This is a genomic window from Massilia sp. NBRC 108631, from assembly GCF_059704565.1.
Genome location: NZ_BAAKJE010000169.1, coordinates 1 through 56,168, shown reverse-complemented (window position 1 = coordinate 56,168; position 56,168 = coordinate 1). Strand labels below are relative to the sequence as shown.

51 protein-coding genes and 1 tRNA gene (1 of these 52 running past the window's edge) are annotated in these 56,168 nt (G+C 66.8%); 36 read left to right on the top strand and 16 right to left on the bottom strand.

Annotation, left to right across the window (positions count from 1 at the left end):
- The 4 genes in view from AC6H42_RS18290 to AC6H42_RS18275 are tightly spaced (at most 33 nt apart) and all read left to right on the top strand, a layout consistent with a single transcriptional unit that may run on beyond the window.
- Positions 1-1,236 carry the 3' portion of a putative bifunctional diguanylate cyclase/phosphodiesterase gene (locus tag AC6H42_RS18290; RefSeq protein WP_497548650.1) on the top strand. It extends 483 nt beyond the left edge of the window, so only the last 1,236 of its 1,719 coding nucleotides appear in the window; the start codon falls outside the window, past its left edge; its stop codon occupies positions 1,234-1,236.
- A gap of 33 nt (positions 1,237-1,269) precedes the next feature.
- The gene (locus AC6H42_RS18285; protein ID WP_057153426.1) at positions 1,270-2,562 is read left to right on the top strand and encodes a paraquat-inducible protein A; all 1,293 of its coding nucleotides are present in this window, start codon (positions 1,270-1,272) and stop codon (positions 2,560-2,562) included.
- Positions 2,555-4,168: a PqiB family protein gene (locus AC6H42_RS18280; RefSeq protein WP_057153427.1), complete on the top strand. Its 1,614-nt coding sequence runs from the start codon at positions 2,555-2,557 to the stop codon at positions 4,166-4,168. Before AC6H42_RS18285 ends, AC6H42_RS18280 begins: the two co-directional genes overlap by 8 nt.
- Positions 4,165-4,812, top strand: a complete 648-nt coding sequence (locus AC6H42_RS18275; protein ID WP_497548649.1) for a PqiC family protein — start codon at positions 4,165-4,167, stop codon at positions 4,810-4,812. Before AC6H42_RS18280 ends, AC6H42_RS18275 begins: the two co-directional genes overlap by 4 nt.
- Positions 4,813-4,846: 34 nt before the next feature.
- Here AC6H42_RS18275 and AC6H42_RS18270 read toward each other — a convergent pair whose 3' ends face one another.
- Positions 4,847-5,260, bottom strand: coding sequence for a tellurite resistance TerB family protein (locus AC6H42_RS18270; protein WP_057153429.1), 414 nt, complete (start codon positions 5,258-5,260; stop codon positions 4,847-4,849).
- Between the two features lie 34 nt (positions 5,261-5,294).
- Positions 5,295-6,260, bottom strand: a complete 966-nt coding sequence (locus AC6H42_RS18265) for a TerC family protein (RefSeq protein ID WP_497548648.1) — start codon at positions 6,258-6,260, stop codon at positions 5,295-5,297.
- Positions 6,261-6,366: 106 nt separating this feature from the next.
- Between AC6H42_RS18265 and nhaR the strand changes: the two genes are divergently transcribed.
- Positions 6,367-7,266, top strand: a complete 900-nt coding sequence (nhaR, locus tag AC6H42_RS18260; RefSeq protein WP_057153431.1) for a transcriptional activator NhaR — start codon at positions 6,367-6,369, stop codon at positions 7,264-7,266.
- Here nhaR and AC6H42_RS18255 read toward each other — a convergent pair.
- Entirely contained in the window at positions 7,232-8,149 is a 918-nt protein-coding gene (locus tag AC6H42_RS18255) for a LysR family transcriptional regulator (protein WP_057153712.1), read from the bottom strand. The genes nhaR and AC6H42_RS18255 overlap by 35 nt on opposite strands.
- A 79-nt stretch (positions 8,150-8,228) precedes the next feature.
- Between AC6H42_RS18255 and AC6H42_RS18250 the strand changes: the two genes are divergently transcribed.
- Complete coding sequence (locus tag AC6H42_RS18250; protein WP_057153432.1) at positions 8,229-8,993, top strand: sulfite exporter TauE/SafE family protein; 765 nt, start codon at positions 8,229-8,231, stop codon at positions 8,991-8,993.
- A 19-nt stretch (positions 8,994-9,012) separates the two neighbouring features.
- Here AC6H42_RS18250 and AC6H42_RS18245 read toward each other — a convergent pair whose 3' ends face one another.
- Positions 9,013-9,921: a LysR family transcriptional regulator gene (locus AC6H42_RS18245; protein WP_057153433.1), complete on the bottom strand. Its 909-nt coding sequence runs from the start codon at positions 9,919-9,921 to the stop codon at positions 9,013-9,015.
- 96 nt (positions 9,922-10,017) lie between these two features.
- Between AC6H42_RS18245 and AC6H42_RS18240 the strand changes: the two genes are divergently transcribed.
- Complete coding sequence (locus tag AC6H42_RS18240) at positions 10,018-10,725, top strand: histidine phosphatase family protein (RefSeq protein ID WP_057153434.1); 708 nt, start codon at positions 10,018-10,020, stop codon at positions 10,723-10,725.
- 119 nt (positions 10,726-10,844) lie between these two features.
- On the opposite strand, the gene AC6H42_RS18235 is transcribed toward AC6H42_RS18240, so the two are convergent.
- Complete coding sequence (locus AC6H42_RS18235) at positions 10,845-11,591, bottom strand: FadR/GntR family transcriptional regulator (RefSeq protein ID WP_497548647.1); 747 nt, start codon at positions 11,589-11,591, stop codon at positions 10,845-10,847.
- Positions 11,592-11,784: 193 nt separating this feature from the next.
- Here AC6H42_RS18235 and AC6H42_RS18230 point away from each other — a divergent pair, with 193 nt between their 5' ends.
- The 7 genes from AC6H42_RS18230 (at position 11,785) to AC6H42_RS18200 (ending at position 21,057) form a co-directional block, all read left to right on the top strand.
- Positions 11,785-14,508, top strand: coding sequence for a TonB-dependent receptor plug domain-containing protein (locus AC6H42_RS18230; RefSeq protein WP_229418051.1), 2,724 nt, complete (start codon positions 11,785-11,787; stop codon positions 14,506-14,508).
- A gap of 97 nt (positions 14,509-14,605) precedes the next feature.
- A complete protein-coding gene (locus AC6H42_RS18225; RefSeq protein ID WP_057153436.1) occupies positions 14,606-15,760 on the top strand; it encodes a mandelate racemase family protein in 1,155 nt (384 codons plus the stop codon).
- Between the two features lie 9 nt (positions 15,761-15,769).
- Positions 15,770-17,398 (top strand): ABC transporter substrate-binding protein, encoded by a 1,629-nt coding sequence (locus AC6H42_RS18220; protein ID WP_497548646.1) that lies wholly within the window; start codon positions 15,770-15,772, stop codon positions 17,396-17,398.
- A gap of 46 nt (positions 17,399-17,444) precedes the next feature.
- Positions 17,445-18,467 carry an ABC transporter permease gene (locus AC6H42_RS18215; RefSeq protein WP_057153437.1) on the top strand — a complete coding sequence of 341 codons (1,023 nt, stop codon included), beginning with the start codon at positions 17,445-17,447 and terminating at the stop codon, positions 18,465-18,467.
- 14 nt (positions 18,468-18,481) lie between these two features.
- Positions 18,482-19,405, top strand: a complete 924-nt coding sequence (locus tag AC6H42_RS18210) for an ABC transporter permease (protein WP_057153717.1) — start codon at positions 18,482-18,484, stop codon at positions 19,403-19,405.
- A gap of 12 nt (positions 19,406-19,417) precedes the next feature.
- Entirely contained in the window at positions 19,418-20,284 is an 867-nt protein-coding gene (locus AC6H42_RS18205) for an ABC transporter ATP-binding protein (protein ID WP_057153438.1), read from the top strand.
- Positions 20,285-20,295: 11 nt separating this feature from the next.
- On the top strand, positions 20,296-21,057 hold the full coding sequence (locus AC6H42_RS18200; protein WP_497548645.1) for an ABC transporter ATP-binding protein: 762 nt from the start codon (positions 20,296-20,298) through the stop codon (positions 21,055-21,057).
- 63 nt (positions 21,058-21,120) lie between these two features.
- Here the strand turns inward: AC6H42_RS18200 and AC6H42_RS18195 are convergent, their stop codons facing one another.
- Together AC6H42_RS18195 and AC6H42_RS18190 are read right to left on the bottom strand one after the other, a co-directional pair.
- Positions 21,121-22,878 carry an allantoate amidohydrolase gene (locus AC6H42_RS18195; protein ID WP_497548644.1) on the bottom strand — a complete coding sequence of 586 codons (1,758 nt, stop codon included), beginning with the start codon at positions 22,876-22,878 and terminating at the stop codon, positions 21,121-21,123.
- A gap of 77 nt (positions 22,879-22,955) precedes the next feature.
- Positions 22,956-23,891 (bottom strand): LysR substrate-binding domain-containing protein, encoded by a 936-nt coding sequence (locus AC6H42_RS18190; protein ID WP_057153441.1) that lies wholly within the window; start codon positions 23,889-23,891, stop codon positions 22,956-22,958.
- Positions 23,892-24,003: 112 nt separating this feature from the next.
- On the opposite strand from AC6H42_RS18190, the gene AC6H42_RS18185 reads away from it, so the two are divergent.
- The 3 genes from AC6H42_RS18185 to AC6H42_RS18175 are packed head-to-tail and all read left to right on the top strand — an operon-like array spanning position 24,004 to position 26,935.
- Positions 24,004-25,239, top strand: a complete 1,236-nt coding sequence (locus AC6H42_RS18185) for a urate hydroxylase PuuD (protein ID WP_497548643.1) — start codon at positions 24,004-24,006, stop codon at positions 25,237-25,239.
- A gap of 9 nt (positions 25,240-25,248) precedes the next feature.
- Positions 25,249-26,475, top strand: a complete 1,227-nt coding sequence (locus AC6H42_RS18180) for a M20/M25/M40 family metallo-hydrolase (protein ID WP_497548642.1) — start codon at positions 25,249-25,251, stop codon at positions 26,473-26,475.
- A gap of 13 nt (positions 26,476-26,488) precedes the next feature.
- Positions 26,489-26,935 carry a thioesterase family protein gene (locus AC6H42_RS18175; protein ID WP_497548641.1) on the top strand — a complete coding sequence of 149 codons (447 nt, stop codon included), beginning with the start codon at positions 26,489-26,491 and terminating at the stop codon, positions 26,933-26,935.
- 3 nt (positions 26,936-26,938) lie between these two features.
- Here the strand turns inward: AC6H42_RS18175 and AC6H42_RS18170 are convergent, their stop codons facing one another.
- Positions 26,939-27,244 (bottom strand): NIPSNAP family protein, encoded by a 306-nt coding sequence (locus AC6H42_RS18170; protein WP_057153445.1) that lies wholly within the window; start codon positions 27,242-27,244, stop codon positions 26,939-26,941.
- A 30-nt stretch (positions 27,245-27,274) separates the two neighbouring features.
- Here AC6H42_RS18170 and yidD point away from each other — a divergent pair, with 30 nt between their 5' ends.
- The 3 genes from yidD (at position 27,275) to AC6H42_RS18155 (ending at position 28,409) form a co-directional block, all read left to right on the top strand.
- Entirely contained in the window at positions 27,275-27,760 is a 486-nt protein-coding gene (gene yidD, locus AC6H42_RS18165; RefSeq protein ID WP_082551524.1) for a membrane protein insertion efficiency factor YidD, read from the top strand.
- Positions 27,761-27,827: 67 nt separating this feature from the next.
- Complete coding sequence (locus AC6H42_RS18160) at positions 27,828-28,190, top strand: hypothetical protein (protein ID WP_157200800.1); 363 nt, start codon at positions 27,828-27,830, stop codon at positions 28,188-28,190.
- 18 nt (positions 28,191-28,208) lie between these two features.
- On the top strand, positions 28,209-28,409 hold the full coding sequence (locus AC6H42_RS18155; protein WP_497548640.1) for a DUF4351 domain-containing protein: 201 nt from the start codon (positions 28,209-28,211) through the stop codon (positions 28,407-28,409).
- A gap of 36 nt (positions 28,410-28,445) precedes the next feature.
- Here the strand turns inward: AC6H42_RS18155 and AC6H42_RS18150 are convergent, their stop codons facing one another.
- Positions 28,446-30,860 (bottom strand): S9 family peptidase, encoded by a 2,415-nt coding sequence (locus AC6H42_RS18150; protein ID WP_497548639.1) that lies wholly within the window; start codon positions 30,858-30,860, stop codon positions 28,446-28,448.
- A 187-nt stretch (positions 30,861-31,047) separates the two neighbouring features.
- Here AC6H42_RS18150 and AC6H42_RS18145 point away from each other — a divergent pair, with 187 nt between their 5' ends.
- Genes AC6H42_RS18145 through AC6H42_RS18135 form a run of 3 tightly spaced genes read left to right on the top strand, consistent with a single transcriptional unit; the run spans position 31,048 to position 35,857 of the window.
- Entirely contained in the window at positions 31,048-32,067 is a 1,020-nt protein-coding gene (locus AC6H42_RS18145) for an ABC transporter substrate-binding protein (RefSeq protein WP_057153450.1), read from the top strand.
- A gap of 21 nt (positions 32,068-32,088) precedes the next feature.
- Positions 32,089-34,602, top strand: coding sequence for an ATP-binding protein (locus tag AC6H42_RS18140; RefSeq protein WP_057153451.1), 2,514 nt, complete (start codon positions 32,089-32,091; stop codon positions 34,600-34,602).
- A gap of 1 nt (position 34,603) precedes the next feature.
- On the top strand, positions 34,604-35,857 hold the full coding sequence (locus tag AC6H42_RS18135; RefSeq protein ID WP_497548638.1) for a hybrid sensor histidine kinase/response regulator: 1,254 nt from the start codon (positions 34,604-34,606) through the stop codon (positions 35,855-35,857).
- Here the strand turns inward: AC6H42_RS18135 and AC6H42_RS18130 are convergent.
- On the bottom strand, positions 35,837-36,349 hold the full coding sequence (locus tag AC6H42_RS18130) for a lysozyme (protein WP_057153453.1): 513 nt from the start codon (positions 36,347-36,349) through the stop codon (positions 35,837-35,839). The two genes, AC6H42_RS18135 and AC6H42_RS18130, sit on opposite strands and share 21 nt — an antisense overlap.
- Before the next feature lie 46 nt (positions 36,350-36,395).
- On the opposite strand from AC6H42_RS18130, the gene AC6H42_RS18125 reads away from it, so the two are divergent.
- A complete protein-coding gene (locus AC6H42_RS18125) occupies positions 36,396-38,843 on the top strand; it encodes a DNA polymerase II (protein WP_497548637.1) in 2,448 nt (815 codons plus the stop codon).
- 20 nt (positions 38,844-38,863) lie between these two features.
- Positions 38,864-39,544, top strand: a complete 681-nt coding sequence (locus tag AC6H42_RS18120) for a glutathione S-transferase family protein (protein WP_057153455.1) — start codon at positions 38,864-38,866, stop codon at positions 39,542-39,544.
- 19 nt (positions 39,545-39,563) lie between these two features.
- Here AC6H42_RS18120 and AC6H42_RS18115 read toward each other — a convergent pair whose 3' ends face one another.
- Positions 39,564-41,651, bottom strand: coding sequence for a beta-galactosidase (locus AC6H42_RS18115; protein ID WP_082551527.1), 2,088 nt, complete (start codon positions 41,649-41,651; stop codon positions 39,564-39,566).
- 218 nt (positions 41,652-41,869) lie between these two features.
- Between AC6H42_RS18115 and AC6H42_RS18110 the strand changes: the two genes are divergently transcribed.
- On the top strand, positions 41,870-42,163 hold the full coding sequence (locus AC6H42_RS18110) for a PDC sensor domain-containing protein (protein WP_057153456.1): 294 nt from the start codon (positions 41,870-41,872) through the stop codon (positions 42,161-42,163).
- A gap of 55 nt (positions 42,164-42,218) precedes the next feature.
- Positions 42,219-43,451, top strand: coding sequence for a TetR/AcrR family transcriptional regulator (locus AC6H42_RS18105; RefSeq protein WP_497548636.1), 1,233 nt, complete (start codon positions 42,219-42,221; stop codon positions 43,449-43,451).
- Between the two features lie 2 nt (positions 43,452-43,453).
- Here AC6H42_RS18105 and AC6H42_RS18100 read toward each other — a convergent pair whose 3' ends face one another.
- The 3 genes from AC6H42_RS18100 to uraH all read right to left on the bottom strand — a co-directional run bounded on the left by AC6H42_RS18100 (position 43,454) and on the right by uraH (position 45,717).
- The gene (locus AC6H42_RS18100) at positions 43,454-44,119 is read right to left on the bottom strand and encodes a hypothetical protein (protein WP_497548635.1); all 666 of its coding nucleotides are present in this window, start codon (positions 44,117-44,119) and stop codon (positions 43,454-43,456) included.
- A gap of 8 nt (positions 44,120-44,127) precedes the next feature.
- Positions 44,128-45,078 carry a 5'/3'-nucleotidase SurE gene (gene surE, locus AC6H42_RS18095; RefSeq protein ID WP_497548634.1) on the bottom strand — a complete coding sequence of 317 codons (951 nt, stop codon included), beginning with the start codon at positions 45,076-45,078 and terminating at the stop codon, positions 44,128-44,130.
- A 201-nt stretch (positions 45,079-45,279) separates the two neighbouring features.
- Positions 45,280-45,717, bottom strand: coding sequence for a hydroxyisourate hydrolase (uraH, locus tag AC6H42_RS18090; protein ID WP_497548633.1), 438 nt, complete (start codon positions 45,715-45,717; stop codon positions 45,280-45,282).
- A gap of 29 nt (positions 45,718-45,746) precedes the next feature.
- Here uraH and AC6H42_RS18085 point away from each other — a divergent pair, with 29 nt between their 5' ends.
- The 4 genes from AC6H42_RS18085 (at position 45,747) to AC6H42_RS18070 (ending at position 50,751) form a co-directional block, all read left to right on the top strand.
- Positions 45,747-45,941, top strand: a complete 195-nt coding sequence (locus tag AC6H42_RS18085) for a hypothetical protein (RefSeq protein ID WP_057153461.1) — start codon at positions 45,747-45,749, stop codon at positions 45,939-45,941.
- A gap of 62 nt (positions 45,942-46,003) precedes the next feature.
- A complete protein-coding gene (locus AC6H42_RS18080; RefSeq protein ID WP_057153721.1) occupies positions 46,004-46,720 on the top strand; it encodes a heavy metal response regulator transcription factor in 717 nt (238 codons plus the stop codon).
- Positions 46,717-48,105, top strand: a complete 1,389-nt coding sequence (locus AC6H42_RS18075; RefSeq protein WP_497548632.1) for a heavy metal sensor histidine kinase — start codon at positions 46,717-46,719, stop codon at positions 48,103-48,105. Before AC6H42_RS18080 ends, AC6H42_RS18075 begins: the two co-directional genes overlap by 4 nt.
- Positions 48,106-48,234: 129 nt before the next feature.
- Positions 48,235-50,751 carry a PAS domain-containing hybrid sensor histidine kinase/response regulator gene (locus tag AC6H42_RS18070; protein ID WP_497548631.1) on the top strand — a complete coding sequence of 839 codons (2,517 nt, stop codon included), beginning with the start codon at positions 48,235-48,237 and terminating at the stop codon, positions 50,749-50,751.
- On the opposite strand, the gene AC6H42_RS18065 is transcribed toward AC6H42_RS18070, so the two are convergent.
- Both AC6H42_RS18065 and AC6H42_RS18060 read right to left on the bottom strand, forming a co-directional pair.
- The gene (locus AC6H42_RS18065) at positions 50,745-51,218 is read right to left on the bottom strand and encodes a carboxymuconolactone decarboxylase family protein (protein ID WP_082551528.1); all 474 of its coding nucleotides are present in this window, start codon (positions 51,216-51,218) and stop codon (positions 50,745-50,747) included. The two genes, AC6H42_RS18070 and AC6H42_RS18065, sit on opposite strands and share 7 nt — an antisense overlap.
- Positions 51,219-51,327: 109 nt before the next feature.
- Positions 51,328-51,404 (bottom strand) — tRNA-Pro (locus AC6H42_RS18060).
- Between the two features lie 213 nt (positions 51,405-51,617).
- Between AC6H42_RS18060 and AC6H42_RS18055 the strand changes: the two genes are divergently transcribed.
- The 5 genes from AC6H42_RS18055 to AC6H42_RS18035 form a co-directional block, all read left to right on the top strand.
- Positions 51,618-52,772 carry a methyl-accepting chemotaxis protein gene (locus tag AC6H42_RS18055; protein WP_057153465.1) on the top strand — a complete coding sequence of 385 codons (1,155 nt, stop codon included), beginning with the start codon at positions 51,618-51,620 and terminating at the stop codon, positions 52,770-52,772.
- 9 nt (positions 52,773-52,781) lie between these two features.
- On the top strand, positions 52,782-53,150 hold the full coding sequence (locus tag AC6H42_RS18050) for a response regulator (RefSeq protein ID WP_057153466.1): 369 nt from the start codon (positions 52,782-52,784) through the stop codon (positions 53,148-53,150).
- Positions 53,147-53,449, top strand: coding sequence for an STAS domain-containing protein (locus AC6H42_RS18045; RefSeq protein WP_057153467.1), 303 nt, complete (start codon positions 53,147-53,149; stop codon positions 53,447-53,449). Before AC6H42_RS18050 ends, AC6H42_RS18045 begins: the two co-directional genes overlap by 4 nt.
- 34 nt (positions 53,450-53,483) lie before the next feature.
- On the top strand, positions 53,484-55,682 hold the full coding sequence (locus AC6H42_RS18040) for a chemotaxis protein CheA (protein ID WP_057153468.1): 2,199 nt from the start codon (positions 53,484-53,486) through the stop codon (positions 55,680-55,682).
- Positions 55,683-55,714: 32 nt separating this feature from the next.
- A partial coding sequence (locus AC6H42_RS18035; RefSeq protein ID WP_497548630.1) for a chemotaxis protein CheW occupies positions 55,715-56,168 on the top strand: 454 nt, incomplete at its 3' end.

Sequence of the window (56,168 nt, the reverse complement as noted above, 5' to 3'; positions counted from 1 at the left end):
CGCAGCCACCAGTGCGGCGCGGTGCTGTTCATCGACCTGGACAACTTCAAGTCCGTCAACGACGCGCGCGGTCACGACAAGGGTGACATGCTGCTGCAGCAGGTGGGCGAACGGCTCAAGCAGTCGGTGCGCGCCAGCGACACCGTGGCGCGCTTCGGCGGCGACGAATTCGTGGTGCTGCTTGAAGAAGTGGGCCAGGGCGGCGAGGCTGCGGCGCAGCACGCGCGCGAGGTGGCCGACAAGATATTGCGCGCCTTCGATACGCCATTTGAGATTGACGGCGTGCAGCACTACAGCACGCCCAGCGTGGGCGTCACCATCATCGACCGCACCAGCGGCAGCACGGACGAGGTGCTGAAGCGGGCCGACCTGGCCATGTACCAGTCCAAGGCTGCGGGGCGCAATACCAGCACCTGGTTCGAGGCCGGCATGGAGCAGCGCGTGGCGGCGCGCGCGGCGCTGGAAGCGGACTTGCGCCAGGCGCTGGGCCAGGGCCAGTTCGAGCTGCACTACCAGCCGCAGTGCGACCTGCGCCTGCAAATGACGGGCGCCGAGGCGCTGCTGCGCTGGCGCCATCCGCAGCGCGGCATGGTGCCGCCGGGCGAATTCATCGCGCTGACCGAGGAAACCGGCATCATCATCCCGCTCGGCAGCTGGGTGCTGCGCACGGCCTGCGCGCAACTGGCGCGCTGGGCGGCCGAGCCGCGTACGGCGGGGCTGCGCATGGCGGTCAACGTCAGCGCGCAGCAGTTCCACCGGCCCGACTTCGTCGAGCAGGTGCTGGCCGCGCTGGCCGAGACCGGCGCTCCGGCGGACCGGCTCAAGCTGGAGTTGACCGAGAGCCTGCTGCTGAAGGACGTCGAGACCACCATCGCGCGCATGGAGCGCCTGCGCGCGGTGGGCGTGGGTTTTTCGCTGGACGATTTCGGCACCGGCTACTCGTCGCTGTCCTATCTGCACCGGCTGCCGCTCGAGCAGCTGAAAATAGACCGCTCCTTCATCTGGGACGCGGGCACCGGGCGCCACGGCAAGGCTATCGTGCACACCATCGCCGGGCTGGGCAAGGCGCTGCGCATCGAGGTGATGGCCGAAGGCGTGGAGACTGCGGCGCAGCTGGCGCTGGTCGAAGAGGGCGGCTGCCACCTGTTCCAGGGCTATTTGTACAGCAAGCCGCTGGCGCCGGAGGCGCTGGAAGCGTTCATCGCACAGGCGGCGCTGGCTGGTTTTCACGTATGATGCAGGCTGGCCCACGCGAGTAAGAATCTGTGCATGCACCGAAATGATCTGATCAGCTGCCATGACTGCGGCTTGCTGCATCGCAGGCATCCGCTCGGACGGCGCGAGAAGGCGCGCTGCGTGCGCTGCGGCTCGGTGCTGTACCGCGGTTCTCCGCCCAATCTGGACCGGATCGCCGCCATCACGCTGGGCGCCGTCATTGTGTTTCTGATCGCCCAGTTTTTCCCCATCGTGCAACTGGATGTCAACGGCTACACCACCAGCGCCACGCTCCTGGGCGCCATCCGCGTGCTGTGGCAGGAGCAGATGCAAGTGGTGGCGGTGAATGTGCTGCTGTTTACCATCGTCTTCCCCGCCATTGAACTGGGCGCGCTGCTGTACGTCACGCTGGCGCTGCGCGCCGGCTATCGGCCGCCGGGCTTCCACCGCCTGCTGCGCGCGGTGCGCAAGGCGCGCCAGTGGGGCATGACCGAGGTGCTGATGATAGGCATCCTGATCACCATCATCAAGATGACCAGCCTGGCGCAGGTAATTGCGCAGCCCGGCCTGTTCGCTTTCGGCGCGCTGACACTGCTGCTGACGGTGGTGGTGTCGTTCGATCCGCGCGCGCTGTGGATTATCGGCGACCGGGTCGATGCGCCCGCTGCGGAGGCGACGGCGCTGCCGGCGGATTCGCCGATGCGCTGCGCGGCCCTGGCCGGCGGCGCCCATCCGCTGGCATGCCACGCCTGCGGCCTGGTGGCCGCCGACAAGGGCGCGCATGGACCGGGCCAGCGGCAGCACTGCGCGCGCTGCGGCAGCACCTTGCACCGCCGGCTGCCGGACAGCATAGGCCGCACCTGGGCGCTGTTGCTGGGCGCGGCCATTCTCTATATTCCCGCCAACCTGCTGCCGGTGATGCACACGCGGTCCCTGTTCGGCAAGGAGGACGACACCATCATCAGCGGCGTGGTCTATTTCTGGAACAGCGGCTCGCCGGCGCTGGCGGCCATTATCTTCATCGCCAGCATCGTGGTGCCGGTGGCCAAGCTGGGCGCTCTGGCGCTGCTGGCGTACACTTCGCAGCGCGGCTCGCGCTGGCGGCCGCGCCAGCGTACGGTGCTGTACCGGATGGTGGAATTCGTCGGCCGCTGGTCGATGCTCGATATTTTCGTCATCACGCTCACGGTGGCGCTGGTGCGTTTCAGTTCGCTGGCCGTCATCACCGCCGGTCCGGGCGCGCTGGCGTTCTGCGCGGTGGTGGTGCTGACCATGCTGGCGTCCATGCAATTCGATCCCCGCCTGATCTGGGATCCTGTACAGAAATCTGGAGAGAACCATGCCTGAACACGAAGGCGAACTTCCCGTTCTACACGAGCCGCAGGTGGAGAAGGCCAGCCGCTGGCTGCCTTCCCTGGTATGGCTGGTGCCGCTGCTGGCGGCGTTGATCGGCCTGGGCCTGGTGGCCAAGTCGGTGCTGGACCAGGGACCGGTGGTGGAGGTGAGCTTCCGCAGCGGCGACGGCCTGGAGGCGGGCAAGACCAAGGTGAAATACAAGGATGTGGACATCGGCATTGTGCGCACCATCGCGCTGCAGGAGGACCTGTCCAAGGTGCTGGTGACGATAGAGATGAGCAAGGAAGCCAAGCGCTTCACGGCGGCCGACACCCGCTTCTGGGTGGTGCGTCCGCGGGTGGGCGCGTCCGGCGTGTCGGGCCTGGGCACCTTGCTGTCGGGCGCCTACATAGGCGTCGATGCCGGCAAGGGCGCGCTGGGCACCGGGAAATTCACGGGGCTGGAGCGCGCCCCGCCGGTGACGGTGGACCAGAAGGGCAGCCAGTTTACGCTGCACGCGGACAGCCTGGGCTCGATCGATATCGGTTCGCCGGTGTTCTACCGCCGCATCCAGGTGGGGCAGGTGATCGATTTCGCGCTGGAGCCCAAGGGCACCGGCGTGAGTATGCGGGTGTTCGTCAACGCGCCGTACGACCAGCACGTGGGCAAGAACACGCGCTGGTGGCACGCCAGCGGGGTGGACCTGCGGCTGGATTCGAGCGGCTTCAAGCTCAATACGCAATCGCTGGCGGCGCTGCTGGTGGGCGGCATCGCGTTCGAGTCGCTGAGCGGGCAGAAGCCGGATGCGGTGGCGCCGGCCGGTTCGGAGTTCCTGCTGGCCGACGACCAGGCCGGCGCCATGCGCGAGCCGGACGGGCAGCCGATATCGAGCGTGTTCTATTTCGACCAGTCGCTGCGCGGCCTGTCGCCTGGCGCCACGGTGGACTTCCGGGGCATCGTGCTGGGCGAGGTGCGCTCGGTGGGCGTGGAGTTCGATCCGAAGAAGAAGAGTTTCCGCATGCCGGTGACGGTGGACCTGTATCCGGCGCGGCTGGGCAAGCGCTTCCAGCAGGCGCTGGCGGCGGACCCCGAGGGCAAGGCCGGTTCAGAGGTGCTGGAGCGCATGGTGAGCCGCGGCTTGCGCGCGCAACTGCGCACCGGGAACCTGCTGACCGGCCAGCTGTATATCGCGCTCGATTTCTTCCCCAATTCGGCGCAGGTAAAGCTGGACGTGGACCAGTATCCGCTGGAGATACCGACTGTGCCGAACAGCCTGGAAGAACTGCAGACGCAAATTGCCAGTATCGCGCGCAAGCTGGACCAGGTGCCGTTCGCGGACATCGGCAACAACCTGAACGCCACGCTGAAGAACGCCAACGCGCTGTTCAGGCAGCTCGACGCGCAAGTGGTGCCGGAAATGAAGGAGACGCTGGGCGCTGCCCGGCAGACCTTCGGTACCGCCGAGCTGCTGCTGCAAAAGGATTCGCCGGTGCAGTCCGACCTGCGCGAAGCGCTGCAGCAGCTGACGCAGACCATGCAGTCGCTGAACGCGCTGTCCGATTACCTGGAACGCCATCCCGAGTCGCTGATCCGGGGCAAGCAAGGAGACAAGAAATGATGCAGTCCTTCCGCAATGCCGCCTGGGTGGCTGGCGCCGCGCTGCTGGCGGGGTGCGCCGGATCGCTGCCGGCCGAGCGTTTCTACAGCCTCTCCGCTGGCGCGGCGCAGCCCGCAGCGCCGGCCGCCGGGCCGGCGTCGGCTGCACCGTTGTACGTCGAACTGCAGGCGGTCACCGTGCCGCAGCAGGTCAGCCGCAACCAGCTGGTGGTGACCAGCGGCGCGGGCAGGGTGGCCTTGCTGGAGCAGGAGCGCTGGGCTGCACCGCTGGCGTCCGAAATCGGGCAGGCGCTGTCGCTGGGCGTGACCGCCGAACTGGGCGCCATCGACGTGTACCGCACGCCGACGCCGGAACAGGCCACGGTCTACCGCGTCAGCACCAATGTGCAGCGGTTTGAATCCGCGCCCGGCCAGTACGCGCTGGTGGATGCCGTATGGAGCGTGCGCAGAATCGGCAGCGGCAGCGGCAAGCTGCTGACTTGCCGCAGCGCCGCCGAGGAAAAGGTCGCGCCGGGCTACGACGCGCTGGTGGCGGGCCACCGCCGCGCGGTCGCGCGCATCGCGGCCGATATCTCGCAGGCTATCCGCGCGATGAACACCGGTGCCGCGCCGGGATGCCCGGCGGCGGCGCCGGCCTCGCCTTAGGCGGCAGGGCTGGCGGCCGCCGGCCCAATAGGCGCTATTCGGCCAGGTCCGGCTCGGTGATGAAGCGCGATTCGGCCGCCCACACCGCGCAAGCGCGCGCCAGCAGCTTGGCTTCGCCGTCGGCCAGCACGCCGTCGGCATCGGCGATATTCCACATGCCGCGCAGCAGTTCGCGGCGCAGCTCCGAGTCCGTGATATCGGCCAGCAGCATGTCGATGTTGGCCGGGTCCAGTTCGACATAGTCCTGCTTCACGCTGCTGCTCAGCAGGTCGTAGCACAGTTCCTGCACCAGGTCATGGAAGGTATCCAGGTCGATGTCGATATGTTCCAGCAGGCGCGAACGTTCCAGCGCGCGCAGCTCGGACGGTGCCATCTGGCCGTCGACCACCATGGCCAGCGCCAGGATACGGCCCGCCGCGCTGGCGCTGTTTGGCATGTAGTGTCGCATTGTGTTGCTCCTTCTTCGAGTGTATCGGGTGAAATCAGTTGTGCTTGCTATCGCGTGTCGCGTACAGGCTGGCTATCACGCTGCCTGCGATCAGCGTTGCCACCACGGCCAGGGAGATATGCACCGGCATGTGGAACCACGGCATGATCAGCATCTTCGCGCCGATGAACACCAGCACCATGGCCAGGCCATACTTCAGCAGGTGGAAGCGGCCCGCTATGTCGGCCAGCAGGAAGTACAGCGCCCGCAGGCCCAGGATGGCGAACATGTTCGACGTGAATACGATGAACGGGTCCGACGTGATGGCGAAGATGGCCGGGATCGAATCGACCGCGAACACCAGGTCCGTCGCCTCGATCAGGATCAGCACCAGGAACAGCGGCGTCACGTAGCGCAGGCCATCCTTGAAGACGAAGAACTTCTCGCCATGGTCGCCCTCGGCCACCCGCAGGTGGCGCCGCGCCAGGCGCAGCACGGGATTCTTTTGCAGGTCCGGCTCATGGTCGGCCGCCACCATCATGCGGATACCGGTAATCGCCAGGAATGCGCCGAATACGTACAGCATCCAGCTGAATTCACTCACCACCCAGGCGCCGGCCATGATCATCACGGCGCGCATCACAATGGCGCCCAGCACGCCGTAAATCAGCACGCGGCGCTGGTACTCGGGCTTCACGTGGAAGGACGAGAAGATCAGCAGGAAGATGAAGATGTTGTCGACCGACAGGGCCTTCTCGATCAGGTAGCCCGACAGGAATTCGAGCGCCTTGCGCTCGGCGATTTCCGGCCCGACGGCGCCCTGCAGATACCACCACAGGCCGGCATTGAACAGCAGTGCCAGCGAAAACCAGATCAGCGACCAGGTGCCCGCCTCGCGCACCGTGACCTTGTGCGCCTTGTCGCCGCCAAAGACGTACAAGTCCAGTGCCAGCATCGCCAGCACGAAGACGACGAAGCCGGCCCACATGGGCGCTGTCGCAAATTGCTCCAAACCGTTCATAGCCAACCTCCTTTGTCGAAAGACCATGGTAAGCACTCGGCTGGAATCGAACAATTCGAATATACTTGGTCGATACATCGAGAAAACTGAGGTATAGGAGCAGCCGATGACGACACTGAACTTCAAGCACCTGCGATATTTCTGGATGGTGGCGCGCACCGGCAGCATCGCCAAGGCGGCCGAGCAGCTGCACCTGACGCCGCAATCCATCTCCGGCCAACTGAGCGAGTTCGCCGACACGCTGGGCGTGGAACTGTTCCGCCGCGTGGGCCGCAGGCTGGAATTGACCGATACCGGCCAGCGCATGCTGCACCACGCGGAAGAGATATTCCGCTCCGGCGACGAGCTGCTGGAAGTGGTGCGCGACCAGGCCGCCACCGCCACTGCCAGCTTCCGCGTCGGCGTGTCCGACTCCGTCTCCAAGGCGATTGCCTGCGAGCTGGTGGCCCCGGCGCTGTCGCTGCCGTCCCCCACCCGGCTGATTTGCCGCGAAGGCCGCATGGAGGCCCTGCTGGCCGACCTGGCGGTGCACAAGCTGGACCTGATCATCGCGGACCGCGCCATGCCCGGCCACCTGCATGTGCGCGGCTACAGCCACCTGCTGGGCGAGAGCCAGTTGCAGGTGCTGGCCGCACCGGGACTGGCGGCGGGCTTGCGGGGACCATTCCCGGCGTGCCTGAACCACGCGCCGCTGCTGCTGCCGGGTGAGGACTTTGCCGTGCGCCCCAAGCTGATGCAGTGGCTGCAGGAGCACGTGGCGCATTCCCGCGTGGTCGGCGAATTCGACGACAGCGCCATGATCAAGGCCTTCGGCCAGTCCGGCGCGGGGCTGTTCTTCGTGCCGGCCGCCATTGCGGGCCGCGTGTGCCAGCAGTACGGCGTGGTGGTGGTGGGCAGCGTTCCTGCGCTGCGTGAACGGGTCTATGCGATCACCACCGAGCGCCGCATCAGCCATCCGATTACGCAAGCCATCAGCCAGGCCGCCCAGCGGACGCTGTCGGTTTGAGCGCATCCACCAGCTCGCGCGCGTAGCCCGGCAGGTCGGCGTAGTGGCGCACGCAGATCAGCAGCTTGCGCACCGCCCACGGGTCGGTGAGGTGGACGTGGCGGATGTCCATCGCACCGCGCGAACGCAGCACCGCCGATTCCGGCAGCACCGCCAGGCCGGCGCCGCTGGCGGCCATGCGGCATACCGCATCCAGGCTGCGCAGGCGCACGCGGTAGATCAGCCGCTTGCCCAGCCGCGCGGCGTGGCCGGCGATGTATTTGTGCAGCGCGCTGTCGCCGGCCAGGCCGATGAAGTCGTAACCGAGCGCATCGGTGAAGGCCATGCTGCGCTTGCGCTTGAGCTGCGCCGCCAGCGGGTGCTGCGGCGACATGGCCAGCACCAGCCGGTCGTCGCGGAAGGGATAGATTTCCAGGCCGGTGCTGTCGACCGAGTCCGCGATCACGCCGATGTCGGCCAGTCCGCCTTTCATGGCCTGCACAATGTCGTAGCTGAGGCGCTCCTCCAGGTCGATGTTGACGTGTGGGTGGGCGGCCATGAAGCCGGCCAGCGCCTCGGGCAGGAATTCGGCCAGCGCCGAGGTATTGCACAGCACTCGCACATGGCCCTTCAGGCCGGAGGCGTACTCGCCCAGGTCGGCGCGCATCTTTTCCATCTGCTGGGTGATCATGCGCGCGTGGTGCAGCAGCGTGCGGCCCGCCTCGGTGGTTTCCACGCCGCGCCTGCCGCGCTCCAGCAGCGGCACGCCCAGCATGTCCTCCATGCCGCGTATGCGCGCGCTGGCCGACGCCAGCGCCAGGTGCGACTGTTCGGCGCCGCTTGTGATGCTGCCGCTCTCGGCCACGTGCAGGAACAGGCGCAGGTCGGTCAGGTCGAATCGCATGGTGTCTTCGGATTTTACGTAGGCAGGGTGAGTATATTCCACATTTTCCTTGCCGGCGCGGCGTGCCAGACTGCGGGCTATGGAAAATATCATCTACATTACCGTGGTGTTCCTGCTCGCAGGAATAGTGAAGGGCGTGACCGGCATGGGGCTGCCGACGGTGGCGCTGGCGCTGCTCAGCCTTGTCATGACGCCGGTGGAGGCGGCGGCGCTGCTGATCGTGCCTTCGCTTTTGACGAATGTATGGCAGTTGCTGTCGGGCGCGCCGGTGTATCCGCTGTGGCAGCGCCTGTGGCCGATGATGGCGGGGATCTGCGTCGGTACCGGCCTGGGCACGGTGGCGGGGACGCTGATGGGCGGCATGATGGGCGGTGCGGTGGCGGCCGATGCGAAGATGGCCAGCGGCGCGCTGGGCGTGGCGCTGGTGGCGTATGCGGCGATGGGGCTGCTGTCGCTGCGCTGGCGCCTGCGCGCCAGCGAGGCGATGATGTCGCCGGCGGTGGGAGCGGTGACCGGCGCCATCACGGTGGCCACCGGCGTGTTCGTGATCCCGGCCGTGCCCTACCTGCAGGCGCTGGAGCTGGAGAAGGACGATCTTGTACAGGCCATGGGGCTGGCGTTTACGGTGTCCACGGTGGCGCTGGCGGTGTCGCTGGCGGCGCGCGGCGCCTGGCAGCCGGCGGCGGCGGGGATGTCCTTCGTGGCGCAGCTGCCGGCGGTGGCGGGCATGCTGCTGGGGCAGCGGCTGCGCAGCCTGATGGCGCCCGCGCTATTCCGCAAGTGCTTCCTGTTCGCGCTCCTGTTGCTGGGCATGCACCTGGCGCTGGACGCGGCCTGGCACTAAGCGCCGCGCAATGCGCGGGTCACGGCAGCGTGCTGAGCACTTCGGCGATCTGCTCGCGCAGCCAGCGGTTGGCGGGATCGCTGTCGACGTTGGCGTGCCAGTACAGCTGGTTGTCGATATGGGCCAGCTCCAGCGGCAGCGCCAGCATCTGGTGGCCGAACTGCTGGTTCAGCACCTGGCCGTAGCGCTCGGGCATGGTCAGCAGCAAGTCGGTCTGGCTCACCACCGTGCAGGCGGTATAGTAGTGCTGGCAGCGCATGCGGATGCGGCGCTGCAGGCCGCGCCGGCTCAGCTCCACATCCTCCAGGCTGGGCCCGCTGCGCCGCGAGCTGACCTGGATATGCTCCTGGCGCAGATACATCTCCAGGTCCAGCGCATGCTGCACCTGCGGATGGGCTGCGCGCGCCAGCACCACGGTCTGGTCGGACGGCAGCCGCATCTGGCGGATGTCCTTGGACAGCGGCAGCAGCAGGTCGATCGCCGCGTCGATGCTGCCGGCGGCCAGCTCGCCTTCCAGTTCGCCGCGCGCCACCCGCAGCGCGTTCACGCCGACCGACGGCGCGGCCGATGCGATGCGCGCCATCAGCGGCGGCAGGATGGTGGGCTCGACCACGTCGCGCATGGCGAGCGTGAAGGTGCGTTCGCTGGTGGCCGGGTCGAAGCGCTCGGCGCCGCTCAGGGTGACTTCGAATCCGCGCAGCGCCTGCCGGACCGGCTCGATGATGCTGCGCGCCAGCGGCGTCGGCACCATCACGTGGCCCTGGCGCTCGAACAGCGCGTCGTTCAGCAACTGCCGCAGGCGCGCCAGCGCGTGGCTGACGGCCGGCTGCGTCAGGTTCATCTTCAGGCTGGCGCGTGTCAGGCTGCCCTCCGTGTAGATGGCGTCGAACACGACAAACAGATTCAGGTCGACCTTGGATATATGCATGATGTTTATTGGGATGCATTAAAACTATTCATTTGATGAATTCTACATCGGGCGCTAAGCTGTGTTTTATTCTTTTTGTTACACGGAGGACGCGCGATGGGACAAATTTACCTGGTTCGCCACGGCCAAGCCTCGTTCGGATCCGCCAACTACGACCAGCTTTCCCCGCTGGGCTTCGAGCAGGCGCGCCTGCTGGGGCAATGGTTCGCCAACAGCCGCCAGGTTTTCCAGCGCGTGGTGTGCGGCGGCATGGTGCGCCACCGGCAGACGGCGGACAGCTGCCTGTCCGAACTGGCCCGCACGCTGCTGGCCGATACCGAATGGCTTACCGATCCGGGTTTCGCGGAGTTCAACCACGTCGAAGTACTGGTGAGGCACTGCCCGGAGTTTGCCTCGCCGGAAGCGTTCAGGGCGTACGCGGCGCGCCAGGCCGATCCCAAGCACGCCTTCGAGCATATCTTCGTGGCGGCCATGCAGCGCTGGATGGGTGGCAAACACGATGGCGACTACACCGAGACCTGGCAGGCCTTCCAGGCGCGCTGCGTGGCGGCGTTGGAACGCCTGACCTCGCAGCGGGCGGAGTCGGAAACCACGGTGGTGTTCACCTCGGGCGGTACGATTTCGGCAATCTGCCAGCATTTGCTGGACCTGCCTGACCACAAGACGCTGGAGCTGAACTGGTCCATCGCCAACTGCTCGCTGACCAAGCTGCAGCACCGTCCGGGCAAGACCAGTGTGAATTACCTGAACAATTACGCGCACCTGGAGTGGCTGGGCGAGGCGAATAGCGTTACTTACCGGTAATCCTGATAAATTCAACAACAATGCAGACGGCGTTTCGCCGTCTTTTTTTGTGCTTGCCTGTCAGACGTCTGACGGGTGTGGGCGAAAAAAAGCCCGAGCGCGTGGCATCGGGCGTGCTCTCAGGGCTGCCTGCTTGCTTCGTGTTGTTCGTGCGCGCGCCGCAGGCGCTCGCGGCTGTTGCTGAGGTGGGTGCGCATGGCCGCGCGGGCCGATTCGGGGTCCTGGCGGGCGATGGCGCTGTAGATATCCTCATGTTCGCGCCGCACCCGTTCCAGGTAGATCTCGGGCGCGTCGCGCGGGATGTGGGCGGAGGTCTGCCGCGCGCGCGGCAGCAGTTCCAGGTTGATGTGGCTGAGCACATCGCGCAGATAGGGGTTGTTGGCGGCCTGCGCTATGGACAGGTGGTACTGCGTGTCCGCCGTGGCCGTCTCGCCGCCGCTGTCGCAGCGTGCCAGGAAGGCGTCCAGCGCGGCGCGGATCCTTGCCAGCTGCGGCTCGCTGCGGCGGCTGGCGGCCAGGCCCGCAGCCTCGGTCTCCAGGCTGATGCGCAGTTCCAGGATGGACAGCACGTCCTCCTTGGTCATCGCGCTCTTGGCCGCCAGGCCCATATGCTGCGGCGTGCGGTCCAGTACGAAGGTGCCCACGCCCTGGCGGGTCTCGACCATGCCGGCCGCCTGCATATGCGAAATCGCTTCCCGCACCACCGAGCGGCTCACGCCCAGCGCGCGGATGATCTCCGCCTCGGATGGCACCTTCTCGCCGGGTGCGATGCGGCCGTCCTTGATCAGGTCTGCGACGTAACTGACAACGCCGTGCGCCAGCGAGCGCGGTTTGGGCGGGGCGGGGGTGGGGCGGCTTGATTCCATGGATGGGCTGGGTCTCAAAACACAAGTTGCGTTTTCTAAAAGTGATGATTATACTTGCTTCCAAGTTGTCAGACGACCGATGACTTGGGGCCGGCATTAGCAGCGTTACGGCGAGACAAAAAGGACAGCGCGGCAACGCATGATCCTCCGCCGACGTGAAGAAGAAAATTCTTACACCATGGAGGAGACCACCATGCACTACCGCACCCGCAGCACCCCCTACCGGCTAAGCCGCACAGCCATCGCCCTCGCCGTCCTGGCTTTGGCAGCCCAGGCCGCCGCGCAGCAGGCCGACGCCGCTTCCGCCGCGACACCGGCGGCAGCCCCCATGCAGAAAGTCGAAGTCACCGGCTCCACCATCAAGCGCGTGGCCAGCGAAATGGCATTGCCGGTCACCACGGTCAAGGCCGACGAATTCGCCAACGCCGCGCTGACCACGGTGGCCGACGTGGTGACGTCCATGCCGGTGGCCTCGACCAACGTGCCGTCCGCCGCCGGCGCCGGCACCAACATGAATATGCGCGGCATCGGCATCAACCGCACGCTGGTGTTGCTGAACGGCCGGCGCATGGTGAACGAGCCGCTCAGCAACGGCTTTGTCAACGTCGACATGATACCGATGAGCGCCCTGAACCGCGTGGAAGTGCTGCGCGACGGCGCCTCCTCCACCTACGGCACCGACGCCATCGGCGGCGTGGTCAACTTCATCACCAAGCGCAGCTACAAGGGCTTGAACGTGACGGGACAGGCGGTGGTGCCGCAGGCATCCGGCGGCGGCCGCGAACACCGGCTCAGCATCCTGGGCGGCATCGGCGACCTGGAAGCGGACGGCTGGAATATTTACGCCACGGTCGATACGCACAAGCGCAGCGCGCTCGACGCCTCCGACCGCCCTGAGCTGAGCAGCCCCGAACGGCTGGCTGAACTGGGCATCGCGCCGCGCGCCGCCACCGGCAATTACGCGCAGCCGGCCAATGTGTTCTCGCCCAGCACCGGTATCACCGGCAATCCCTACTACGCCAGCGGCTGCACGGCGCCGTATTCCACGCCGGCGCTGCGCAACACCTGCATCCAGAACGCCAATTATTATGTGCTGGCGCTGCCGGCCAACGCGCAAACCACCTTCTTCACCAAGGGCAGCCTGAAGCTGTCCGAGGACCACCTGGTAACGGCCGAACTGCTGTACGCCAAGGAGCACATCACCACGCAGCGCGCGCCCAGCACCACGGTGGGCTTCAACGGCGCGGTGGCGCAGATTACGCCGAGCAGCCCGTACTATCCGGGCGGCTCCGCCGGCGTGCCGGCCATGGCGGGCCTGAACGGCTCCACCCTGAACGTGTCCTGGAGCGTGGCCGAGCTGGGGCCGGCCATTGCGCGCGACCAGCAGCAGGCCACCCGCCTGGTGCTGGCCGACGAAGGCCGCGTCGGCAAGTGGGACTATCGGCTGGGCTTCATCTACGGCGCCGGCGAGCGCGATTCCTGGTTCCGCCAGGGTTATGTGAACGGACTCAAGCTGCAAGCCGGCGTACGCAACGGCATCCTCAATCCCTTCGGCACGCAGAGCGCGGCAGGCCTGGCCTACCTGAAGGAGATTTCGGCCGACGGCGGCCAGATCCGGCACACCACCAATCTGTACACCGGGATCGACCTGACCGTCACGCGCGAGCTGATGCAACTGGGCGGCGGCGCGCTGACGCTGGCCGCCGGCGCCGAGTTCCATCACGACGCCAACAAGGACCGGGCGCTGGACGGCGTGATCGACGTGCCTTACCAGAACCGCCTGCCCAGCTACGCTTCGGGCAGCCGCAACATCAGCGCCCTGTTCATCGAGACCGACCTGCCGGTGACCAAGGAGCTGGACTTCAACATCGCCGCGCGCGCCGACAGCTATTCCGACTTCGGCAACACCGTCAATCCCAAAGCCAGCTTCCGCTACCAGCCGGCCAGGAACCTGATGCTGCGCGGTTCGGCCAGCACCGGCTTCCGCGCGCCGACGCTGTTCGACCGCTACGGCTACCGCCTGCCCGGCGCCACCGCGCTCACCACCAGCCGCTGGGACGATCCGGTGCTGTGCCCCGGCACCCCCGGCCTGGCAGGCACCGGCAAGCCGGTGGCGGGCGCCAATCCGCTCATCGTCTGCAACGCACAGCTGCCGGTGCAGCAGGGCAGCAATCCGGACGTGCTGCCCGAGAAATCGCGCAGCCTGACCTTCGGCGTCGTGCTGGAGCCGATGCGCAACATGATGCTGTCGCTGGACTACTACAACATCCACTTCCGCAACAGCATCGGCCAGCTGCCGCAGAACGCCATCTTCACCAACCCCGCCAAGTACGCCGACCTGTTCGTGCGCAATGCGAACGGCTCGCTGGCCTACGTGAAGAACACCGTGATGAACCTGGGCGACCTGCGCACCAGCGGCGTGGACGTCGGCTTCAGCTATGGCTTCCCGAGGCAGCCTGTGGGCGACTTCAAGATCGCCATGGACGGCACTTATGTGCACCAGTTCGAAAACCAGAACGAGAAGGACGGCGCCTGGATTTCCAACCTGGGGCGCTTCGGTTCGGTCGGATCGGGCAACGTCAGCGCCAGTCCCACCTACACCTTCCGCTGGAAGCATTCGCTGCGCCTGTCGTGGGCCAAGGGCGACTGGTTCTCGCAGCTGACGCAGAACTTCAACACCGGCTACCACGATTTGAACAACGTGGCGCCTGAGTACTTCCGCGACATCAAGCCGTATTCGGTGTGGAACCTGACCGCCTCCTACAAGGGCTTCAAGCACATCAACCTGACGGCGGGCGTGAGCAATCTGTTCGACACCGAACCGCCCGTCACCAACTCGAATTCGACCGCGTACGCCAACAACATCGCCAGCCCGATCGGGCGGGCGTTCAATGCGCGCGTGAGCTATGAATTCTGAGCGCGACAAGTTTTAAGGCCGGCCCCGGCCCGTTTTGGCGGGCGCCCGTGCCAAAAGCGCGGCGCCCACCCTTTTTTACCCAAATCCGAGACAGCACATGAAAATCGAACGAGTACAAGGAACCGTGTTCCACTATCTGACCAGCCGCAGCGTGGACAGCGCGGGGCACTCGCATCCCGGCCCGGAGAAGCGCGCCAACATGGCCATGATCACCATCACTGCCGACGACGGCAGCAAGGGCTACGCCTTCGGGCCGCCGGAAGTGGTGCGGCCGCACATCCTGGAAGCGTTCGCGCGCAAGGTGCTGATCGGGCAGGACCCGTTCGACCGCGAACGCCTGTGGCAGGACCTGGTGCACTGGCAGCGCGGCAGCGCCGGCCAGCTGACCGACCGCGCGCTGGCCGTCATCGAACAGGCGCTGTGGGACCTGGCGGGCCGCGCGCTGAACACCCCCGTGTACAAGCTGCTGGGCGCCTTCCGCGACAAGGTGCCGGCCTACGGCAGCACCATGTGCGGCGACGAGCTGAAAGGCGGCTTGTCCACGCCGGACGAGTACGCGGCGTTCGCCGTCAAGCTGGTCGAGCGCGGCTACAAGGCCATCAAGCTGCACACCTGGATGCCGCCGGTGTCGTTCGCGCCCAGCGTGGCGATGGACATCAAGGCTTGCGCGGCAGTGCGCGAGGCGGTCGGCCCGGACGTGGCGCTGATGCTGGACGGGTATCATTGGTACAGCCGCAGCGACGCGCTCACCATCGGCCGCGCGCTGGAACGGCTCAACTTCGCGTGGTTCGAGGAAATGATGAACGAGCAGAGCATCGCGTCCTACGCCTGGCTGGCCAACCAGCTCGACATCCCCATCGTCGGGCCGGAGTCGATCTCGGGCAAGCACCACAGCCGCGCCGACTGGGTGCAGGCGGGCGCCTGCGACATCCTGCGCGCCGGCGTGCCGGGCGTGGGCGGCATCACGCCGACCATGAAGGTCGCCGCGCTGGCGGACGCCTTTGGCATGAACTGCGAAGTACATGGCAACGGTGCGGCCAACCTGGCCGTCACCGCCGCCATCAAGAACTGCGAATGGTACGAGCGCGGCCTGCTGCATCCCTTCCTGGATTACGACGTGCCGCCGGCCTACCTGCGCAGCCTGCCGGACGCGATGGACGCCGACGGCTTCGTGCACCTGTCGCAGCAGCCAGGGCTGGGCGAGGACATCGACTTCGACTACATCGCGGCCAGCACCGTGGAATCCTACTAAGGCGCGGACATGAAACGTGCAATCAAACGGGCTTGCGGCGGTGCGGCTGGTGCTGCGCTGGCCGCGGCGCTTGCCGCCGCACTGGCACTGCCTGCGCCGGCGCTGGCGGCCACGCCGCGCGACCAGCTGGTGATAGGCATGAACATGAACAACCTGCTGTCGCTGGACCCGGCCGGCGCCACCGGCAACGACGTGCTGGGCGTGGTGGCCAACCTGTACGACTACCTGGTGGAGCTCGACCCGCACGACTTGAGCCAGGTGCGGCCGGCACTGGCCGAGCGCTGGGAGATCGCTCCGGACGGCATGAGCATCACTCTGTCGCTGCGCGGCGACGCGCGCTTCCAGAGCGGCCGCGCGCTGACCGCCGCCGACGCGGCCTGGTCGCTGCAGCGCGTGCTCAAGCTGAACCTGGCCATGGCGTCGCCGTGGAAAAGCTACGGCTTCAGCGCCGGCAACGCCGAGCGGCTGATCCAGGCGGTGGACGCGCGCACCCTGCGCATCACGCTGCCGGAACCGACCGATCCGAAGATGGTGCTGTACACGCTGGGCACCTCGGTCAGCGCGGCCATCCTGGACCGCGACACCGTGCTGGCGCACCAGAAGAACGGCGACCTGGGGGCGGCCTGGCTGCTGACGCACGCCGCCGGGTCCGGCCCATACGCGCTGACCGAATGGCGCGCCAAGGACGCCATGCTGCTGGACCGCTACGACGGCTACTGGCGCGGCCCGGCCAAGCTGCGCCGGGTGGTGATGCGGCACGTGCCGGAATCGCTGTCGCTGCGCTTCATGATTTCGCGCGGCGACGTCGACCTGGCGGCCGGCATGGCCGGTCCGGACATCGAAGCGCTCAAGCATGACGCCAGCGCGGTGGTGCAGCCGGTGCTGCGCGGCACCTCCTACTACGTGGCTGTGAGCATGAAGGATGCCAAGTTCGCGGACAAGCGGGTGCGGCTGGCGCTGCGCAAGCTGATCGACTACGACGGCATCAACAAGGCCATCATGCCGCACTACGGCGTGGCGCACCAGCGCCCGGTGATGATAGGGCTGACCGCCACGCTGCCCGATCCCGGCTACAAGCTGGACGTGGCGGCCGCCAAGCAGCTGCTGGCCGAAGCCGGTTATCCTAACGGCTTCCGCACTACCATCAAGGTGCTGTCCGATCCGCCCATGATCAACATCGCCACCGCGCTGCAAGGTACGCTGGCGCAGGCCGGCATCCAGGCCAGCATCCAGTCCGGCACCGGCAACCAGGTGTACGGCGCCATGCGCGACCGCAAGTTCGAGATCGTGGTGGGGCGCGGCGGCGGCGGCGTGGAGCCGCACCCTCATGCCAACCTGCGCGCGCTGGTCTACAACCCGGACAACCGCGACGCCGCCAAGCTGACCAACTTCCAGGGCTGGCGCACGTCCTTCCACAGCCCGGAGATCAACCGCCTGATCGAGCAGGCGGTGCGCGAGCGCGATCCGGATGCGCAAAACGCCATGTACCGCGAAGTGCAGCAGCTGTACGACAGCGAGGTGGGGGCGATCCAGCCTATCTCGCAGATGCTGGAGACGGTGGTGCTGAGCAAGCGGGTGCACGGCTACGTGGGTCATCCGTCCGCCACCACCCACTTGCGGGACGTCTACAAAGATTAGGCGCCCGCCCAAAAATGCTGGTCCATAAAAATAACGGAGACAAGACATGAAAGCTTTTCTGGCACGCGCCGGCGCCATGCGGGCGCGCTTGCTGAGCACCTTGGCCACGCTTTTTGGCCTGCTGGTGCTGACCTTCTTCATCGGCCGCGTGATGCCGATCGATCCGGTGCTGTCCATTGTGGGCCCGGATGCCGACGCCTCGACCTACCGTGAAGCGGCGGCGCGCCTGGGCCTGGACCAGCCGCTGTGGGTGCAGTTCGGCCGCTACCTGGGCGAACTGGCGCACGGCAACCTGGGCACCTCGCTGCTGACCGGGAACGCCGTCAGTGCCGACATTGCGCGGGTGTTCCCGGCCACCGTGGAACTGGCCACGCTCGCGATCGTGCTGGGCGTGCTGGCCGGCGTGCCGCTGGGCGTATGGGCCGCCAGCCGGCGCGGCCGCCTGGTGGACCATGTGGTGCGCGTCATCAGCCTGGCCGGGCATTCCACGCCGGTGTTCTGGTTCGCGATGATGGGACTGCTGGTGTTCTATGCCTGGCTGGGCTGGGCCGGCGGCTCGGGCCGCATCGCGCTGGCTTACGACGGCGCCATTCCTTCCGTCACCGGGCTGCTGCTGATCGACACGCTGCTGGCCGGGCACTGGGATGCGTTTGCCAACAGCGTCAGGCATATCCTGCTGCCGGCCTGCATTCTCGGCCTGCATTCAATGGCCTACATCAGCCGCATGACGCGCAGCTTCATGCTGGCGCAGCTGTCGCAGGAGTACATCCTGACGGCGCGCGTGAAAGGGCTGTCGGAGGCGGCCGTGATCTGGCGCCACGCCTTTCGCAACATCCTGGTGCAGCTGCTCACCATCGTCGCGCTGGCCTACGGCGGCCTGCTGGAAGGCGCGGTGCTGATCGAGACCGTGTTCGCCTGGCCGGGCTTCGGCCAGTACCTGACCAATAGCCTGCTGCTGGGCGATATGAACTCGGTGATGGGATGTGTGCTGCTGGTCGGCGTCATCTTCGTCACGCTCAACCTCGTCTCGGACGCCCTGTACCAAGTCTTCGATCCACGGATGCACTGATGCTGACCAATACCATGCCTGCTATTCCCGACCCAAGCGCCCCCGATGCCGCGCCGCCGCCCGCCAGGGCTGTGGCAGCCCCGGCCTCCGCTGGCTCCGCGCTGCGCGAATCGCTGCGGCGCGCGCTGCACCACCTGCTGCGCAATCCCATGACGCTGGCGGGCCTGATCGTGATCCTGCTGCTGATCGCGGTTGCCTGCTGCGCGCCCTGGATCGCCACCCACGACCCGCTGCGCCAGGACCTGGCCGCCACCTTGCAGGCGCCCGGCGCCGCGCACTGGTTCGGCACCGACGAATACGGCCGCGACACCTTCAGCCGCCTGGTGTACGGCGCCCGCACCACGCTCTACATTGTCGGTCTGGTCACCATCGTGGTCGGCCCGGTCGGGCTGGCGGTGGGCGCCGCGTCCGGCTACTTCGGCGGCTGGGTGGACGCGCTGTTCATGCGCATTACCGACATCTTCATCTCCTTTCCCAGCCTGGTGCTGGCGCTGGCCTTCGTGGCCGCGCTCGGGCCGGGCCTGGAGCATGCAGTGATCGCCATCGCGCTCACCGCCTGGCCGCCCATCGCGCGCCTGGCGCGGGCCGAGACGCGCACCCTGCGCAAGGCCGACTTCGTGGCGGCCGTGCAGCTGCAGGGCGCCTCGCCGCTGCGCATCCTGGTGCGGCACATCGCGCCGCTGTGCCTGTCCTCGGTGCTGGTGCGGCTGACCATGAACATGGCCGGCATCATCCTCACCGCCGCTGGCCTCGGCTTCCTCGGCCTGGGCGCGCAGCCGCCGTCGGCCGAGTGGGGCGCCATGATCTCGGCCGGGCGCCGCTACATGATGGAGTGCTGGTGGCTGGTGGCCATGCCCGGCGCCGCCATCATGGTGGTCAGCCTGGCCTTCAACCTGCTGGGCGACGGCCTGCGCGACGTGTTCGATCCACGCAGCTGACAAGGAACGATGATGACGAAAACGGAAACCAAAACTGAAACCAAGCTGGAAGTGGAAGACCTGAGCGTGCGTTTTGCCACCCGCGACGGTCTGGTTGACGCGGTGCGCGGCGTGTCCTTCAAGCTGGGGCGCGAGAAGCTGGCAATCGTCGGCGAATCCGGTTCCGGCAAGTCGACCGTGGGCCGCACGCTGCTCAAGCTGCATCCGGCCAGCGCCCGCATCGACGCGCGCGTGCTGCGCTTCGGCGGCACCGACCTGCTGCAGGCCGGCGAGAAGCAGATGCGCGCCATACGCGGCCAGCGCATGTCCATGATCATGCAGGACCCGAAGTACTCGCTGAACCCGGTAATGAAGGTGGGCGACCAGATCGCCGAAGCCGTGCTGGCGCATGAGAAAGGGCGGCGGCTACCGCGCGCCCAGGTGCGCGAGCGCGTCATCGCCATGCTGGAACAGGTGCGCATCCGGGATCCGCACAAGGTCTACGAGCGCTACCCGCACGAGGTCTCCGGCGGCATGGGACAGCGCATCATGATCGCCATGATGCTGATCCCGAATCCCGAGGTGGTGATCGCCGACGAACCGACTTCGGCGCTGGACGTGTCGGTGCGCGCCCAGGTGCTGTCGGTGCTGGACGACCTGGTGGGACAGCGCGACCTGGGCCTGATCTTTATCAGCCACGACCTGAACCTGGTGCGCCATTTCTGCGACCGCGTGCTGGTGATGTACGCCGGCCGCGTGGTCGAATCCATCGCTGCGGCGGACCTGGACCATGCGCAGCATCCCTACACCCGTGGCCTGCTGGCCGCGCTGCCCAGCATCGACATGCGGCGCCCGGTGCTGCCGGTGCTGCAGCGCGATCCCGCCTGGCTGGCCAATTAGGAGTCCGATCCATGATTACGGTAAACGACCTGGCGCTGACTTTCGGCAGCGGCGCCCAGGGCAACAAGGTATTGAACGAAGTGGGCTTCTCGGTGCGTGAAGGGGAAGTGTTTGGCCTGGTGGGCGAGTCGGGATCCGGCAAGAGCACGGTGCTGCGCTGCCTGGCCGGGCTGTACTCGCACTGGCAAGGCGACATGCGCATCGCCGGCCAGCCGCTGGGCCGCACGATAGACCGCGAGCGCTGCCGGCTGATGCAGATGGTGTTCCAGGACCCTTACGGCTCGCTGCACCCGCGCCACACGGTAGACACGGCGCTGTCGGAGCCGCTGAAGATCCACAAGATGGACAACATCGGCGGGCGCGTGCGGCAGATGCTGCTGAAAGTGGGGCTGAACGATTCGTTCCGCTACCGCTATCCGCACCAGATGTCCGGCGGCCAGCGGCAGCGCGTGGCGATTGCCCGCGCGCTGATCCTGGAGCCGCGCATCCTGCTGCTGGACGAGCCCACCTCCGCGCTGGACGTGTCGGTGCAGGCCGAGATCCTGAACCTGCTGGCCGAGCTGCGCGCGCGCGACGGACTGACCTACATCCTCGTGACGCACGACCTGGGCGTGGTGGTGCACCTGTGCGACCGCGTGGCGGTGATGCAGCAGGGCCGCATCGTCGATACGCTCGACAGCGCCCTGCTCAGCAACGGCGGCGCCAGCCACCCCTACACCCGCAGCCTGGTTGAAGCGACGCGCAGCTGCAGCAGGGAAATGGCGACTGCGTGAGGTGACTCGTCCAACACGACGCGGCGCAGGGCGGGTTAGCCGGAACGGCGCCACCCGCCACGCTTAGCGCGCCTTCGGCTCAAAGCGGCGCAGGAAGTCCAGCAGCGCCTGGGCGGCGATCTCGGCGTCGTCGGCCGTCATGGTTTCCAGCGGGTTGTGGCTGATGCCGCCGTTGCCGCAGCGCGTGAACAGCATGGCCACGTCGGCGATGGCGGCCATGGCCATGGCGTCGTGTCCTGCTCCCGACAGCAGGTCGAAGCGCTGCAAGCCGGTGCGCTCGACCGCCGCGCCCAGCTGGTCCATCAGCCACGGCGCGCACGGCGCGGCGGCCGCCTCCACCACTTTCTCCAGCTTGAACTCGATGTGGCGCCGCTCGCAGATCGCCGCGATGCCGTCCAGGACGTCCTTCACGGCCGCCTGGCGCACCGCGTCGTCCGCAGCGCGGATGTCGAGCGACAGCTTGCACGCGCCCGGAATCACGTTTACCGAACCGTTCGGCACTTGCAGCTGTCCCACGGTGCCCACCAGCGCCTCCGCCGTGCCGCAGCGCTGTTCCACCAGCAGCACGATCTCGGCGGCGGCGGCGGCGGCGTCCTTGCGCATGGTCATCGGCGTGGTGCCGGCATGGCTGGCCAGCCCGCGCAGTTCGACCAGGTAGCGCGAGCTGCCGGCAATTGCGGTGACCACGCCCAGCGGCAGGCCGCGCTGCAGCAGCACCGGCCCTTGCTCGATGTGCACTTCCACGAAAGCCAGCAGCCTGGCTGGATCGCGCGCGATCGCCGGAATGGCGGACACGTTGTGGCCGGCGCCGGCCAGTGCGGTGCGCATGCTCACGCCGTCCGCATCCAGCTGCTCCAGCAGGTTCATGTCGAAGCGGCCGGTGATGGCGTTACTGCCCAGGAAAGTGGAGCGGAAACGCACGCCTTCTTCCTCGGCAAAGCCGACGATCTCGAAATCGAAGGGCAGCTTTTCGCCGGTGGCGTGCAGGTGCTTGACGATGGCGATCGGCAGCAGGATGCCGAGGCGGCCGTCGTACTTGCCGCCGTTGCGCACGGTGTCGTAGTGCGAGCCGGTCATCAGCGTCTTGGCGTTGGCGGCGCCGGACAGGTAGCGGCCCACCACGTTGCCCACCTCGTCGATGTGCACTTCCATGCCGGCTTCGCGCATCCAGTTTGCCAGCTGCGCGGCCGATTTCAGGTGCGCTTCGGTCATGTAGGCGCAGGTCAGCCCGTCGGCGTCGTCGCTCCATTGCGCCAGCTCTTCGGACCACTGCATGATGGCCGGACCGAAGTCCATCTGCACGCCCAGCAGGTCGTTGATGCGCATTTCGGCGATGCGGTGGATCTGGCGCAGGCATTCCTGCTGTTCATCGCTGACCTGATTGCGGAAGCGGCGGGTGAAGGTGGCGATGATCTGCTGGCGCGTCAGGCCGTTGCCGGTCGGGCCTTTCACGGCCAGGATGAAGGGGAAGCCGAACTTGGCGTTGTAGTCGGCGTTCAGCGTGTGCAGCATCGCGAACTCTTCGGCGCTGCACAGGTTCAGGCCGGACTTGGCCTGCTCGCTGGTCGATTCGGCCGTCAGCTCGCCGGCGATGGCGGCCTTGCCAGCCAACTCCGGGTGGGCGCGGATCAGGCCCAGTTGTTCTTCCTGCGTGGCCTTGCCGACCTCCGCCTGCAAGGCCTGCTTCAGCGCCGTCACGCTGGCGAAAGGACGCAGCGCGGCGGCGCGCTGCGGAATCCATGGCGAGTGCTCGTAGATGCCGTGCAGGCGCTCGGCGAAAGTGGGGACGTCGCAGCTATTCAGTTCGGAGAGTGTAGTCATCGTTATATCCATCCTTGGAACGTCGATGATATATCTGCCTGTATAGGCGGGCTATACGCCGTCGCCTATGACCCTTATCATTTCAGCAGACCTTTCGCTGCCTCGCTCACCTGGTCGCGCAGCCATTTGTGCTCGGGCGCGGCGTGCACGCGCTCGTGCCACAGCTGGTAGAAGCGCATCGGCGGGAACTTGATCGGCACCGTATAGGTCTTCAGCGGCAGCGTCTTCTCGTGGAAGCGGATGAACTGGCGGCCGGTGGTCAGCACCAGGTCGGTCTGCGTCAGCATGTAGGGGATCAGGCCAAAGTAGGCCGATTCCACCATCACGTTGCGGCGCATGTTCTGGCGCTCGAGGAAGGAGTCGATCACGCCGTGGTAGCCGGGCAACAGTTGCGACGGCGCCACGTGCGGCAGCGACAGGTAGTCCTCGGCCGTCATGGCGTCGCTGGGGGTGCGCTTGGCGTACGGTGCGCCGGCGTGCATGGCGCAGATGATGGGGTCCTCGAACAGCTTGGACATGTGCAGGTGCTCGGGCGGCTCGTCCCAGTTGGCGATGACCAGATCGAGGTCGCCGTCGGACAGCAGGCGCACGTAGTCCACCCCCGGCCCCAGGCCGTGGATGATGATGCGGCTGAGCGGCGAGCCGCGCCGCAGCAGCGACACCACGTTGGGCAGGAACTGCGTGTCCAGGTAGTCCGGCGCGGCGATGTGGAAGGTGCGCGCTTCTTCCTGCGGCACGAAGGGCGTCTTCTTGATGAACAGGTTTTCCGTTTCATCGAGGATGCGCTTGGCCGGCTTGAGCAGGCTTTCGCCGTGCTGGGTCGGCACCATGCCGCGCGCGCCGCGCACCAGCAGCGGGTCGCCGGTCAGCTCGCGCAGCTTGCGCAGGGAGGCGGAGATCGATGGCTGCGGCTGATTCAACTTCAGCGCCACGCGCGACACGTTCTTCTCCACCAGCAGCAGGTAGAGGATGCGGATCAGGTGCAGATCGAGATTTTTGGGCAGGCTGGACATAGGCTGGCTTTATATCAGATCGAATATGTCGAATATACGATATATTTCATGGCGCTGGGCCGAAAACCGTTTATCTTCTGTAAATTGCCGCCACTTCATTCTTGAGGAATCCATGGAAGTTTTCGCCTATCTGATCCCGTATGGCCTCGAATGGCTGAACCTGATCGTGCGCTGGCTGCACATCATCACCGGCATCGCCTGGATAGGCGCCTCGTTCTACTTCGTCTGGCTGGACAATTCCATCCGCCCGCCCGCACCGGGCTCCGAACTGGCGCGCAAGGGCGTGTCGGGCGAACTGTGGGCGGTGCACGGCGGCGGTTTCTACCACCCGCAGAAGTACCTGGTGGCGCCGGCCGAACTGCCCAAGGAACTGCACTGGTTCAAATGGGAAGCTTACACCACTTGGCTGTCGGGCTTCGCGCTGCTGACCATCGCCTACTATTTCAATGCGCAGGCCATGATGATCGACCAGTCGGTGGCGGACCTGAGCAGCCTGCAGGCCATCGGTATCGGCCTCGCCTCGCTGGTGGTCGGCTGGACCGTGTACGACCTGCTGTGCCGCTCCGCGCTGGGCAAGCACGACTTCTGGTTCGGCGTGGTGGTGTTCGCGCTGCTGGTGGCGGCGTCCTGGGTGCTGACGCATTTCCTCAGCGGCCGCGCGGCCTATATCCACGTGGGCGCCATGATAGGCACCATCATGGTGGCCAATGTGCTGATGCTGATCATCCCCGGCCAGCGCAAGATGGTGGCGGCCATGGCGGCCGGCGGCCTGCCGGACCCGGTGCACGGCCAGCGCGCCAAGCAGCGCAGCGTGCATAACAACTACTTCACCTTGCCGGTGCTGTTCATCATGATCAGCAACCACTACGCGATGACCTACCGCCACGAGCACGCGTGGCTGGTGCTGGCCGTGATCATGGCGGCGGGCGTGTTTATCCGCCACTTCTTCAACCTGCGCCACAAAGGCCGCACGGAGTGGCGCTATCCGGCCATCGGCGTGGCGCTGCTGCTGGCGGTGGCGGTGGCGATAGCGCCCAAGCCTCCAGCGGCCCGTGCCGCCGCCGCCGCGGCAGCACAGGCGGCCGCGCCGGTATCGCAATTTGGCAAGGTGCAGGCCGTCATGGCGCAGCGTTGCGTGGCCTGCCACGCTGCGGCGCCCACACAGCCCGGCTTTGCGGCGGCGCCGGCCGGCGTCATGCTGGAGAACGAAGCGGAGATTCGCCAGAATGCGGAGAAGATTTACAAACAGACGGTGCAGCTGAAAGCCATGCCGCTCGCGAACCTGACCAATATGACCGACGACGAACGCGCCCTGGTGGCGGCCTGGTTCGAATCCGGCGCAAAATAAAGGAGCAACATGAGCAAGCAAGAACAACTGATCCAGTGGATCGACGCCCATTTCGACGAGCAGGTGGCCTTCCTGCAGCAAGTGCTGCGCGTGCCCACCGACACCCCGCCCGGCAACAACGCGCCGCACGCGGACATGATCGCCGAGGCGGTCAAGGCCTACGGCTGGGAAGCCGAGCAGCACGCCGTGCCGGAGCAGGTGGTGCGCGACTATGGCATGGAAACCATCACCAACCTGATCGTGCGACGCCCGTACGCGGACGGCGGCCCCACCGTGGCCCTGAATGCGCACGGCGACGTGGTGCCGCCCGGCGAAGGCTGGACCTATCCGCCCTACGGCGGCGTGGTCGACAACGGCTACATCTACGGCCGCGCCGCCGCCGTCTCGAAATGCGACTTCGCCACCTACATCTTCGCCGCGCGCGCGCTGGAAGCGCTGGGCGTTCCGCTGAAAGGCAAGCTGGAACTGCACTTCACCTACGACGAGGAGTTCGGCGGACTGCTGGGACCCGGCTGGCTGCTGGAGCAAAAGCTCACCAGGCCGGACTATGTCATCGCGGCGGGCTTCAGCTACAACATCGTCACCGCGCACAACGCTTGCCTGCAGTTCGAGATCACCGTGCACGGCAAGTCCGGCCACGGCGCCATGCCGGAAACCGGCCATGATGCGCTGCAGGCTGCAACGAAAATCCTGAACGCGCTCTACAGCCAGGTGGCGGAACTGAAGAAGGTCAAGTCCAAGGTGCCCGGCATCGACAGCCCCACCATGCTGGTGGGCCGCATCGATGGCGGCACCAACACCAACGTGGTGCCCGGCAAGGTGGTGATGAAGATGGACCGCCGCATGATCCCGGAAGAGGACCCGGTGGCGGTGGAGGCGCAGGTGCGCGCGCTGATCGAAGAGGCGGTGCACGGCGAACCCGGTATCCGCATCGAGATCAAGCGCCTGCTGCTGTCGCACGCGCTGCGCCCGCAGCCGGGTTCCGAACAGCTGGTGGCCAACATCCAGAAGAACGCCAAGGCCATCCTGGGTGAGGACATCCCGGCCGTCGGCACCCCGCTGTACGCCGACGCGCGCCTGTACGGCGAGCAGGGCATTCCGGCCGTGCTGTACGGCGCCGGCCCGCGCACCGTGCCCGAATCGAACGCCAAGAAGGCCGATGAGCGCCTGGCATTGGACGATTTGCGCAAAGCGACTAAAATCGTGGCACTGACGTTGGCCGACTTCCTGGCCTGAACAAGGAGCTGCGATGTTTGAAAAGAAGATGATGGCAGGCTGGGGCGACATGGACTTCAACAGCCATATGCGCAACACGGCCTTCCTGGACAAGGCCGGCGACGTGCGCATGCTGTTCCTGTCGGAGCACGGTTTCAGCATGGGCGAGTTCAAGCGCCAGAACATCGGCCCGGTGGTGATGAAGGACGACATCGCGTACTTCAAGGAAGTGATGCTGCTGGAGTCCATCACCGTGACGCTCGGCCTGGCCGGCATGTCGGAAGACGGTAGCCGCTGGCTGTTGCGCAGCGACGTGTATCGCGGCGACGGCAAGCTGGCTGCGCGCATTACCAGCGCCGGCGGCTGGCTGGACCTGGTGGCGCGCAAGCTGATCGTGCCGCCGCCGGCATTGCTGGCCACCTGGCAGATACTGGAGAAGACCGAGGACTTCACCGAGCTGCCCAGCAGCGTGGCGCGCTGAACGTTAGCGGAACACCGGGCGGAAGAACGAGCGCTCGTAGCTGATGAAGCACTTGGTCTTCTTATAGTAATTGACCGCCGCGATGCATTCTTCATCGGTGGCGGCGGCGATGCGGTACTGCTCGTAGGCCGCCAGCGATTCGAATGAGAACGAAGCCAGCGCCACGTCGCTGGCGCCTTCGCTGGGCATCAGGTAGCCGTGGTGTGTGCCGCCCAGTTTTTCGACCAGCGGTATCCACAAGCGGGCGTAGTGTTCAAATTCCGGCAGCTTGTCCGCATCGATGATGTAGCGCAGATGGCAGGTGATCATAGGGTGTCCTTGAAAATTCGAGAACCAGCAATGTATATCAATTACGCGCGGGGCGCTCCTCAACGTCTCGCGCTTTTGGCCATCCGCGCCTATCAGCGCTATCTTTCCCCACGCAAGGGCTTTGTCTGCGCGTTCCGCGTCCACACGGGACGCGACGGCTGCTCGGCCTACGGCTTGCGCGTGATCGGGCGCTACGGACTGCGGCGCGGGCTGGTGCTGCTGGACCGCCGCCTGAGCGATTGCGGCCACCAGCACCGCCTGCACGCGCCGCCATGCCCTGCCAGGCATCCGGCGCTGCAGCGCCAGGCCGGCTTCTGCGATCTGCCGTCCTGCGACGTCCCTGCCGGTGGTGGGGCAGCTTGCCGGGTGCTCGGTCCTGCGCTGGAAACCCTGGACGCGGCGTGCACCTGCGCCGATGTCTGCAGCGCTTGCGACTGGCGGCGCGATTCCTACCGGGTGAGCAAATCGGTCAAGGACAAATACAAGCGCAATCGCGTGGTTCCGCCGGCCGGCTAGGCGCAATCAGCAGACCACTTGCATTTCGTCAATGCAGCCAGGCAGGGCATGGCCGTAGACTGGCTGGATGCCGAACTCCGCGCCGCCTGCACGTTTCGATTTGCCCTGGAAACTGGCACTGACACACGCCTTCCGGGCCTTCATGGCCTTCTTTTTTGCCGATCTCTGCGCTCAAATAGACTGGTCCGGGCGGCCGCGCTTCCGCGACAAGGAACTGGCCGGCATCGGCTTCGGCGATGCGCCGGACGGCATGGTGGCCGGTTGGCGACCGCATGCGTTCCGAAACCAGATACTGGGCACGGTGATGGGCATCTCTTTCGCCACCGCAAAGCTGGTGGACTATGCTGACCGAAGCGATGCATTGCTGGCTTCGCACAAGCAGGCATTCATGGATAAGGGATGGAAGAAGGGGCTTGAAAAAGGGGCTTGAAAAGGGGCTGGAAAAGGCATGGAGAAGGGACTGGAAAAAGGCCTTCAGCAGGGGCGCAAAGAAGGTGCGGCAGCGCTGCTGGAACGGCAGCTTAGTCGGCGATTCGGACCGCTGCCGCCAACCGTCCGGACCAGGCTGGCCGAGGCCAGCGCAGAGCAGGTGGCAGCCTGGAGCGATGCACTGCCGGAGTCGCAATCGCTGCAGCAAGTGTTTGGATAAAAGAAAAAGGCCGGGAACTTGTCCCGGCCTTGTTGCTTACTTCTTCAGCGTGCGTTCGAACAGCTGGTAGATGCGGCGGTACTGGTCGTACCAGCTTTCCGGCTGCAGGTAGGCGTGGCGCTCCAGCGGATAGCTGGCCAGTTCCCAGTTGTCCTTCTTCAGTTCGATGAAGCGCTGCGCCATGCGCACCGAGTCCTGGTAGAACACGTTGTCGTCCACCATGCCGTGCGCGATCAGCAGGTTGCCTTTCAGCTTGTCCGCGTATTCGATCGGCGACGACACCTTATACGCTTCCGGGTCCAGCTCCGGCGTGTTCAGGATGTTGGCGGTGTATTCGTGGTTATAGGTGGTCCAGTCGGTGACGGGACGCAGCGCCGCGCCGGACTTGAATTTCTCCGGCTCGCGCAGCAGCGCCATGAAGGTCATGAAGCCGCCATAGCTGCCGCCGTAGATGCCCACGTTGTCCGCGTCGCCCTGGTGCTTGGCCACCATCCAGTTCAGGCCGTCCACGTAGTCGTCCAGCTCCGGGTGGCCCATCTGGCGGTAGATGGCAGTGCGCCAGTCGCGGCCGTAGCCCTTGGAGGCGCGGTAGTCCATGTCCAGCACGATGTAGCCCTTTTCAACCAGCAGGTTGTGGAACATCTGCTCGCGGAAGTAGACCGGGAAGCGCTTGGTGGTGTTCTGCAGGTAGCCGGCGCCATGCACGAACAGCACCACCGGATACTTCTTGCCCGCTTCCAGCTTGGCCGGGCGGTACAGCTTGGACCAGATCGGGCCGGCGCCGTGCGTGGAGGGCACCGCCACCAGTTCCGGCTGCACCCAGCTGCGCGCCTTGTAGTCCGGCGTGCGGGTGTCGGTCAGCCTGACGGCGGCGCCGATGGCGCCGGAACCCACGGTCACGGTGGCAATCTGCGCCGGCATGTAGGCCGACGAGTGGTGCACCAGCAGCTTGCGCTGGTCGGGCGACACGGCGTACTGTTCCACGCCGCCTTCCAGCGCGGTCACTTCGCGCACCGACGCCTCTTTCGCGTTGACGGCGCATACTTCGTACGCGCCCGGCATGGCGCGGTTGCACAGCACGAAGGCGGTGCCGCCGTCGGCCGACCAGGTCACGCGCGTGGCTTCCCACTTGCCCTGCGTGAGCGCGCGCTGCTTGCCGTCGGCGCCCAGCGTGTACAGGTGCGAGTAGCCGCTTTCCTCGGACAGGAACCACAGCGTGGCGTTGTCCGGTAGCCAGCCGAACTCGTTGTAGCTGCCGTTCACCCAGGCTGTGTCGCTGACGCGGTGCAGCGGCCTGAGAGCCGCGCCGGGCAGGTCGATGGCGGCGATCCAGCGGTCCTTGTTGTCCACCGCGCGTAGCATCACGGCCACCTTGGCGCCATTGTCGGTCCAGGAAATGCCGCCATCGGTCTCGTCGTCCAGGCGCACCGCGCGGTTGCCTTTCTGCGCCGGCAGCTTCTGCGCCTCGCGCATGGCTGCCAGCGGGTCGGTGGCGATGCCGGGCAGGGCGTCGAATTTGATGTCCTGCACTTCGCGCGTTTTCAGGTCCACCAGTTTTAGCGACTGCGCCTTGGGCATGTCGCGGCCGACGCGGGTGCGCTGGTCGTCGGCTTCCTCGTATCCCGATTCGGTCACGTAGCGCGGCATTTTGCCGATGCGGCCCTTGTCGCCCTTGGGCGAGGTGGCGATCACCAGGTAGCGGCCGTCCGGCGACAGCGAGGTAGCGTCGATCACGACCTTCTCGCCCAGGTAGATTTGCTGCGGCGCGCGGGTGGCGTCGGCCGCGCGCTCGGCATCGGCGCGTTCGCGCAACGCGTCCTTGTCGTCCTTCTGGCGCTGCAGCGTGGTAATCAGGCGCAGCTGCAGGTCACGCAGCGAATCGGCGTCCGGCGCTGCGGCCGGGTCCTTTGCGGTGCGCGGCAGCGCCACCGGGGACACCAGGCGCTCGGCGCGGTTCCAGCTGTACCAGTCGTGGCCCACGCGGTACTGCACGCTGCGCCCGTCGGCCGAGTACTGCGCCGCCACCGGGGCCGGCGTGGCGCCCTTGCTGATCTGGGTCAGCGCGCCGGTCTTCAGGTCGCGCTCGAACAGGTCGCCGTTGCGCAGCATCAGCGCGCGGCTGCGCTCTCGGTTGTACTGCACGCTGGCGCTGTCCAGGCTGGCCAGTTCGCTGTCGGCCACCTTGCGCGGCGGCAGGTCGGCGCGCGCGGCGGCCTGGGAGCTGGTCTGGAAGGTGTCGCGCAGCGGCGACGCGCTGCGCTTCTGCTTGAAATACACCTGCTTGCCGTCCCAGCTCCACCACGCGGTTTCCACCGGGGTGCCCAGCCAGTCCGGGTGGGACATGGCCTGGTCGAGGCTGATCGGGGTGGGAGTCTGGCTTTGGGCTGCGGCCGGGATCGCCAGCGCGGCGCACAGTGCCGCGGCGAGCGCGGAAGGGGCAAAAATTCGCATCGTTTCTTGTGGGAATGGGCAAAGTTGAGCGGGCATTCTAGCGCAAGTGGCAGGCCTCTTATGTATAAGCATGTATCAGCATGCAAGCCGGGGGAGGCCTTATCTAAAGGCTAATGAGGAAAATGTTACATCCCGGCGGCAATTGTGTAAGCTGGTCCGGTCAGCTTCGTTTCCACGGAGATACACGATGACCAAGCAAACGGCGCAGCGCGCCGCCGCCCTGGTGCTGCTCGCGGGACTGGGCGCGGCTGCCTGGTGGTGGCACAGCCATGGCGGCGCCTTTGGCAGGGCTGCGCCGCTGGAACCGCTGATCCTGGCCACCAACACCAGCTATGTCGCCATGTGCCCCATCCTGGCGGCACAGCAGCAGGGCTATTTCAAGCGCTACGGCATTGCCGCCCAGATCCAGCCTCACACCAGCGGCAAGGCCTCGCTGCAAGCGGCGCTGGACGGCCATGCCGATCTTGGCACCGTGGCCGACATCCCCATCATGTTCGCGGTCATGGAGCAGGTACCGGTGGCGGTGGTGGCAACCTATTTCCGCGCCGAGCGCGATCACGGCATCGTCGGCCGCAAGGACCGCGGCGTGACCGCGCCGCCCAGCCTGAAAGGCAAGCGGGTCGGCGTCACCCTGGGCACCTCCAACCACTTCGTGCTGAACGCCTTCCTCAACCGCCAGCACCTGGCGGCCAGCGAAGTGACCATGGTCAATATGAAGCCGGAAGAATTCGGCGCGGCGCTGCTGCGCGGCGACGTGGACGCGGTGTCCGGCTGGGAGCCTTACCTGGACACGGTGCTCAAGCAGCTCGGCCCGAACGGCGTGATGTTCGACGCCGAAGACCTGTACGAGATCCCCTACAACATCGCCGGCACGCGCGACTATGTGCGCAGCCATCCGGAGACCATCAAAAAGCTGTTGCGCGCGCTGATCGACGGCAACCGCTATTGCGCCGAACAGCCGCAGGCGGCGCAAGCCATGACCGGGGCCCTGCTCAAGGGCGACAGCGACAAGTGGCGCGAACTGTGGCCGACCTACCACTTCGCCGTTAGCCTGGACCAGGCATTGCTGGTGGCGTTGGAGGACCAGACCCGCTGGGCCATGGCGAACCGCCTGGCGGCCCAGGGCACGGTCCCCAATTTCCTCACCGCCCTCGACTACCAGCCGCTGAAGACAGTGGCACCGGCGGCCGTGACGGTTATCCATTAGCGGCACATAAAGGGGGGCGGAGTGAAACTGGCAACGCGTTTTCAGCTGATGGGCTGGTTCTCGGCGGCCATCGTCGCCACCATCGTGGTGGTGCTGCTGGCCACCGCGCAGCGCGTGCAGCAGGAGCTGGACAAGAACGAGGCCGCCGGCGAAATGCTGCATGCGGTGACGGCGTTGCGCTACCTGACGCTGGAGTTCGTGCTGCGCCACGAGCAGCGCGCCGAGGCGCAGTGGCAGTTGCGCAGCGATTCGCTGGCCAAGCTGATGGCGCAGGCCGACGAGTTCGACGGGCGCGAGGAAACGGCGCTGCTGGCTGGCCTGCAGCGCACGCACGCCAGCCTGGAGCGCCTGTTCGGCACCCTGTCGACGCAGCCGAACAAGCCGCCGCTCGGCACCCCGGCGCGCGCCGTGGCCGACGAGTTCGAGTCGCGCCTGGCGGGACAGATCGGCAACAAGATGCAGACCATGATCGCCGACGTGCTGCGCCTGTCGGCGCTGAGCCGGCAAGCGCTGCTGGACGCTCAGCAGCGCGCCAATATCGCGGTGGCCGTGTTCGGCGGGCTGGCGCTGCTGGCGGTGGCGGGCACCACCTTCGTCGGCTACCGCAGCGTGGCGCGGCCGCTGGCGCGCCTGCGCGAGGGCACGGCCCAGGTGGGTGCGGGCGACTTGAATTTCAAGCTCAACGTGGCTACCCGCGACGAGATCGGCGACCTGGCGCGCGCCTTCGACGGCATGACCGAGCGGCTGCAGCAGACCACCGTGTCGCGCGATTCGCTGGCCGGGCTGAACGGCGCGCTGCAGGCGGAAATCGGCGTGCGCCAGCAGGCCGAGGCGCGCACCACGGCGCAGCTGCAGCGCCTGAACCTGCTGCACCAGATCACGCGCTCGATCGGCGAGCGCCAGGATTTGCGCAGCATCTTCCAGGTGGTGGTGCGTTCGCTGGAAGACCAGCTGCCGATCGATTTCGGCTGCATCTGCCTGGTGGACCACGGCAGCGACCGGCTGTTGGTGAGCTGTGTCGGCCTGCAGGGCGCGGCGCTGGCCATGGCCATGCCGGTGACGGAGCGCAGCCACATCGACATCGACGAGAACGGCCTGTCGCGCTGCGTGCGCGGCGCGCTGGTGTACGAGGCCGACATCGCTGACGTCGATTTCCCTTTCCCGCAGCGCCTGGCCGGCGGCGGCCTGCGCGCGCTGGTGCTGGCGCCGCTGCTGGTGGAGAGCCACGTGTTCGGCGTGCTGGTGGCGGCGCGCCGCACGCCGCACAGCTTTTCCAGCGGCGAGTGCGAATTCCTGCGCCAGCTCAGCGAGCACGTGGCGCTGGCGTCCAAGCAGAGCGAGCTGTACGCGGCGCTGCAGGCCGCCTACGATGAAATGCGCCTGACCCAGCAGGCCTCGCTGCAGCAGGAGCGCCTGCGCGCGCTGGGCCAGATGGCCAGCGGCATCGCGCACGACATCAACAACGCGATCTCGCCGGTGGTGCTGTACACCGAGTCGCTGCTGGAAACCGAGGCCGGGCTGAGCACGCACGCGCGCTCCTGCCTGGAAGTGATCAAGCGCGCCATCGACGACGTGGCGGCCACGGTGGCGCGCATGCGCGAGTTCTACCGGCTGCGCGAGCCGCAGGCCAGCCTGGCGCCGCTGGACCCGAACGTGCTGCTCAAGCAGGTGGCCGACCTGACGCGCGCGCGCTGGAACGACATGCCGCAGCAGCGCGGCATCACGATCCGGCTGGCGCTGGAGGCGGCGCCGGGGCTGCCGTCCATCATGGGCGTGGAGGGCGAGATCCGCGAAGCGCTGACCAACCTGGTGTTCAACGCGGTCGACGCGATGCCTGACGGCGGCCAGCTGACACTGCGCACCCGGCTGGACCAGACGGGTCCGGAGCCGCGCGTCTGCATCGAAGTGGGCGACAGCGGCGTGGGCATGGACGAGGACACGCGGCGGCGCTGCCTGGAACCCTTCTTTACCACCAAGGGCGAGCGCGGCACCGGCCTCGGGCTGGCCATGGTGTACGGCATGGTGGAGCGCCACGGTGCGCAGATCGAGATTCTGACCGCGCCGGGCCAGGGCAGCGTCATGCAGCTCAGCTTCCCGTTGCCGGAGGCGGCATCCAGGGCGGCGCCGGCGCAGCCGGCCGCGCCGCTGCGGCACAGCGTGCGCATCCTGGCGGTGGACGACGATCCGCTGGTGCTCAAGTCGATGCGCGACATCCTTGCGCGCGACGGCCACGTGGTGACGGCGGCCGACGGCGGCCAGGCCGGCATCGATTCGTTCCGTGCGGCGCAGGCGCGCGGCGAACCGTACGCGCTGGTGGTCACCGACCTGGGTATGCCCTATGTGGACGGGCGCAAGGTGGCGCAGGCAATCAAGGAGATGTCGCCCTCCACCCCGGTGATCCTGCTGACCGGCTGGGGCCAGCGCATCGTGGCCGAGGGCGACCTGCCGGTGCACGTGGACCGCGTGCTGGGCAAGCCGCCCAAGCTGAGCGAGTTGCGCGAGGCGCTGGTGGCTTGCTGCGGTGCGGAGGCTTGAGATGATGCAATCCAACATACGCATTCTGGTGGTTGACGACGAGCTGGCGCAGATGCGCGCGCTGTGCGATACGCTGGGCCAGCGCGGCTACCAGACCGTGGGCTGCGGCTCGGGCGAGGAGGCGCTGCGGCTGATGCAGGCGGCTGAACTGGAGGCGGCCGGACGCGGCGCGGCCGGCCAGCGCGGGCGCGCGGACGAGGAGGGGGATGGGGACGACAGCGGGCTACGCTTCCAGGTGCTGCTGTCGGACCTGATGATGCCGGGCCTGGACGGCATCGCGCTGGTGCAGGCGGCGCGCGCCATCGATCCCGACCTGGCTTGCATCATCATGACCGGCGAGGGCAGCATAGGCTCGGCGGTGCAAGCGATGCAGGTGGGCGCGCTGGACTACATCCTGAAACCGTTCCGGGTGTCGGCGGTGCTGCCGGTGATCGCGCGCGCGCTGGAAACGCGCAAGCTGCGCATCATGAACGCCGTCCTTGAGCGGCGCCTGCGCGAGCATGCGGTGCAGCTGGTGCGCATCAACGAAGAACTGCAGGTGGCGCGCCAGCAGGCCGACCGCGCCAACCAGGCCAAGTCGGCCTTCCTGTCGAATATGAGCCACGAGCTGCGCACGCCGCTCAACGCCATCCTGGGCTTCTCGCAGATACTCGCGTCCGACCAGCTGCCCTCGTCGGCGGCGCAAAAGAAGCAGTTCGCCGGCAACATCCTGCAGGCCTCGCGCCATCTGCTGCGGCTGATCAACGACATCCTCGACCTTGCCAAGGTGGAATCGGGCGCGTTGACGCTGGAGTCCGAGCCGGTGGCGCTGTCGCAGGTGCTGCAGGAGTGCCGTACGCTGGTCGATCCACTGGCGCGCCTGCGCGGCGTGGAACTGCGCCTGTCGGTGAGCGACAGCGCCAGCGTCACGGCCGACCGCGTGCGCCTCAAGCAGGTGCTGATCAACCTGCTGTCCAACGCCATCAAGTACAACCGCGACCATGGCACCGTCAGCGTGCACTGCACAGAGGTGGACCGGGAACGGCTGCGCGTGTCGGTGCAGGACACGGGCGCAGGCCTGAACGAGGCGCAGCTGGCGGCGATGTTCCAGCCGTTCAACCGCCTGGGCCAGGAGGCCGGCACGCAGGAAGGCACCGGACTGGGCCTGGTGATGACGCGCCACCTGGTCGAGAAGATGGGCGGCGAGCTGGGTGTGGTGAGCACGCCCGGCATGGGCAGCACCTTCTGGGTGGCGCTACCCGGCTGCCTGGTCTAGCGCAGTACGGTCGCCGCTGTCCAGGCCCAGCCACAGCGCAATCTCCTTGTTGCGGCGGTTGACCAGGCCAGCCACCACGCGGTTGTTGTCGCGGTTCCAGCGCGCCAGCTCGAACGGCACGTCCTCAAACCGGCCCGCGTTGACGCGCTTGAGCAGCGTGCTGTGCAGGAAGGCGCTGTTGCCGACGTTGAAGGCGAACGACACCAGCGCATCGAACTGGTTCTGCGTCAGCGGCACCGTCACGGCCTCGTTGACGCAGCGCTGTACCGGTTCCAGGTCCTGCTCCAGCAGCGCCTCGCACTCGGTGGCGCTGATGCCGTCGCGGTAGTGGAGCGGCTGGCCGCGCAGCCACAGCTTGCCGGAACTGCGCTCGGACGGCGTGAGCAGGTGGCCGATGCCGATGGTGGGCGCGCCGCCCGAGTCGAGATAGACATGGGGTACCACGCCTTCCCATTCCCTGAACAGGGCCTTGCCCTGGTCTCCGATTTGCATGATGGCCTCCTTTCTTTCTTGGACAAGGAATAGCCGCGTTGGTTCAATGGCATCGAGCTGGGTTTATATACAGTATAATTCCGGCATCGCATTGAGATACCGAACCGTGGCTCCGACTTCCCAGCAAGGCTTCATCCTGACCCGCCATTGGCGCGACACCCGCGACGGCACCGAGATCGAGTTCTGGCTGGCCACGGACGACGGGCCGCGCAAGGTGCGGCTGGACGCGCAAACCTCGGTCGCCTTCGCCGAGGCGGGCCAGCGTTCCGCCATCGAGGCGCAGCTGGCGCTGGAGGGCGGCGGCCGGGCCGGGCAGCAGCAGGCGGACGTGCGCGAGCTGTCCCTCAAGACCTTCGGCGGGCAGCCGGTGGTGGGCATCTACACCAGCCACTACAAGCAGCTCACCGCACTGGAGCGCACGCTGCGCGAGCGCGGCGTCAAGCTGTACGAAGCCGACATCCGCCCGCCCGAGCGCTACCTGATGGAGCGCTTCATCACCGCCACGGTGCAAATCGAGGGCGGCGAGCAGCACGGCCACACCATCACCGGCTGCAAGCTCAAGCCCGCGCCCGACTACCGGCCGGCGCTCAAGGTGGTGTCGCTCGACATTGAAACCAGCGCTTACGAGGATCTGTATTCGATTGCCCTGGAAGGCTGCGGCCAGCGCCAGGTCTACATGCTGGGCGACGCGCCCGAACACAGCCCGGCGCTCGACTTTGCGCTCGAATACTGCGCCACCCCGCGCCAGCTGATCGACAAGCTGAACGCCTGGTTCAAGCAGCACGACCCGGATGTGATCATCGGCTGGAGCGTAGTGCAGTTCGACCTGCGCGTGCTGCAAAAAAACGCCGACAAGCACAAGGTGCCGCTGCTGCTGGGCCGCGAAGGCAGGCAGATCGACTGGCGCAAGCACCAGGCCAAGCAGGAATACATGTTCGCCTCGCTGCCCGGCCGCATTGCGCTGGACGGCATCGAGGCGCTGCGCGCCGCCTCCTGGACCTTCCCGTCCTTCAGCCTGGAGAACGTGGCGCAGACCATGCTGGGCGAAGGCAAGGAGATCGGCGACGCCTACGACAAGATGGCCGAGATCGAGCGCCGCTTCCGGGACGACAAGCCGGCCCTGGCGCTGTACAACCTGAAGGACTGCGAACTGGTGACGCGCATCTTCGAGAAGGCGCGGCTGATGGCCTTCATCCTCGAGCGCTCGCACGTCACCGGGCTGCAGGCAGACCACTTCGGCGGCTCCATCGCCGCCTTCAGCCACCACTACCTGCCGCGCATGCACCGCGAAGGCTATGTGGCGCCCAGCGTGGGCGATATCGAAGCAGGACCGTCTCCTGGCGGCTTCGTGATGGACTCCAAGCCCGGCCTGTACGACTCGGTGGTGGTGCTCGACTACAAAAGCCTGTACCCATCCATCATCCGCACTTTCATGGTGGACCCGGTGGGCCTGATCGAAGGCGCGGCGGCGGGCGCGGAGCAAGGCATTCCCGGCTTTCGCGGCGCCGTCTTCTCGCGCGATAAGCACTGCCTGCCGGCCATCGTCAACACCTTGTCGGCCGGGCGCGACGAAGCCAAACGGCAGAAGAACGAGCCGCTGTCGCAGGCGCTCAAGCTGCTGATGAACTCCTTTTGCGGCGTGCTCGGTTCGCCGGACTGCCGCTTCTTCAATCCCAAGCTGGTATCCTCGGTTACGCTGCGCGGCCACGAGATGATGAAGCTCACGCGCGAACTGGTGGAGCAGGCCGGCTACGACGTGATCTACGGCGACACCGATTCCATCTTCATCTGGCTGAAACGGGAATATGCGGACGCCGAAGCGATCGCCATCGGCCAGGGGCTGGTGGACAGCATCAACGCGTGGTGGAAGGAAAAGCTCAAGCGCGAGCTGGGGCTGGACAGCCAGCTCGAGATCGAGTTCGACACGCACTACCGCAAGTTCTTCATGCCCACCATACGCGGCACCGAAATGGGCAGCAAGAAGCGCTACGCCGGACTGAGCGCGAACGGCAAGGGCGAGGAGGAAGTGATCTACCGCGGCCTGGAAGTGGCGCGCAGCGACTGGACGCCGCTGGCGCACGAATTCCAGAAAGGCCTGTTCAACCGCATTTTCCGCAACCAGCCGTACCAGGAATACGTGCGCGAATACGCGCGCAAAACCGTCTCCGGCGAGTTCGATGAACTGCTGGTGTACCGCAAGCGGCTGCGGCACCGGCTGGACGAGTACCAGGTGAATGTGCCGCCGCAGGTGCGTGCGGCGCGCCTGGCGGACGACTACAACAAGTCGCTGCAGCGCCCGCTGCGCTACCAGAACGGCGGCTGGATCAGCTACCTGATGACCACCAGCGGCGCCGAACCGCTGGAGGTGATCAAGTCCCCCGTCGACTACGAGCACTACCTGAGCAAGCAGCTGCAGCCCATCGCCGACGCTATACTGGTGCCGATGAATGACAGCTTCACCGGCCTCACCACGTCGCAGGGCAATCTGTTCTAGCGGCCAACTCAAGGAGCTTTATGATCACGTTGTACCACTGCATGAGCGCGCGTTCCTTCCGGCCCCTGTGGATGCTGGAGGAGCTGGGGCTGCCGTACGAGCTGAAGATGCTGCCATTTCCGCCGCGCGTGTTCGACAAGGGCTACCTGGACATCAATCCCCTCGGCACCGTGCCGGCGCTGCTGGACGCCGGCGTGCGCATGACCGAATCGGCCGCCATCTGCCAGTACCTTGCCACGCTGCCCGGCGCAAAGGCAATCGATGGAACGCTGGACGTGGCGCCGGGCGACGCGGCCTACGCCGCCTACCTGAACTACCTGCACTTTGGGGAGGCCACGCTGACCTTCCCGCAGACGCTGCTGCTGCGCTATGCACATTTCGAGCCGCCCGAGCGGCGCAGCCCGCAAGTGGTGGAGGACTACACCAAATGGTTCCTGGCCCGCCTGCGCACGTTGGAGCCGCTGCTGGAGCAGCAGCACTACCTGGCTGCGCAGCGCTTCACGGCGGCCGACGTGTCGGTGGGCTACGCCTTGTTACTGGCGCAGCACCTCGGCCTGGCGCCACGTTTCACGCCGGCCGTGCAGGCCTACTGGGAGCGCTTGCAGGCGCGCGCTGGCTTTCGGCGCGCCATGGCGGCGCAGGAAGGGGCGGCGATCGCGCAGGGCGTATCGACGGTGGCCGCGCCGGACTTGCGCACCTGAGCCTTTCCCCGGCAGGCCGTCACTGTTCCTCGACGATGGCCACGCCCCATGGTTCCAGCTTGAGCGTGTCGCCCTGGCGCACTGCCGCCGGTGCCTGGCCAGCAGCCGGCGCCAGCAGCGATGCGCCGTCCTTCCGCGTGTAGATGACGTCGGCTGTGCTGGCCGAGTAGTTCAGGTAGTAGTGCACCCGCTTGCCCAGCCGGTTGACACCGCTCTTGCTGATCAGGGGGAACTTCAGCGCGCTGTCGTACGCCACACCGGCTTTGCCGAGCCGGTCGGCCAGGATGGCTGAAATCATCGGGCCGGACGGCATGAAGCCGACATAGCTGACCATGCCCCTGCCGTAGTCGTTCTCGGTCAGGGCGGCGTACTTGCCCCAGGCCGCATGGTCGTAGCGCGCCAGCACGCGCGCGCTGGCCGGCGTCACCAGCTCCATCCAGCTGTGCGCTTCGTTGTCCTTGCCGCTCACCGCGTAGCCGTGCCCGGCCAGCGGCACGCCGTGCGGAATGGTGAACTGGTCATAGCTGATGCCGGCCGCCTCGGCGATCCTTCCCGGCTGGCGGCCGTGGCGCACCTTCACGTTCTGGTCGGAGAAGCCGCTGCGGAAGGTGTACAGCACGTGGCCGCCGTTGCGGGCGTAGGCATTCAGCTTGTCGAGCAGGCTGTCGGCGGCCGCGTACAGCGCCGGCACGATGATCAACTTGTACTGATCGAAAGAGCCGCTGCCCGGGTCCAGCAAGTCCACGCCCACGTTCATGTGGTACAAGCCGTCGTAGAACGGGCGCAGGATGTCGTTGTATTTCAGGCCGTGCGGGAAGTGGTTCAGCGCGGTTTGCGCCTCGTTGCTGAACAGGATGGCGACCTGGTTTTCCTTGCGCAGGTTGACCAGGTGCTTGCCGACGCGCGCGAACTCGGCGCCGATCACCTTCGCTTCCAGGTAGGGCGCGTTGGGTGCGAAGTCGTGGCTCAGCAAGCCTTTCCAGTAAGTCTCGAAGGCGTTGTGGATCGAGTGCCAGTGCCAGTAGGAGACCATATTGGCGCCCGACGCCAGATGGCTATAGGCCTGCAGCCGCAGCTGGCCGGGGTAGGGCGTCCAGTCCGGGAAGCCCTGGGCCTGGGTCTCCATCACGTAGTAGTTCTTGCCGGCCTTCATGGAGCGCGCCAGGTCGCCGCCGAAGGATATTTCCAGGCCGGTCAGCTTGTCCTGGCTGGGGTGGTAGATGTCCACGCCGGCCACGTCCAGCGCGGCGGCTGCGGCGAAGTGGTCGACCTCGGTCTGGATGCCGTAGCTGTGGCCTTTCCAGTCCAGGTCGAAGTTGTGGGTGATGAACTGGCCCGGCCGCTTGTATTCGCGCACGATACGCGCCTGCCAGGCCAGGTAGCCGGTGACCAGCTGGCGCTGGAACTTCGCAAACTCGGCCGACAGACTGGCGTTGATGCTGGCGTCGGTGGACGGGAAATCCTGCCAGCGGTTGATGCGGTTGCTCCAGTAGTTGAGCCCGAACGCGTCGTTCAGCGCCGCCAGTGTGCCGAATTTCGCCTTGCAGTATGCAACGAACAGCTTCTGCACATTGGGGCCGGACGTGTTGTAGTGCTTGGTCTCGTTGTCGACCTGGTAGCCGATCACGGCCGGGTGCTCCCTCACGTGCGCCAGCATCTTGCGGATCACGCGTTCGGCGGCTTGCTTGAAGTGGACGTTGGTGATGTCCATGTTCTGGCGCGGCCCGTACTTGGCGCGGCCGGCGGGCGTGGCGACCAGGATGTCCGGGTGCTGCCGGGCCAGCCAGGTCGGGATGGCGTAGGTGGGCGTGCCGATGATGACGCCGATGCCGGCCTCGTGCATCGCTGCCAGCACGCGGTCCAGGTGCGAAAAATCGAACACGCCCGGGCTGGTTTCCATGGTGCCCCAGGTGGACTCGCCGATGCGCACCACATTGATGCCGGCCGCCTTCATCATGGCCACGTCCTTGGCGAGGCGCTCGGCCGGCATGTATTCGTCGTAGTAGGCCACGCCGTAGAGCAGCTTCGGGTCCGGCGCGGTCTGCGCCTGCGCAGGCAAGATGGCGGCCAGGGTGAGCAGCAACGTAGTCAGCAAGGGCAGCTTCATGGTGTCTTCATTTTTTATAGTAGTGAAGACATTATCCAGAGCTTGCGCCGATCCGGCCAATAGCCTTTTACGCTGAAGTGATATCGATAACGGTATGGCGTTCCGGGGCGGGAAGGTCCGGCACTTTGGCGCCGTCGGTGCGCCGGCGCACCAATATGTTGCGCGGGAATGAAGTACTATGGGACATTCTTTCCGAGAGTACTGAGTCGAGGCCTGCCATGAACCCAGAGTATGACCGACGTGAGAAGTCCCAGGGCACTTCCGAAACTGCCGGATGGCATTCGCTGGAGTACGTGGTGCGGCAGGCGCTGGAAGTCCAGCGCGACATCGGCACCCCTGCGGCGGAAGATTTTTTGAAGAGCATAGGCATCAACCACAGCGTCATCGCCCGCGTGCTGGGACCGGACGGCAAGGTCCGCGCCTCCGACCAGCTGGGACTGGCGCCCACGCTGGACGTGGCCGACCTGCCGGTGTCCAAGCCCCGCTCTTATTTCCGCCGCGGGCTGATCTGAACTACAATCGGCGTGATGGTCAGCGCAGACCCAGTTCAGACGCCACGAGTTCCTATTGATCGAGCAAGCCGCCGCGAAAAAATCCAGCAAAGCACCCACTGCCGGCGCGCTGCTGGATGCCGCCTGCCGCATCGTACTTGGCGAAGGCCTGGCCGGCCTGACGCTGCGCCCGCTGGCTGAAATACTGGGCGTCTCGGTGACCGTGCTCACCACGCACTACGGTGCGCGCGCCGACATCATCGCCGCCATCTGCAGCGCCGCTAGTGCGCAGGACGCGCTGCTGCTGGAGCGCTGGCGCGGCATGCTGGCGGCCCTGCCTCCGCTGCCGCCGGCCATGGCCGCCGACCTGGCTGAGGCCATCCTGGAAGAGCAGGCCATTGAGCAGCGCGCACTGTCCATGCTGTACCTGGAACTGTTGCACGGCTGCACCTGGGACCGGTCCCTGCAGCCTGCGTTCGCCGCCTGGCGCGCGCAGCGGCGTGCGTTCTGGGACGAATTCGGGCGCCGTGCCGGGCTATTTCCCGCCTTGCTGAGCTGTGGCTGGTGGCATGGCTACGCTGTCGCGGAACTGGCTTACAGCATGGTGTTGAACACGCTCCCGCCGTATCGCATGCTGCGCCGACTGTGCCTGCAACGCCTGTTTGACGGCGCAGCCGCGTCCGCCCCGGATGCCGCGGACGGCGCCCTGTTCGCCTTGCTGTTCGAGCAAATGCAATCCGGCGCTGCGGCAGCCGGACCGTCCGCAGGCCGCGCGCCCGGGTGGTGCGCGCTGGCTGCGCGCGCTTGCGGCATGCGGCTTGCAGCGCAGGGCGTCAGCGGGTTGACGCACCGCGCCATCGCGGCGGAGATCGGCGTGCCGCACACGACGCTGAGCTACCGCTTTCCCACCCAGCACGAGCTGGTGAGGGCGGGGCTGGAATTCATCGCCGCCCATATCCTGACGGCGGTGACAGCGGACAGCCTGACGGATCTGCAGCGCCTGCGCACCGAGGGCGACGGCCGGAAGCTCGACCTGGCGCGCGCGAATTTTGCCATGGCCATCGCGGCGGCGCGCATGCCCGGCTTGGCGGCGTACACGGCGGGCATGCGCAGCCGGCGCGGCAACAACCTGGTGAAGGTCTTCGAAAAATACATGCCTGCGGTGCGCGGGGTCGATGCGCTGTGCGCACAGGTGATTTCCATGGGACTGACCGGCTTGACCAACACCGAGCCGCCCGGCCAGGCGTCCGAGTCATCGGTCGCCTCGGCCTTCTCGGCAGCCGCGGACTGGCTGCGCGGGACGGGCTAGCCTTACTCCGGATAGGCCCACAGGTCGACCGGCGCGGTAGCGCCGGAAGCGAGCAGGCGGAATCCCGCTGGCGCGTAGTCGCTGTCGACCACCAGGAAGCCCTCCGACTGGGCGGGCAGGTCGCCGCAGCCAGACGCTGCCAACGACAGCGTCAGCGTATGCGGCAGCGTGCTTGCCGCCACCTTGCCGGATAGCTTGCAGCTGGTGCCGCCCGCGACGATATCGCCGCCGGCGTTCACCGAAAACGCCGCCACGCCGCCGCCGGCCAGGCGCACCGCGTAGTTCCTGGCGATGGCCGCCGCATTGATCGTGGTCGACGGGATGGGACTGCTGCCCAGCAGTTCCAGCGACACGTCCCTGGTGGCGGCCGGCATGGCCTGCCACGCGCCGCTGCCTTCGCGGCGGTACACGGCCGTGGCCTGCTGCGCGCTATTGTTGAGCACCAGCAGGCGGCTGCCGTCCGCCGCCGCGTAATACTTGCCGGCGCTCGGGTTGGCGGCGTCGCCGGTGCTGACCGCATAGGCGCCTGCTGCCAGCTCGGCCACCTGCACGCTTGGCGCCGGCAGCGCTTCGGGGGTATCGCTGCTGCAGCCGCTCAGCAGCATCGCCGGCAGCGGGGACAGCATCACCAGTGCCGCGCGGGCCTGGACTGGAATGAATGGCTTCATGGCGCGGCTCACTGGGCAAACAGGTCGCGCAGACGCAGGCGCAGCCATTGCTGGGCGGCGGGACGCTGTTCGTAGCCCACTTGCATGGCGGTCACGGCCACCTTGGTCTTGTACAGCAGCGCTTCATCCTCCGCCTGTTCGGCCGTCGCCGCGCCGGGCGCGGAGCCCGACAGCCCCCACGGCGCACCGCTGTTGAACTTCAGGTTGTAGGTGTCGTACGTGCCCTGGCGCGCAAAGGCCCAGCTGGCGTTGGCGGCGGGCGTATCGGGGAAATTGACATTCAGCGCCACGCCTGCGGGCAGCAGCGGCCCGGCGCCGGCTTTCGCCTGCAGCGTGGCGAGCAGCCTGGCGGTCAGCTGTGCGACGGTGCGCGACACCGGGCTGGCCAGCGTATTGTTGTCGGTGCTGTTGGCGCCGGCGCTCAGCGCGATGGCCGGCAGGCCGCGCCCGGCTGCGAACTGGGCATTGCCGATGGTGCCCGAGTTGATCACCAGCTTGCCCACGTTCTGGCCTTCGTTGGGGCCGGACAGCACCAGGTCCGGCGCCTTGCCCCAGCGCGCGGGCGCCAGCACGTCCAGGCCATACATCAGCGACATCACCGGTGTGCCGTGCACATAGTTGAAATCGCCGCCGGTGTAGCCGGTCTTGGTAAATGGGCCTACAGCGGGCGCGCCCACCGGCGCGGCGCCGTTGTGGCAGCCCTTCTCGGCGTCGATCTGGGTCTTGTCATTGTCGGGCACGATGATGGTGGTGCTGTACATGACGATGGCGGAACTGCGTCCGCTTTGCGGCGAGCAGGGCACCGACACGATGACCGAATGACCGGCGGCCTTCAGTTCGTCGTACAAGGCTTTCAGGTTGCTGGTGAGGCCGTCATCGTTGCTCAGCACGATGTTCAGCGCGAAGGCGGGACTGGCGCACAGGGCCAGTCCGGCGCTTATGATCAGGCGGTGGTTCATGGAGTTGTCTCAGCCGGGGAGTGATTGGAGGCTGTGATCTTATCGAGGCTTTGTGACGACAATATGACGTTGGTACGGATTATATTGCCGATATTGTCCATTAATACCGTTATTAAAATACGTCTGTACGAATCGAGCGCCGCCGGCCCTGGCCTGGGCTCGGCCGGGAAGGCCGTTCCCGCTACAGCGGGAAATGAACAGCTAGTTGCCGCGATAGGTGGAATAGCCGAACGGGCTGAGCAAAAGCGGAATATGGTAGTGCTGGGCGGCCGCGTCCATCTTGAACTCGACGGGTATGCGCGGGAAGAACGTGGGTTTGCCCTGGCGCGCAAAATGCTCGCCGGTCTCGAAAACGATGCGGTAGTGGCCCGCCGCGACCGGCTGGCCTTCCGGATACAGCGCGGCAATGCGTCCCTGCGCATTGGTCACGCCGCCAGCCAGCGCGCGCCACTGTTCGCCGCTGCGCTGCTCCAGCGTGACGCGGATGCCCTCGGTTGCCTGCCCGCTTTGCAGGTCGAGCACATGCACGCTGAGCGGATTTGGCGCGGCGGCCGCCAGGGCGTGCGCCGCTGCCAGCGCGAGCGCCAGCGCGATGTGTTTGGCGTGCTTGCAGCGATTGATCTGATTGAACTGATGCATGGAAGGCTCCTAGTTGGTGGAAGAATCGGATGGGCCGCCTTGGCCTGGCCGGCCTGGTCCAGCGCGGGGATTGCGGCCTGCGCCGCCAGCGCGCAGGCATGGTCGTTGACGGCGCCGCCGCCGCCGGCCACGCCGATGGCCGGTTTCAGCATGATGTCCTCGTCAAATGGTCGGCAGCGGCAGTCTGGCATGCGGCCCCGGACGGCAAGCTGATCGCCAGATGATAATTTCGTCATGTTGCGGCGCTGCACGCAGGGGTAGAATGGCTTTTTTACCGCTGTTTCCCATGGCCATCCTGATCATCGAAGACGAGCCGAAAACCGGCGCCTACCTGTTGCGCGGCCTGGCCGAGTCCGGGTTCGCCGTGCGGCTGGCGCGCACCGGCCGCGACGGCCTGGCGCAGGCGCGCGAGGAGGAAACCGCGCTGATCGTGCTGGACGTGATGTTGCCCGGCATGGATGGGTGGCAAGTGCTGGCGGCCTTGCGGGCCGGCCGCGAGACCGCGCACATTCCCGTGCTGTTCCTGACCGCGCGCGACGAAGTGCAGGACCGCGTGCGCGGCCTGGAACTGGGCGCGGACGACTACCTGGTGAAACCGTTCGCCTTCGTGGAACTGGTGGCGCGCATCCGCACGCTGCTGCGGCGCGGCCCGGTCCGCGAGCAGGAGCTGCTGCGCATCGGCGACATGGAGATCGACGTGCTCAAGCGCCGTGTGCGCCGCAGCGGCAGCGTCGTCACGCTGACGGGCCAGGAGTTCGCGCTGCTGCACCTGCTGGCGCGGCGCGAGGGCCAGGTCTTGTCGCGCGCGCTCATCGCCTCTCAGGTGTGGGACATGAATTTCGACAGCGACACCAATGTGATCGACGCGGCCGTACGCCGGCTGCGGCGCAAGATCGACGACCCGTTCCCGCACAAGCTGATCCACACGCGGCGCGGCATGGGCTATGTGTGCGAGGCGGGCGATGGGGGCGAGCATGGCGGCGTGGCGGCGCCCGCTGCATGAAGGCGCTGCGCAATTCGCTGGCGCTGCGCGTCACTGCCGCCTTCGTGCTGATCGTGGGGCTGGCGGCGGCCGGTCTGGGCACGTATCTGTACCGCGCCTTTGTGGATGAGATCGAGCGGCGCGACGATATCCAGCTGCTGGGCAAGCTGCGCCAGGTGCAGATACTGCTTGGCCGTCCCGGTGCTGCGGAGTTGATACGCGCCCAGCCGGATTTTTTCCGCGACACCATGAGCGGCCAGGAAAATTCGCTGGTGCGCTTCGTGGGGCCGGACGGCGCGGTGCTGGCCGACATCAATGCCGGCGGCGAGCGCTATCCGGTGCCGCCGGCCGCCGGCGCCACGGCGGACCGCGCCGCGATTGCGCACTGGCGCAGCAGCCGGGGCGACCCTGGGCGGGTGGTCGCCGGCACGGCGCGGCTGGGCGCCGGCGAGGTGACGGTGATCGTGGCCCGGGTGTACGCCGAACGCGCGGCGCTGTTTGCGCGCTACCGGGGCCACATCGCCGCCGCCTCCGCCGTCAGCGCGCTCGCTGCCGCCCTGTGCGCCGCGCTGATGCTGCACCGGGGGCTGCGGCCCTTGCGCGTGGTGGCCAGCCACGCGGCGCTGGTGCGCCCCGGCACGCTGGCGCAGCGGCTGGAGGCCGGCCAGGCGCCGTCCGAGCTGCAGCCGCTGATCGATGCGCTGAACGCCATGCTGGAGCGGCTGCAGCAGGGCTACGTGCGCCTGTCGGGATTTTCCGCCGACCTGGCCCATGAGTTCCGCACGCCGGTGGCCAACCTGCTCGGGCAAAGCCAGGTCATGCTGGCGCAGCCGCGCAGCACGGCCGAGTACGAGCAGCTGATCGTCTCCAACATCGAGGAGCTGGAGCGGCTGGCGCGGATGATAGAAAGCATGCTGTTCCTGGCGCGCGCGGAGCAGGAAGCGCTGCTGCCGGCCCGCCAGGCATTGCAGGCGCAGGACGAGATGCGCAAAGTGGCCGGGCTGTTCGAAGGCATGGCCGAAGAGCATGGCTTGCGCATCGCATGCGTGGGACGGGCCGAGGTGCTGGCCGACGCGCCCTTGCTGCGGCGCGCGCTGGCCAACCTGGTGTCGAACGCAGTGCGCCACGCCGGCGAGGGCAGCACCATCGTCCTGCGGGCGGCGCAAGCCGGTGCGTCGGCCTGCATCAGCGTCGAGAACACCGGCTCGCCGATTGCGCCGGAGCACCTGCCGCACCTGTTCGAGCGCTTTTACCGTGCCGACCCGGCGCGCGGCAACGTGGACGGATCGACCGGCCTGGGGCTGGCCATCGTGCGCGCCGTCATGGACCTGCATGGCGGCGCCGCTGCCGTCCATGCGGACGGCGCCGGGACGCGCTTCACGCTGACGTTCCGGTCGGACAGGTAGGCCCGGTGCGTCGGCGCATGCCGCCTCATCCATGCGGCGCAGCTTGCGCGCCAATGGTATGCTCGGCTTGCACGACAGAGCCCGCGCCACGCGCGCAACCCAGCTGACACAGGCGCCATGGAGCCGCATTTGCACTTCTCTACCGTTGCCGTTCCCGACTATCGAGCGCTGTTCGAGGCGACGCCGTCGCCATACCTCATCCTGGCGACGGATTTCAAAATTGTTTCTGCGAATAACGCGTATCTGCGGGCGACCAGGACCACACATGACGAGATAGTCGGCCGCGACATTTTCGACGTGTTTCCGGACAATCCCGACGACCCGGCCGCCAGCGGCGTGACGGCCTTGCGCGCGTCGCTGCTGCGGGTGCTGCGCTCCGGGCGTCCCGACGCGATGGCGATCCAGAAATACGACATTCCCGTCGCCGGCCAGGCCGGCGTGCGGTTCGAAGAGCGCCACTGGAGTCCCATCAATACGCCCGTGTTCGACGCGGACGGTGAACTGAGCCACATCATCCATTGCGTGGAGGATGTGACTGATTTCGTCAAGACCAGGGAGCGCAGCGCCCGCATGGCGTCGGAAATCGACGAGCAGGCGCTGGAGATCGAAATCGCCAACCGGCGTTTGCGGCTGGCGAATGAAAAGCTGGAGGAGCGGATGGCTGTGCGGATCGAGGAGCGGCGCCGGACTGAACAGAAACTGCGCGCCAGCGAGCAGCGCTACCGATCGCTGTTCGAATCGATCGACGAGGGGTTTTGCGTTATCGAGATGCTGTACGATGGGAACGGCCATCCCAGCGACTACCGCTTTTGCGATCTCAACCCCAGTTTCCAGAACCAGACCGGCCTGGTCGACGCCGTCGGCAAGACCATGCGCGAACTGGCGCCGGACCACGAATCGCACTGGTTCGACATCTACGGGCAGGTTGCCGCCACCGGCGTGCCGGTGCGCTTCGAGAACGAGGCCAGGGCGCTGCACCGCTGGTACGACGTGTTCGCGTTCCGCCTCGAGGAGGAGGACGGCGCCAGGGTGGCGGTCCTGTTCAAGGACATCAGCGAGCAAAAGCGGATGACGGCAAGCCTGCGCCGTAGTGAGCAGTGCGCCAACGAAGCCGCTGCCCTGGCCGCTTCCGAGCGCAACAAGCTGAGCGCGCTGTTGCAGGCTGCCCCGGTGAGCATCGTCGTCAGCGATGCGGAGGGCCGGATGCTGCTGGCCAATGCCGCGCATCGGCAACTGTGGGGCGAGCCGCAGGGGGACGCCTGCGTTGTCGACACCGCAGGCGCGCGGAAAGGCTGGTGGGCCGATCACTCGCAGCGCCACGGCAGGCCGCTGTTGCCGGACGAATGGCCCACCGCGCGCATCCTGGCGGGCGAAGAGCATCCGCGCGACATCGTCGCCATCGAGTCGTGCGATGTGCCGCCGGTGCAGCGCACCGTCCTGATCACCGGCGCGCCCGTCAAGGACAGCCAGGGCAAGATCGTGGGCGCGGTGGTGGCGCAGATGGACATCAGCGACCGCATCCGCGCGGAAGACGCGCTACGCCAGGCGGACCGCAGGAAGGACGAGTTCCTTGCCATGCTGGCGCACGAGCTGCGCAACCCGCTGGCGCCGATTTCGGCCGCCGCCGACCTGCTGGCGCTGGGACAAGCCGAGGAAGAGCGTATCCGCCAGACCAGCGGCATCATCGCGCGCCAGGTCAAGCACATGAGCGGGCTGGTGGACGACCTGCTGGACGTGTCGCGCGTGACGCGCGGCCTGGTCACGCTTGACAAGACGCGGCTTGACGCGCGGCGCATCCTGGCCGACGCTGTCGAGCAAGTTCGTCCGCTGATCGAGTCGCGCGGCCACCGCCTGGCCGTGCACACGCCGCCCGAGACGGCCTTTCTCGACGGTGATGCCAAGCGGCTGGTGCAAGTGGTCGCCAACCTGCTCAACAATGCGGCCAAGTACACGCCCGAAGGCGGCGACATCGTGCTGAGCATGGCAGTGGAAGGCGGCCGGATCAGCATCAGCGTGGCCGACAACGGCATTGGCATGGCGCCGGAACTGCAGCCGACGGTGTTCGACCTGTTCACCCAGGCCACGCGCACGTCCGACCGGGCGCAGGGCGGGCTGGGCATCGGGCTGGCGCTGGTGAAACGGCTGGTGGAGCTGCATGGCGGCGGCGTCGCCGCGCACAGCGACGGCATCGGCAAGGGCAGCCGCTTTGCAGCCTGGCTGCCCCGGCTGGACGGCCAGGACGCGCCGGCGCCCACCCGGGCGCATGCGGTGGTGGCGGGCGCCGCCGGCAAGATGCTCAAAGTGCTGGTGGTGGACGACAACGCCGACGCGGCCAACATGCTGGGCATCCTGGTCGAGGAACTGGGGCACAGAGCCTTCATCGAACTGCACCCGCGCGCAGCCATCGAGCGCGCCCGCAGCGAGGCGCCGGACTTTTGCCTGCTCGACATCGGCCTGCCGGACATGGACGGCTTCGCGCTGGCGCGGCTGTTGAGAAGCCGGCCTGAAACGGCGAACGCGGTGCTGATCGCCGTGAGCGGCTACGGCCAGCCGGAGGACCGCGAGGCCGCCTTCAGTGCGGGCTTTGACCACTATTTCGCCAAGCCGATTGAATGCGCCAGGCTGGCCGGCCTGCTGCATCACTGAGGGCGGGCAGGCTTGATGCCCCGTTTCTCGAATACTTCGCGGGCGGCACTGATGCCGTTCAGCGCGCTCGGAAAGCCGGCATAGACCGCCATCTGGGTGATGATCTCGATGATCTCCTCCGGCTTGCAGCCCACGTTCAGGGCGCCCTCGATGTGGACCTTGAGTTGCGGCTGCGCGTTGCCCATGGCGGTGAGGGCGGAAATGGTGGCCAGTTCCCTGGTGCACAGCGCAACGCCGGGCCGGGAGAACACGTCGCCGTAGGCAAAATCCACGATCCAGTTGCCCAGTTCGGGGGCCATGTCGCGCAGGGATTCGACCACCTGCTTGCCTTCGCTGCCGGTGATCTTGGCCAGGGTCGCGTTGCCCTTGGCACGCCGGTCGGCGTTCTCGGACGGCGCGGCGGAGGCCGCTGAAATCATCCCGGCAGACAGCCATGCCGTCGAGAACAGTATGCGTTTAAGTGTCATCGTTTCACTCCTTTAGCGTTGTCGTTGGTGCGATGAAGCAGTCATCGCAAGGACAGGCTAAAACTTCGAGTGCGCTCTAAGTCAAGCGGAAACCGTGGAGGGAAGGGGATGGTCGGGGTGAGAGGATTCGAACCTCCGGCCTCTACGTCCCGAACGTAGCGCTCTACCGGGCTAAGCTACACCCCGACGGTGCAGGACTAAATTACATCAGAAAATGACGGAATTGGCAACTATGGCGCTTTCGCCACAGCACCATGCCGGGCAGCCACTTGCGTTCTGCAAGCGTGGTTTTTTCGTCCTGGCGCATCGTTATTGCAAATCACAAATATGTTTTTGATAGAATGATCCGGCAGTGTGCATGACATGGCTTGAGGTTCCGCAACCCTGAGAAGATACCCATTGAACTCACTCCTGGACAATACCGGCGGCCGTAACTATCCGGCCGCCATCGCTCTGGCCGGCGCCTTGCTGGCGCTGTTCTGGCCCAACGGCGGCTGGTACGGCATCCTCGGCGCGCTGGCCTTCCTCGCCGCCGGCGGCTACGCCTGGCTAAAGCTGAGCGGCGGCAGCGGCGGCGCCGATGCGCGCGGCGGCGTGCAGGACTACCTGGACGGCCGCCAGCAGTTCGCCGAAGAAGTCACCCCCGTGTGGTGCCGCCATATCGAATCGTCGCGCAGCCAGATGGAAGAGGCCGTGGCCGAACTGGCGACGCGCTTTTCCACCATCGTCGACAAGCTGGACGACACGCTGCGCCTGTCCAACGCCACGGCCGACAGCCAGGATGGCGCCTCGCTGGGCCAGGTGTTCGCGCACAGCGAGCGCCAGCTGGGCGAGGTGGTGGCCACGATGAAGTCGGCGCTGGCCTCCAAGCACGCGATGCTGACCCGCATCCGCGAGCTGGAACAGTTCACGCGCGAGCTGCGCGACATGGCCGAGGGCGTGGCCAGCATCGCCGCGCAAACCAATCTGCTGGCGCTGAACGCGGCCATCGAGGCGGCGCGCGCCGGGCCGGCCGGGCGCGGCTTCGCCGTGGTGGCGCAGGAAGTGCGCAACCTGTCGAACCGCTCGGCTGAAACGGGACGCAGCATCAGCGACCGCGTCGGCAAGATTTCCGCCGCCATCGTCACCGCCTGCAAGGCCGCCACCGAATCGAGCGCGGCCGAGGACCAGGCCATGCAGTCGTCGGAAGGCACCATCGACGCCGTGCTGCGCGAGTTCCGCAACCTGACCGACGCCATGGCGCAGTCGTCCGAACTGCTCAAGCAGGAGAGCGTCACTATCAAGGACGAAGTGGGCGAGGCGCTGGTGCAACTGCAGTTCCAGGACCGCGTCAGCCAGGTGCTGGGGCATGTGAGCCACAACATCGGCCTGTTGCCGGGCCTGCTGGACGAAAACCGCCAGCACTACCAGCAAGGGGCTACACTGGAAGCGCCGCACGCTTCCGCGCTGCTGGGCGAGCTGGAGAAAACCTATGCGATGGCGGAGGAGCACGCCGTGCACCGGGGCGAACAGAAGGTGATCGCCGCGCCGTCCGACGAAGTGACATTTTTCTAGGAAAGCACTATGGCAAAAACCATCATGGTCATCGACGATTCGGCCTCTTTGCGGCAAGTGGTCGGCATCGCGCTCAAGAGCGCAGGCTACGACGTGATCGAGGCGCGCGACGGACTGGACGCGCTGTCCAAACTGACCGGGCAAAAGGTCAACCTCGTGGTGTGCGACGTCAACATGCCCAATATGGACGGCATCACCTTCGTCAAGGAAATCAAGCAGCTGCCCAACTACAAGTTCACCCCCGTCATCATGCTGACCACCGAGTCGCAGGAAGCCAAGAAGCGCGAAGGCCAGGCGGCCGGCGCCAAGGCCTGGGTAGTGAAGCCCTTCAAGCCGGAAGTGCTGCTGGGCGCGGTGCAGAAACTGGTGCTGCCGTGAGCGCGGGCCGGGTCGCCATCGACGGCGAACTGAACATCTACCGCGCGGCGGACCTGAAGACCCTGCTGCTGGGCGAGCTGCAGCGCAGCGCCAGCCTGGAAGTGGACCTGGCCGGCGTGACGGAAATGGACAGCGCCGGCCTGCAGGTGCTGATGCTGGCCAAGCAGGTGGCGCGCGCCGAGCAGCGCGAACTGCGCCTCACCGGCCACAGCCCGGCGGTGCTGGACGTGTTCGAACTGCTGGACCTGGGCGCCTGGTTCGGCGACGCCCTGCTGATCGCCCCGCGCAAAGACCACTAAGCGCACCCCCCGCATCTGCACTGGAGGCACGACGATGGATCTGGACCTGGCGCTACAAACCTTCATCCTGGAAAGCCGCGAACTGCTGGAAGACATGGAGAACGCGCTGCTGAACGCCGGCAACGGCAGCCAGTCCGGCGGCGACGAGGCGGTGCACGCGATCTTCCGCGCCGCGCACACCATCAAGGGCTCGGCCGGCCTGTTCAGCCTGGACCACATCGTGGCCTTCACCCATGTGGTGGAAAGCCTGCTCGACGAAGTACGCGATGGCAAGCTGTCGCTGACGGACGAGCTGATCGTGCTGCTGCTGGCGTGCTGCGACCACTTGTCCGGCATGATTACCGCGCTGGAAGCGGGCCAGACCGAGGCGGACGCGGCCATGCTGGCCGAAGGCAAGCCGCTGATCGCGCAACTGCGCGTGCAGATGGGCCAGCCCGCCGAAGGCGACGGCCACGGCAGCGCGGGCGGCGAGCTGGTGACCGACGAGCATCCCGGCGTGGAACGCATGGGCGAGCCGGGCGGCGCCAGCGACGCCTGGCACTTGTCGCTGCGCTTCGGCCCCGACGTGCTGCGCGACGGCATGGACCCGCTGTCCTTCATCCGCTACCTGGGGCAGATCGGCCGCATCGTCGGCATCGTCACCCTGGCCGACGGCATTCCCGCCGCCGAGCAGATGGACCCGGAAACCTGCTACCTCGGCTTTGAAATCGCGCTGGAGACGGAAGCCGACAAGACCGCCATCGAAGGCGTGTTCGAGTTCGTGCAGGACTCCTGCACGCTGCACATCCTGCCGCCGCGCAGCCGGGTGGAGGAGTATGTGCGGCTGATCCGCGAGCTGCCGGAGCAGAAGGCGCTGCTGGGCGAGATCCTGGTGCGCTGCGGCTGCATCACCCAGCGCGAGCTGGACGCGGCGCTGCAGGTGCAGGCCGCCGCCGGCCATTCGCCGGCCGCCGCGCCGCCGCTGGGCGCCATCCTGGTGGGACAGGGCACGGCCGAGCCGGCCATGGTGGAGGCGGCGCTGAGCAAGCAGAAGCAGTCCGCCGATCCCAAGCCGACGGAAAGCCGCTCGATCCGCGTCGATGCCGACAAGCTGGACCTGCTGATCAACCTGGTGGGCGAGCTCATCATCGTGGGCGCGTCGGCCAACCTGATCGCGCGCCAGGTGCGCAACAGCGAGCTGCTCGAATGCACCTCCATGCTGAGCGACCTGGTGGAACAGGTGCGCGACTCGGCGCTGCAGCTGCGCATGGTGAAGATCGGCGCCACCTTCAACCGCTTCCAGCGCGTGGTGCACGACGTGGCGCGCGAGATCGGCAAGGACATCGGCCTGGCCGTCAGCGGCGAGGACACCGAACTGGACAAGACGGTGGTGGAGAAAATCGGCGACCCGCTGACGCACCTGGTGCGCAACGCCATCGACCACGGCATCGAGCCGGCCGAGGTGCGCGCCGAGCGCGGCAAGCCGCTGCGCGGCACCGTGCGGCTGAACGCCTTCCACGACTCGGGCAGCATCGTCATTGAAGTGTCGGACGATGGCGGCGGGCTGGACCGCGAACGCATCCTGGCCAAGGCCATCGAACGGGGCTTGATCGAGCCGGACCGCAAAATGTCGGACCAGGAAATCTACGGCCTGATCTTCGAACCCGGCTTCTCCACGGCGGCGGCCATCACCAACCTGTCCGGGCGCGGCGTCGGCATGGACGTGGTCAAGAAGAACATCACCGCGCTGCGCGGCACGGTGACCGTGGACAGCGCGCCCGGCCTGGGCACCACGGTGACGGTGCGCCTGCCGCTGACGCTGGCCATCATCGACGGCTTCCTGGTCGGCCTCGGCACGGCCACCTTCGTGGTGCCGCTGGACATGATCGACGAGTGCATCGAATTTGCCGCCGAGCCGGGGCACGACTACACCAATCTGCGCGGCCAGGTGCTGCCGTTTATCCGGCTGCGTTCGCTGTTCGGCGTCAGCACGCCGCCGCCGCGGCGCGAGAGCATCGTGGTGGTCAAGCACGCCGGCCAGCGCATCGGCCTGGTGGTGGACGCGCTGCACGGCGAGTTCCAGACGGTGATCAAGCCGCTGGGCCGCATGTTCAGCCAGCTGCGCTGCATCAGCGGCTCGACCATCCTGGGCAGCGGCGAAGTGGCGCTGATCCTGGACGTGCCGGCCATTGTCGGCCGCAGCAGCGGTGGCGGCGGCAATGGCGCGGCCGAGACGCCGCAACTGGCGGCCTAGCGGCCGCCTGAACAATTGAAAAGGAGTCCCTCATGACAGCAATGGTGCAAGCCGGCCGCAGCGCGCCGCCGGCGGTGGTGCAAGAATCGGCCCAGTTCCTCACCTTCATGCTGGGCGGCGAAGTGTTCGCCATCGGCATCCTGGCGATCAAGGAAATCATCGAATACGACGGCCTGACCACGGTGCCGCTGATGCCCGAATGCGTGCGCGGCGTGATCAACCTGCGCGGCGCGGTGGTGCCGGTGATGGACCTGGCCGCGCGCTTCGGGCGGCCCGCCACGCAGATCGGCAAGCGCACCGCCATCGTCATCGTCGAGATCGACGCCGACGGCGAGCAGCAGGTGGTGGGGGTGATGGTGGACGCGGTCAACGCCGTGATCGACATCCCGCCGTCCGACATCGAACCGGCGCCACAGTTCGGCGCCCGCATCCGCCCCGAGTTCATTGCCGGCATGGGCAAGGTCAACGGCAAGTTCGTGATCCTGC

Bases quoted from the DNA above. Each gene is read 5' to 3' on its own strand.
- AC6H42_RS18285 (WP_057153426.1), top strand. From the start codon at position 1,270: ATGCACCGAAATGATCTGATCAGCTGCCATGACTGCGGCTTGCTGCAT.
- AC6H42_RS18280 (WP_057153427.1), top strand. From the start codon at position 2,555: ATGCCTGAACACGAAGGCGAACTTCCCGTTCTACACGAGCCGCAGGTG.
- AC6H42_RS18275 (WP_497548649.1), top strand. From the start codon at position 4,165: ATGATGCAGTCCTTCCGCAATGCCGCCTGGGTGGCTGGCGCCGCGCTG.
- AC6H42_RS18270 (WP_057153429.1), bottom strand. From the start codon at position 5,260: ATGCGACACTACATGCCAAACAGCGCCAGCGCGGCGGGCCGTATCCTG.
- AC6H42_RS18265 (WP_497548648.1), bottom strand. From the start codon at position 6,260: ATGAACGGTTTGGAGCAATTTGCGACAGCGCCCATGTGGGCCGGCTTC.
- nhaR (WP_057153431.1), top strand. From the start codon at position 6,367: ATGACGACACTGAACTTCAAGCACCTGCGATATTTCTGGATGGTGGCG.
- AC6H42_RS18255 (WP_057153712.1), bottom strand. From the start codon at position 8,149: ATGCGATTCGACCTGACCGACCTGCGCCTGTTCCTGCACGTGGCCGAG.
- AC6H42_RS18250 (WP_057153432.1), top strand. From the start codon at position 8,229: ATGGAAAATATCATCTACATTACCGTGGTGTTCCTGCTCGCAGGAATA.
- AC6H42_RS18245 (WP_057153433.1), bottom strand. From the start codon at position 9,921: ATGCATATATCCAAGGTCGACCTGAATCTGTTTGTCGTGTTCGACGCC.
- AC6H42_RS18240 (WP_057153434.1), top strand. From the start codon at position 10,018: ATGGGACAAATTTACCTGGTTCGCCACGGCCAAGCCTCGTTCGGATCC.
- AC6H42_RS18235 (WP_497548647.1), bottom strand. From the start codon at position 11,591: ATGGAATCAAGCCGCCCCACCCCCGCCCCGCCCAAACCGCGCTCGCTG.
- AC6H42_RS18230 (WP_229418051.1), top strand. From the start codon at position 11,785: ATGCACTACCGCACCCGCAGCACCCCCTACCGGCTAAGCCGCACAGCC.
- AC6H42_RS18225 (WP_057153436.1), top strand. From the start codon at position 14,606: ATGAAAATCGAACGAGTACAAGGAACCGTGTTCCACTATCTGACCAGC.
- AC6H42_RS18220 (WP_497548646.1), top strand. From the start codon at position 15,770: ATGAAACGTGCAATCAAACGGGCTTGCGGCGGTGCGGCTGGTGCTGCG.
- AC6H42_RS18215 (WP_057153437.1), top strand. From the start codon at position 17,445: ATGAAAGCTTTTCTGGCACGCGCCGGCGCCATGCGGGCGCGCTTGCTG.
- AC6H42_RS18210 (WP_057153717.1), top strand. From the start codon at position 18,482: ATGCCTGCTATTCCCGACCCAAGCGCCCCCGATGCCGCGCCGCCGCCC.
- AC6H42_RS18205 (WP_057153438.1), top strand. From the start codon at position 19,418: ATGACGAAAACGGAAACCAAAACTGAAACCAAGCTGGAAGTGGAAGAC.
- AC6H42_RS18200 (WP_497548645.1), top strand. From the start codon at position 20,296: ATGATTACGGTAAACGACCTGGCGCTGACTTTCGGCAGCGGCGCCCAG.
- AC6H42_RS18195 (WP_497548644.1), bottom strand. From the start codon at position 22,878: ATGACTACACTCTCCGAACTGAATAGCTGCGACGTCCCCACTTTCGCC.
- AC6H42_RS18190 (WP_057153441.1), bottom strand. From the start codon at position 23,891: ATGTCCAGCCTGCCCAAAAATCTCGATCTGCACCTGATCCGCATCCTC.
- AC6H42_RS18185 (WP_497548643.1), top strand. From the start codon at position 24,004: ATGGAAGTTTTCGCCTATCTGATCCCGTATGGCCTCGAATGGCTGAAC.
- AC6H42_RS18180 (WP_497548642.1), top strand. From the start codon at position 25,249: ATGAGCAAGCAAGAACAACTGATCCAGTGGATCGACGCCCATTTCGAC.
- AC6H42_RS18175 (WP_497548641.1), top strand. From the start codon at position 26,489: ATGTTTGAAAAGAAGATGATGGCAGGCTGGGGCGACATGGACTTCAAC.
- AC6H42_RS18170 (WP_057153445.1), bottom strand. From the start codon at position 27,244: ATGATCACCTGCCATCTGCGCTACATCATCGATGCGGACAAGCTGCCG.
- yidD (WP_082551524.1), top strand. From the start codon at position 27,275: ATGTATATCAATTACGCGCGGGGCGCTCCTCAACGTCTCGCGCTTTTG.
- AC6H42_RS18160 (WP_157200800.1), top strand. From the start codon at position 27,828: ATGCCGAACTCCGCGCCGCCTGCACGTTTCGATTTGCCCTGGAAACTG.
- AC6H42_RS18155 (WP_497548640.1), top strand. From the start codon at position 28,209: ATGGAGAAGGGACTGGAAAAAGGCCTTCAGCAGGGGCGCAAAGAAGGT.
- AC6H42_RS18150 (WP_497548639.1), bottom strand. From the start codon at position 30,860: ATGCGAATTTTTGCCCCTTCCGCGCTCGCCGCGGCACTGTGCGCCGCG.
- AC6H42_RS18145 (WP_057153450.1), top strand. From the start codon at position 31,048: ATGACCAAGCAAACGGCGCAGCGCGCCGCCGCCCTGGTGCTGCTCGCG.
- AC6H42_RS18135 (WP_497548638.1), top strand. From the start codon at position 34,604: ATGATGCAATCCAACATACGCATTCTGGTGGTTGACGACGAGCTGGCG.
- AC6H42_RS18130 (WP_057153453.1), bottom strand. From the start codon at position 36,349: ATGCAAATCGGAGACCAGGGCAAGGCCCTGTTCAGGGAATGGGAAGGC.
- AC6H42_RS18125 (WP_497548637.1), top strand. From the start codon at position 36,396: ATGGCATCGAGCTGGGTTTATATACAGTATAATTCCGGCATCGCATTG.
- AC6H42_RS18120 (WP_057153455.1), top strand. From the start codon at position 38,864: ATGATCACGTTGTACCACTGCATGAGCGCGCGTTCCTTCCGGCCCCTG.
- AC6H42_RS18115 (WP_082551527.1), bottom strand. From the start codon at position 41,651: ATGAAGCTGCCCTTGCTGACTACGTTGCTGCTCACCCTGGCCGCCATC.
- AC6H42_RS18110 (WP_057153456.1), top strand. From the start codon at position 41,870: ATGAACCCAGAGTATGACCGACGTGAGAAGTCCCAGGGCACTTCCGAA.
- AC6H42_RS18100 (WP_497548635.1), bottom strand. From the start codon at position 44,119: ATGAAGCCATTCATTCCAGTCCAGGCCCGCGCGGCACTGGTGATGCTG.
- surE (WP_497548634.1), bottom strand. From the start codon at position 45,078: ATGAACCACCGCCTGATCATAAGCGCCGGACTGGCCCTGTGCGCCAGT.
- uraH (WP_497548633.1), bottom strand. From the start codon at position 45,717: ATGCATCAGTTCAATCAGATCAATCGCTGCAAGCACGCCAAACACATC.
- AC6H42_RS18085 (WP_057153461.1), top strand. From the start codon at position 45,747: ATGGGCCGCCTTGGCCTGGCCGGCCTGGTCCAGCGCGGGGATTGCGGC.
- AC6H42_RS18080 (WP_057153721.1), top strand. From the start codon at position 46,004: ATGGCCATCCTGATCATCGAAGACGAGCCGAAAACCGGCGCCTACCTG.
- AC6H42_RS18075 (WP_497548632.1), top strand. From the start codon at position 46,717: ATGAAGGCGCTGCGCAATTCGCTGGCGCTGCGCGTCACTGCCGCCTTC.
- AC6H42_RS18065 (WP_082551528.1), bottom strand. From the start codon at position 51,218: ATGACACTTAAACGCATACTGTTCTCGACGGCATGGCTGTCTGCCGGG.
- AC6H42_RS18050 (WP_057153466.1), top strand. From the start codon at position 52,782: ATGGCAAAAACCATCATGGTCATCGACGATTCGGCCTCTTTGCGGCAA.
- AC6H42_RS18040 (WP_057153468.1), top strand. From the start codon at position 53,484: ATGGATCTGGACCTGGCGCTACAAACCTTCATCCTGGAAAGCCGCGAA.